General features: G+C 37.6%; 49 protein-coding genes and 4 tRNA genes (1 of these 53 cut by a window edge). 35 read left to right on the top strand and 18 right to left on the bottom strand.

Annotated features, from left to right (window positions below; genetic code table 11):
- The 10 genes from HXY53_05665 to metG form a co-directional block, all read right to left on the bottom strand.
- Positions 1-312 (bottom strand): hypothetical protein (locus HXY53_05665; GenBank protein NWF76046.1); only part of this gene is annotated, 312 nt, incomplete at its 3' end.
- A gap of 249 nt (positions 313-561) precedes the next feature.
- The gene (locus HXY53_05660) at positions 562-1,890 is read right to left on the bottom strand and encodes a sigma-54-dependent Fis family transcriptional regulator (protein NWF76045.1); all 1,329 of its coding nucleotides are present in this window, start codon (positions 1,888-1,890) and stop codon (positions 562-564) included.
- A gap of 80 nt (positions 1,891-1,970) precedes the next feature.
- Positions 1,971-3,188 carry a DNA polymerase IV gene (gene dinB / locus HXY53_05655; protein NWF76044.1) on the bottom strand — a complete coding sequence of 406 codons (1,218 nt, stop codon included), beginning with the start codon at positions 3,186-3,188 and terminating at the stop codon, positions 1,971-1,973.
- 371 nt (positions 3,189-3,559) lie between these two features.
- The gene (locus HXY53_05650; GenBank protein NWF76043.1) at positions 3,560-3,757 is read right to left on the bottom strand and encodes a hypothetical protein; all 198 of its coding nucleotides are present in this window, start codon (positions 3,755-3,757) and stop codon (positions 3,560-3,562) included.
- A gap of 218 nt (positions 3,758-3,975) precedes the next feature.
- Positions 3,976-4,551 (bottom strand): hypothetical protein, encoded by a 576-nt coding sequence (locus HXY53_05645; GenBank protein ID NWF76042.1) that lies wholly within the window; start codon positions 4,549-4,551, stop codon positions 3,976-3,978.
- The gene (locus HXY53_05640; GenBank protein NWF76041.1) at positions 4,538-5,440 is read right to left on the bottom strand and encodes a hypothetical protein; all 903 of its coding nucleotides are present in this window, start codon (positions 5,438-5,440) and stop codon (positions 4,538-4,540) included. The genes HXY53_05645 and HXY53_05640 overlap by 14 nt, the downstream gene beginning before the upstream one ends.
- A gap of 533 nt (positions 5,441-5,973) precedes the next feature.
- A complete protein-coding gene (locus HXY53_05635; protein ID NWF76040.1) occupies positions 5,974-6,213 on the bottom strand; it encodes a hypothetical protein in 240 nt (79 codons plus the stop codon).
- Between the two features lie 125 nt (positions 6,214-6,338).
- On the bottom strand, positions 6,339-6,938 hold the full coding sequence (gene lexA / locus HXY53_05630) for a repressor LexA (protein NWF76039.1): 600 nt from the start codon (positions 6,936-6,938) through the stop codon (positions 6,339-6,341).
- A gap of 278 nt (positions 6,939-7,216) precedes the next feature.
- On the bottom strand, positions 7,217-8,224 hold the full coding sequence (locus tag HXY53_05625) for an ADP-ribosylglycohydrolase family protein (GenBank protein NWF76038.1): 1,008 nt from the start codon (positions 8,222-8,224) through the stop codon (positions 7,217-7,219).
- A gap of 22 nt (positions 8,225-8,246) precedes the next feature.
- A complete protein-coding gene (gene metG / locus HXY53_05620; protein ID NWF76037.1) occupies positions 8,247-8,567 on the bottom strand; it encodes a methionine--tRNA ligase subunit beta in 321 nt (106 codons plus the stop codon).
- A gap of 134 nt (positions 8,568-8,701) precedes the next feature.
- On the opposite strand from metG, the gene lptC reads away from it, so the two are divergent.
- The 31 genes from lptC (at position 8,702) to HXY53_05465 (ending at position 38,371) form a co-directional block, all read left to right on the top strand.
- Positions 8,702-9,211 carry an LPS export ABC transporter periplasmic protein LptC gene (lptC, locus tag HXY53_05615; GenBank protein ID NWF76036.1) on the top strand — a complete coding sequence of 170 codons (510 nt, stop codon included), beginning with the start codon at positions 8,702-8,704 and terminating at the stop codon, positions 9,209-9,211.
- Positions 9,183-9,671 carry a hypothetical protein gene (locus HXY53_05610; GenBank protein ID NWF76035.1) on the top strand — a complete coding sequence of 163 codons (489 nt, stop codon included), beginning with the start codon at positions 9,183-9,185 and terminating at the stop codon, positions 9,669-9,671. Before lptC ends, HXY53_05610 begins: the two co-directional genes overlap by 29 nt.
- Positions 9,672-9,689: 18 nt before the next feature.
- Positions 9,690-10,412: an LPS export ABC transporter ATP-binding protein gene (lptB, locus tag HXY53_05605; protein ID NWF76034.1), complete on the top strand. Its 723-nt coding sequence runs from the start codon at positions 9,690-9,692 to the stop codon at positions 10,410-10,412.
- A complete protein-coding gene (gene rpoN, locus HXY53_05600) occupies positions 10,412-11,869 on the top strand; it encodes an RNA polymerase factor sigma-54 (protein NWF76033.1) in 1,458 nt (485 codons plus the stop codon). The genes lptB and rpoN overlap by 1 nt, the downstream gene beginning before the upstream one ends.
- Before the next feature lie 9 nt (positions 11,870-11,878).
- Positions 11,879-12,403 carry a ribosome-associated translation inhibitor RaiA gene (gene raiA / locus HXY53_05595; GenBank protein ID NWF76032.1) on the top strand — a complete coding sequence of 175 codons (525 nt, stop codon included), beginning with the start codon at positions 11,879-11,881 and terminating at the stop codon, positions 12,401-12,403.
- 21 nt (positions 12,404-12,424) lie between these two features.
- Entirely contained in the window at positions 12,425-13,273 is an 849-nt protein-coding gene (gene rapZ / locus HXY53_05590) for an RNase adapter RapZ (protein ID NWF76031.1), read from the top strand.
- A 181-nt stretch (positions 13,274-13,454) separates the two neighbouring features.
- A tRNA-Ser gene (locus HXY53_05585) sits at positions 13,455-13,547 on the top strand.
- Positions 13,548-13,616: 69 nt separating this feature from the next.
- Positions 13,617-14,207: a hypothetical protein gene (locus tag HXY53_05580; protein ID NWF76030.1), complete on the top strand. Its 591-nt coding sequence runs from the start codon at positions 13,617-13,619 to the stop codon at positions 14,205-14,207.
- Between the two features lie 8 nt (positions 14,208-14,215).
- A tRNA-Arg gene (locus HXY53_05575) sits at positions 14,216-14,292 on the top strand.
- Between the two features lie 4 nt (positions 14,293-14,296).
- Positions 14,297-15,187: a tRNA pseudouridine(55) synthase TruB gene (truB, locus tag HXY53_05570; GenBank protein NWF76029.1), complete on the top strand. Its 891-nt coding sequence runs from the start codon at positions 14,297-14,299 to the stop codon at positions 15,185-15,187.
- A gap of 82 nt (positions 15,188-15,269) precedes the next feature.
- Positions 15,270-16,307 (top strand): type IV pilus assembly protein PilM, encoded by a 1,038-nt coding sequence (pilM, locus tag HXY53_05565; GenBank protein NWF76028.1) that lies wholly within the window; start codon positions 15,270-15,272, stop codon positions 16,305-16,307.
- A complete protein-coding gene (locus tag HXY53_05560; protein NWF76027.1) occupies positions 16,304-16,846 on the top strand; it encodes a PilN domain-containing protein in 543 nt (180 codons plus the stop codon). Before pilM ends, HXY53_05560 begins: the two co-directional genes overlap by 4 nt.
- Positions 16,847-16,848: 2 nt before the next feature.
- Complete coding sequence (gene pilO / locus HXY53_05555) at positions 16,849-17,460, top strand: type 4a pilus biogenesis protein PilO (protein NWF76026.1); 612 nt, start codon at positions 16,849-16,851, stop codon at positions 17,458-17,460.
- A 2-nt stretch (positions 17,461-17,462) separates the two neighbouring features.
- Positions 17,463-17,975: a pilus assembly protein PilP gene (locus HXY53_05550; GenBank protein NWF76025.1), complete on the top strand. Its 513-nt coding sequence runs from the start codon at positions 17,463-17,465 to the stop codon at positions 17,973-17,975.
- Entirely contained in the window at positions 17,972-20,173 is a 2,202-nt protein-coding gene (gene pilQ / locus HXY53_05545; protein NWF76024.1) for a type IV pilus secretin PilQ, read from the top strand. The genes HXY53_05550 and pilQ overlap by 4 nt, the downstream gene beginning before the upstream one ends.
- A gap of 228 nt (positions 20,174-20,401) precedes the next feature.
- On the top strand, positions 20,402-21,028 hold the full coding sequence (locus HXY53_05540) for a hypothetical protein (protein ID NWF76023.1): 627 nt from the start codon (positions 20,402-20,404) through the stop codon (positions 21,026-21,028).
- A 30-nt stretch (positions 21,029-21,058) separates the two neighbouring features.
- Positions 21,059-22,543 carry an Ig-like domain-containing protein gene (locus tag HXY53_05535; GenBank protein ID NWF76022.1) on the top strand — a complete coding sequence of 495 codons (1,485 nt, stop codon included), beginning with the start codon at positions 21,059-21,061 and terminating at the stop codon, positions 22,541-22,543.
- Positions 22,544-22,644: 101 nt separating this feature from the next.
- A complete protein-coding gene (locus HXY53_05530; GenBank protein ID NWF76021.1) occupies positions 22,645-24,468 on the top strand; it encodes a S8 family serine peptidase in 1,824 nt (607 codons plus the stop codon).
- Between the two features lie 281 nt (positions 24,469-24,749).
- Positions 24,750-25,613, top strand: a complete 864-nt coding sequence (locus HXY53_05525; protein ID NWF76020.1) for a PDZ domain-containing protein — start codon at positions 24,750-24,752, stop codon at positions 25,611-25,613.
- Positions 25,614-25,683: 70 nt separating this feature from the next.
- Positions 25,684-27,921 (top strand): type II secretion system secretin GspD, encoded by a 2,238-nt coding sequence (gspD, locus tag HXY53_05520; GenBank protein NWF76019.1) that lies wholly within the window; start codon positions 25,684-25,686, stop codon positions 27,919-27,921.
- 84 nt (positions 27,922-28,005) lie between these two features.
- On the top strand, positions 28,006-29,580 hold the full coding sequence (gspE, locus tag HXY53_05515; GenBank protein NWF76018.1) for a type II secretion system ATPase GspE: 1,575 nt from the start codon (positions 28,006-28,008) through the stop codon (positions 29,578-29,580).
- Complete coding sequence (locus HXY53_05510) at positions 29,561-30,736, top strand: type II secretion system F family protein (GenBank protein ID NWF76017.1); 1,176 nt, start codon at positions 29,561-29,563, stop codon at positions 30,734-30,736. The genes gspE and HXY53_05510 overlap by 20 nt, the downstream gene beginning before the upstream one ends.
- Positions 30,737-30,771: 35 nt before the next feature.
- The gene (gene gspG, locus HXY53_05505) at positions 30,772-31,200 is read left to right on the top strand and encodes a type II secretion system major pseudopilin GspG (GenBank protein ID NWF76016.1); all 429 of its coding nucleotides are present in this window, start codon (positions 30,772-30,774) and stop codon (positions 31,198-31,200) included.
- Complete coding sequence (locus tag HXY53_05500; protein ID NWF76015.1) at positions 31,172-31,636, top strand: prepilin-type N-terminal cleavage/methylation domain-containing protein; 465 nt, start codon at positions 31,172-31,174, stop codon at positions 31,634-31,636. Before gspG ends, HXY53_05500 begins: the two co-directional genes overlap by 29 nt.
- Before the next feature lie 41 nt (positions 31,637-31,677).
- Positions 31,678-32,043, top strand: coding sequence for a type II secretion system protein (locus tag HXY53_05495; protein ID NWF76014.1), 366 nt, complete (start codon positions 31,678-31,680; stop codon positions 32,041-32,043).
- Entirely contained in the window at positions 32,015-32,791 is a 777-nt protein-coding gene (locus HXY53_05490; GenBank protein ID NWF76013.1) for a prepilin-type N-terminal cleavage/methylation domain-containing protein, read from the top strand. Before HXY53_05495 ends, HXY53_05490 begins: the two co-directional genes overlap by 29 nt.
- Position 32,792: 1 nt before the next feature.
- Entirely contained in the window at positions 32,793-33,680 is an 888-nt protein-coding gene (gene gspK / locus HXY53_05485) for a type II secretion system minor pseudopilin GspK (protein ID NWF76012.1), read from the top strand.
- Entirely contained in the window at positions 33,680-34,741 is a 1,062-nt protein-coding gene (locus HXY53_05480; protein NWF76011.1) for a hypothetical protein, read from the top strand. Before gspK ends, HXY53_05480 begins: the two co-directional genes overlap by 1 nt.
- Entirely contained in the window at positions 34,738-35,244 is a 507-nt protein-coding gene (locus HXY53_05475) for a hypothetical protein (protein NWF76010.1), read from the top strand. Before HXY53_05480 ends, HXY53_05475 begins: the two co-directional genes overlap by 4 nt.
- Positions 35,241-36,017: a type II secretion system protein GspN gene (gene gspN, locus HXY53_05470; protein ID NWF76009.1), complete on the top strand. Its 777-nt coding sequence runs from the start codon at positions 35,241-35,243 to the stop codon at positions 36,015-36,017. The genes HXY53_05475 and gspN overlap by 4 nt, the downstream gene beginning before the upstream one ends.
- Positions 36,014-38,371, top strand: a complete 2,358-nt coding sequence (locus HXY53_05465; protein ID NWF76008.1) for a S8 family serine peptidase — start codon at positions 36,014-36,016, stop codon at positions 38,369-38,371. Before gspN ends, HXY53_05465 begins: the two co-directional genes overlap by 4 nt.
- A 290-nt stretch (positions 38,372-38,661) precedes the next feature.
- Here the strand turns inward: HXY53_05465 and HXY53_05460 are convergent, their stop codons facing one another.
- Complete coding sequence (locus tag HXY53_05460) at positions 38,662-39,096, bottom strand: CPBP family intramembrane metalloprotease (protein ID NWF76007.1); 435 nt, start codon at positions 39,094-39,096, stop codon at positions 38,662-38,664.
- Between the two features lie 294 nt (positions 39,097-39,390).
- On the opposite strand from HXY53_05460, the gene aroC reads away from it, so the two are divergent.
- Positions 39,391-40,632 (top strand): chorismate synthase, encoded by a 1,242-nt coding sequence (aroC, locus tag HXY53_05455; protein ID NWF76006.1) that lies wholly within the window; start codon positions 39,391-39,393, stop codon positions 40,630-40,632.
- Between the two features lie 4 nt (positions 40,633-40,636).
- Here aroC and aspS read toward each other — a convergent pair whose 3' ends face one another.
- The 4 genes from aspS to HXY53_05435 all read right to left on the bottom strand — a co-directional run bounded on the left by aspS (position 40,637) and on the right by HXY53_05435 (position 45,080).
- Complete coding sequence (gene aspS / locus HXY53_05450; GenBank protein NWF76005.1) at positions 40,637-42,418, bottom strand: aspartate--tRNA ligase; 1,782 nt, start codon at positions 42,416-42,418, stop codon at positions 40,637-40,639.
- The gene (locus HXY53_05445) at positions 42,408-43,130 is read right to left on the bottom strand and encodes an rRNA pseudouridine synthase (protein ID NWF76004.1); all 723 of its coding nucleotides are present in this window, start codon (positions 43,128-43,130) and stop codon (positions 42,408-42,410) included. Before HXY53_05445 ends, aspS begins: the two co-directional genes overlap by 11 nt.
- 419 nt (positions 43,131-43,549) lie before the next feature.
- The gene (locus HXY53_05440) at positions 43,550-44,548 is read right to left on the bottom strand and encodes a GDP-mannose 4,6-dehydratase (GenBank protein ID NWF76003.1); all 999 of its coding nucleotides are present in this window, start codon (positions 44,546-44,548) and stop codon (positions 43,550-43,552) included.
- A 58-nt stretch (positions 44,549-44,606) separates the two neighbouring features.
- Positions 44,607-45,080: a dCMP deaminase family protein gene (locus tag HXY53_05435; GenBank protein NWF76002.1), complete on the bottom strand. Its 474-nt coding sequence runs from the start codon at positions 45,078-45,080 to the stop codon at positions 44,607-44,609.
- Positions 45,081-45,316: 236 nt separating this feature from the next.
- Between HXY53_05435 and HXY53_05430 the strand changes: the two genes are divergently transcribed.
- Positions 45,317-46,066, top strand: coding sequence for a YdcF family protein (locus tag HXY53_05430; GenBank protein ID NWF76001.1), 750 nt, complete (start codon positions 45,317-45,319; stop codon positions 46,064-46,066).
- Positions 46,067-46,137: 71 nt separating this feature from the next.
- A complete protein-coding gene (locus tag HXY53_05425; GenBank protein NWF76000.1) occupies positions 46,138-48,060 on the top strand; it encodes a diguanylate cyclase in 1,923 nt (640 codons plus the stop codon).
- A gap of 4 nt (positions 48,061-48,064) precedes the next feature.
- On the opposite strand, the gene HXY53_05420 is transcribed toward HXY53_05425, so the two are convergent.
- The 3 genes from HXY53_05420 to HXY53_05410 all read right to left on the bottom strand — a co-directional run bounded on the left by HXY53_05420 (position 48,065) and on the right by HXY53_05410 (position 50,232).
- Positions 48,065-48,142, bottom strand: a tRNA-Glu gene (locus HXY53_05420).
- Between the two features lie 5 nt (positions 48,143-48,147).
- Positions 48,148-48,223: transfer RNA gene (locus HXY53_05415), tRNA-Lys, on the bottom strand.
- Between the two features lie 68 nt (positions 48,224-48,291).
- Positions 48,292-50,232, bottom strand: coding sequence for an aconitate hydratase (locus tag HXY53_05410; protein NWF75999.1), 1,941 nt, complete (start codon positions 50,230-50,232; stop codon positions 48,292-48,294).
- Positions 50,233-50,413: 181 nt separating this feature from the next.
- On the opposite strand from HXY53_05410, the gene lysA reads away from it, so the two are divergent.
- Positions 50,414-50,975: the 5' portion of a diaminopimelate decarboxylase gene (gene lysA / locus HXY53_05405; protein NWF75998.1), read on the top strand. The gene runs 695 nt beyond the window's last position; the window shows 562 of its 1,257 coding nt (coding positions 1-562); the start codon lies at positions 50,414-50,416; its stop codon lies beyond the right edge, outside the window.

Genomic DNA, 50,975 nt, shown 5'->3' with positions numbered 1-50,975 from the left:
TACAAGGCAAAGTGAAGATGGTGCCTGAGGCTGATTGCCTTCATACATGTCAAAAGATGCACTCTGATACATCTCATAAACTACACCAGGTGCCATCCTGTTCCAGAGCGGATAATCGCTTGAACCAGAGTGTGGTGTGTGGCACATTGCACATGGCTCATAACTTTCTTCCTCTTTATTTATTCTCATATCATGTCTGATATCATGCGGTGAGCCTTTAATAGATGCCCAAAGAATGTCAGATATTCCCGAAGATAATAATAATATTATTATCAGGATTTTAATCAAAATATTTTTTACATATTCATTCATTTTTCCGTTATATTGATAAAAGCGAAAAATATGCCTTTTAGAAAGAAAAGCTAACATATTGATAAATAAGAAAAATTAATAATCAGAAATTAACGATATAAAAATTAATGTGCGGTTTTGACATATTTAGATGACAGAATAAAATAAGTAAATAAAAAGGTAAGTGACTGATTTTTTTGTGAAAATTGTAGATTAAGACAGGATTTTTCAGGTATTTAGAAATATGTGCGTTTTTGGTATTGGTGTGCTTTAGTGATATTTATGAATATCAAGAGAAACAGAGTATTTCTCTATTTTTCTTATAAGAGCTCTCCTGCTTATTTGCAGAAGTTTGGCAGCCTTGGTTCGGTTACCCTCACATTTAACAAGAGTTTCTTCAATATGTCTTTTTATAACATCATCGATTGAGGATACTCTGGTTTTTTGCTCTTTTTTATAACCAAATGTTTTTAAATGTGCTGGGAGATCATCCAGCCTGATGAATGTTTCAGTAGTTAAGATTGCTGCCTGTTCAATGGTATTTTCGAGCTCTCTCACGTTACCAGGCCAATCATAGGACATTAAAATATTTTGTGCAGGTCTCGATAAGCCATGAACTTTTTTCCCCGTTCTGCTGCTAAATTTTTCGAGGAAAAATTTATATAGGAGTGGGATGTCATCTTTTCTTTCACGAAGAGGAGGGACATTAATACTAAGAGGAGTAAGTCTATAATATAGGTCCTCTCTAAAATTCCCCTTTTTGCACTCTTCTTGCAGATTTTTGTTTGTTGCAGCTATAACTTTACATTTTGCTTTCAACAATTGATTATCTCCAATTTTTCTGAACTCGTTGCTTTGTAACACTCTTAGTAGACTTGCCTGCGAAGATAATGGAAGATCTCCTATCTCATCCAGAAAAATAGTTCCTTCACCAGCAGCTTCAAATAAACCAATTTTATCTTTTATCGCGCCAGTAAAAGAACCTTTCCTATGGCCAAAGAGTTCTGATTCTATAAGATTGTCTGCTATTGCTCCACAGTCACAAATGATAAATTGGTTTTTTGAAGCTGGACTCAGGGAATGAAGGGCTTTAGCTATAACCTCTTTACCTGTCCCTGTTTCACCTATTATTGTAACAACCTTAAAATATGGTGCTATACATCTCATAAGAGCAAATATGTCAAGCATCCTTGGATTTTTACCCACCACTCCTGCAAATGTATATCGAGTTCTGAGTATTTTTTCTAACTCAGCAGTATCCCTATTCATCTCAATGAAGTTTGAAATGCTATCTATAGTTGTCTTAAGCCTTTCTAATTTATCAGAGGAAAGAGAGAAAAAAGCAGATGCTCCCTTTTTAATTGCATCAATAGCATCCAGATCGTTATCTCCGAAGAATATTATTTCGATTCTTGGATCAATATTTTTAATATGCGAGAGGATATCAATATCATCTTGAAGTAATATAATGTCATAGTTTTTTCTTACAATGATTTCCTCGATTGATTCATATTCGGAAATTATATCCACAGCATGATCTTCAAGTAATGAAATAACTTCTTTTTGAGGTTTTTTAAGAGCGCACAAGATTTTCAACATCTAATCAATTGGCTCCTTACCTATTAAATCATTATGATTTTATCAATTTTTCAAATAAGATACAAATAAATTAAATTTTATTATTTGATCTGAATATTTTTTATGCCTGATGGTCTCCATGCAGGGGGTATTACGCGGGGTGGTTCCATCTTTTTTAGATACGATGCCCATATAAGCTTGAAATCACCAAATTTGTCATTAACAGTATCCATTGCCTTAAGAAGTGCCTTTTCTTTTTTCCTGTCTTCAAAAAGGGTCATCTGATTATTGTCCCTGATGAGGCTCGATAGAGATACGCCGAGCAGTCGTACACGGTTTTTCAATTTAAAAGTATTTAGTAAAGAAATAGCACTCTTATAAATTTCATGAGTATGGTTTGTATAATCATAAAGTGTCATCTGTTTCGAAAAAGTTTCAAAATCAGGGTATCTCACAGTCAGAGACACTTTTTTACCGATAAATCCATACTTCCTTGCCCTTCTACCAACCATCTCACTCATTTTGAGAATTTCTGCGTCTATATCTTTTCTTTGATATAGATCTTTCGGGAATGTCATACTATGGCCAATAGATTTCGGATCCTTCTCCTTAACATATAGAGGTCTGTTACAGATACCCATACCCATTGCTCTGAGATGTTCTCCCATGATACCAAACTTGTTCCTCAGAAGACTTGCTGGTGCCCTGCCGAGTTCACCACAGGTTCTTATCCCTATAGATTCGAGCTTATCTTGAAGCCTTGACCCTATCCCCCAGAGTTCTTTTATCGGTAGAGTTTCAAGAACAGAGTTTACTTCTTCAGGTTTGATCCATCTCAGTCCATCAGGTTTTGCAATATCACTGGCAAGTTTTGCAAGGAGAATATTTGGAGCAATCCCGACCGTGCAGGTAATACCGAAGCGGTCTTGAATTTCATCTTTTATGGTATAGCCGATAATTTCAGGCCCGCCAAAGAGATGGTGTGTTGTTGTTATATCGAGAAAAGCCTCGTCAATTGAATAAATCTCAACATCAGGTGTAAACCGCAGATAAATTTTTTGTAACTCCCTACAGGTATATGTGTATTTTTCGTTATTGCCAGCAACGAGGATAAGGTGAGGGCATATTTTCTTTGCCTCGTATATATTCATCCCTGTTTTAACCCCATATTTTCTTGCTTCATACGAACGGGTTGTAATAACAGTCCGTGCGCCGGAACCGACTACAGCAATCGGTTTCCCCCTTAGCTTTGGATTTGTCTGTTGCTCAACGGATGCAAAAAATGCATCCATATCTATGCATAGGATGATGTTGGACATTAATTTAAATGTTCCTCCAGAAGAGCCGCTATATGATTGTCCGGAACACGTCGGATTTTTATATTCTTTCATTTATCATATTTTGAGACACCTGTATTCCCATCCAACTGTTTTTCCCCAATTAAAGATTTCAAAAATCTTTTGAGTAAAGTGAATTTATCCAGTTGAGGATAATCGATGTAAAACCCTATTTGAACCTTGCTTTCAACATTTTTGAATCCTGTTTTATTTATGAGCGATTCAACTTTTTCTTTAATCTCAAAAAAAAAATTTTGTCCGGTTTTTTCGGTCTTTTCTTTACTGTTTTTTTTCAGTTCTTGGCGGATTTTATTAATTATACTGCTAATATTTATTTTTTTAAAACCATCTCTTTAATAAAGTTCAGTCTGTCCGATAAGCGGATATTTCTTGTAAACGTTTGTTTTAATCAGGTGCATTGTCAAAGCGGTAAATGCTTCGCTTGCAATATATGCTGTCGCAGTCAAATTAAGTCCAAGAAAAAAGGCTGCTCCAAGCGGACCTCCACTTCCTGCAATTCCTGATAAAAACCTGTCAGTCTGCCGAACCAAACTCGTGAAGCATTTCCGAAAATCTGTCCAATAGTCAAGATTGGAACGGCTGCTTTTATTCCAACCATTTCTGTCAAAACGGGGAGCAAAACTAATGCTCCGCCAAATCCTGCTGCTCCCGAAATTGTCGCTGCGAGAAATGAAACTGCGAATAATGTTATCTGCTCTTGTAAAGGTGTAATCATCTACCATTATATTTTGAATTTTGGAATAGTATATTATGAAATTATTTCCTTCACTACCAACATCAAGAAACCTCCCAAGAAGAATAACGTAATACGAAAAATGCATTGTGAAGCTGGCACAGGAAAAACAACCTTTCCTTTTGTATCAGGGATCCATTCTTTAAGTTGTATATTGAGTTCCCAACCATAAAGAAGACGATCCGCCCATGTATAATTACCCCACAACGCAAGGTAAAAGCTATAAGCGAATAAAAAGAAAAAGGGGAAAAAATTTTTCTGTAGAGGTGGGGCAATGCCGAGAACGATGAGAAAAGGAAGTATAGCTAATACAGAAGCAAAGGTTTGCTTTTTACCAAGACTTGAGGCGCAATTTTCGCAGTAGGAAGGGGACAGTATTACTTGATCACATCTCCACCAATTCCCAGGTTCATCCCTCAAAATAAATCTCAGCCACCAGAACTTCCATATCTCAATACGGACTGTTTTCTCGCCCGCTATACCACCGCATCCAGGACAGACGTCTTTTTTAAGAGAAATTGTCGGCTCCTGTCTTTTGTTTTTTATATTATGCAATAACAGGTTTTTTTGAAAAACATCATAAATACTCAAACTTGCCTCCAACCATTTTTACTCCTTTTGCCTCTCCTCCTCCATCTCCCCAAATAACAGCAAAAATCTTTGCCAACATGGCCCGATAAGGAACGATTTTCTCAATCGACCAAGATGCCATCTCAAAAGTATCGTATACACTGTGGATGAAAACCAGAAGAGTTGGTTCTACGGCAGGGACTTTTCCTTGAACATCAACACAAGGGACGATAATTACGCAATTGCCAGGACGGAGTACGCATGACTCCACTGGCGAAGGTTCCTCTTCTGGCCAGGGTTTATCTGAAACTACCAGTTTTTGCAGCAGAAGGCTATAGAGCCTTCCACCACTATTTTGTGCCTTGGTTAACGCAGATAATGCGTTCGTGTCCGCAAAACTAAGAACATGTGTAAAATGTCTCAAAGGTTCTTCTAAATACCATGGCACAAACGAGCAGGTAAAATAATTCTCAGTTCCCTTATACTTGTCCGGTTCAAAAATCTCAAGATCTATGTCCCTCGGATACTCCATAGCCTTTTTAATATAATATTCAAGTCTGAATTCTCTATCACCTTCTTTCGCTTTCAATAATGTTTGGTAAATCTGTCTGAAGGCAGTAAATATATTCAACGATGGTTTTGCTCTTGCAAGCAATATAGCAGCTTCTTTAAGTTTTGGTTTCATCTTGCGATAAACTTCAGCCTTTCCATCTTCCAGTAGTGTAGAAGATGCAAGTCTTAGTGACTCGTCGTGGTTTATTCCAAATTTCTCACTGAATAAAGTAGCTATTTGGGGGATGTCTGAAAGGTCTGGTTTTACACCATTCGCCTCCTCCAACAATGAGGTAATCTTTGATGCTGTCTCCTGATCAATTCCAAGAGAAAAGACGATTTCACGAAAATCTGGCATTTGCTTACCCGCCGTACCGATGAGCAAAATGGAGCGTTAGCAACTTTTGCTCATTTTGTTCACATCAGTATTAAGTGCTGATATAATTCTAATTTGGCAATGTATCAGCACCTGGTGCGGATATTTTAGCTCTGGCAGAATTGCCAGAAAATCAATTCCTTTGCCAATAAATCTCATTTCTCAGCCCCTTTGATATGAATCAGCATTCTTTTGCTATCTATATCTTCGGCCTTGAGTTTTACAGGTGTTTGATATTATCAACAGATGATAGGATTTTAGCAACATCTTTTTTGCTCAGAACGACAGGCAGTTTCTTATCCTTTCTCGGTCTCTTAATCTCATACAAAAACTTCCTCTTGCGCATCATTCCATATACCATTTTCTGCTTTCGATAGTTCTGACCTTTGCGACAAGATGAGGATTATATTTGAAGGAAACTATTGTCCTGTCTGATATGTCTTTACTAATATTTACCCCATTAGTTCCGCCTGTGTTGAACGTATTCTATCAATCCCCTTTATCACTGTCAACGCTTATGCCTCAAGCTTCTCAAGCCTCCAGAGAAGTGATGTGGTATCGAAACTCAATTCATACAATGTTTTTCCATCTGATACAGAGAAGTGATAAGACCTTGTCTGTCCTTCTCTGGTTTCCCATGTATAGGTAATCTCTTTTACTTCAAAGAGTCTCCTGTTCCATTTGAATTTCAGCGGCCGGATTTTATACGGCAGGCCGAATGATGCAATAACGCTTATGGCTTCTCCGATGTCCATTAAGAATAAATAAAGACGACGTTATACTCTCCCTTTAATCCCCTACCCTCATGGGAGGGAATATTTCCCATCTCCACTTGTGGGAGAGAGGGAAGGGTTAGGGGTATTTTGATAAGTCGTTTTTCTTACAGTTTTCTGATTACTCCCACAACCTTGCCTATAATTGTTATTTCATCAGCATTATGAGTTACCGATTTCATGGTTTTGTTTTCAGGCTTGAGAATTATTTTCATTTTCTCTTTATATATCCTTTTCACAGTTGCTTCATCCTCTATCAACACAACTCCAATCTCACTGTTTTCGATCGTCTTCTGGGGACTCACGATAACATAATCTCCATCGAATATGCCGGCCTCAATCATACTATTACCTGTTACTCGCAGGACGAAAGCATCCTGATGGGGAAACAAGGATTTATCAATCAGTATATGCGTATCAATATCCTCCTGTGCGAGGATTGGTTTGCCGGCCCTTATATTTCCTGCAACGGGGAGCATTAATCCACTCGATGGTTTAAAACTAAGAATCTCTATGCCCCTTGATTTTAAAGGGTTTAATTTTAAAAAGCCTTTTCTTTCAATTGCCTGAAGATGTTTTCTTGCAGCAGCCCACAGGATTTTAAAGTGAGCACCGATCTCCCTTACAGTCGGCGGGTAACCGTGGGTCTTCGTGTATTCTTTCAGGAACTCAAGTATGCGTTTCTGCTTATCAGTAAGCTCTTTCATAGGAAATTCTCTTTTATATCCCCACCTTAATTGGAAGTGGCTGGGCAGGGGCGGATGCGGGAAGGGGTCTGTTCCCCAATCCCCTGCCCAGTCTTTCTTCAGAAAGTGGGGGGTAAATTATATATACAAATGTATACTAAAAATAAAATTTTGTCAAGCAGATAAAAATGCCCGGATTTGCCGATAGAATCTTAAAGCCTTTGATATTTATTTAAAGAGATGCTGAAATAGATTAAGAATCTCCATCGGCAAATTTTGGAAATGTGAAGGGTTTTATTTTATGTCCGCATTTTTATTTCATAGCACTTATGTGCTAATTCAACAAGTTCATCAAACTTCCAGTTTCCGCGATCGGTAAGTTGATGTGCCGGCTCAGATGGGATTGCTCCAAGTCCGAGATATGCACCGCTTATAGCACCTGCCATTGATGCTGTAGTATCAACATCTCCGCCTGCTGAAATTGCTGTGCAGATTGTTTGCCAGTAATCATCTGGCGTTCTGATGAAACAATAGAGACTCCATAGAACACTGCTGATTACAAAAGGAGTTATGCCGCGCCATCCATCTTCTTCAATATATTCAGGATCAATCCCTGCTCTGGAGATAAATAATACAGCTTCCCTTGGAGGTAACAAGCTCCATTGTTTTAATTTCTGCAACTCTGATGTAAAGTCTGTATCAATTTCTCCGGTCAAATCACAAAGAGAATTAATAAAGCTTTCTCCATCTATTTGCTTATTTTTCAGCACAATCGCAACTGCTCCGCTGACTGCTACTGCTCCTGCCGAACATCTTAGATCTTTATGGGTAATCCTTCCCTGGTCATGTGCTGCCTGAATTAACGCCTTTGGGTTATCAAAAAAGATTAATCCTATAGGTGCAGCACGCATGGCGCTACCATTTCCTGCTGATGGAGAAGGTGTGCCTGATTCTTCCCATGAAATGCCTTCCGCGAGTTTTAAAGCTGCCTGTCTGGTAGAATAACCAAACCCTACAACCCTCCTTTCTATAAAGATACGCATAAGACGCTTTGCATAATTTTCTGGATCAAATTTCTTACAGTCTACATAGCTCAGGAGCAATTCACGGGCAAGTTGTGAATCGTCAGAGTATTGTCCGAAAGGGAAGGGGAATCTTCCGAAAGAAACAACTTTTTCAGTTAGCAGAAAATCTTCAATATATCTTTGACATGCTTCTGCTGAAAATCCCTCCACAACAAAACCAGTAGCATCACCAAGGCATTGTCCTATAAGACATCCACTGAATTGATCTCTATGAGGAATCATGTTCTTACTTTATTACTCTTAATTATCTGATTTTGCTGCCCGGCGGAACTTCTTTTTCCGGATGCATTAAAACAGGTTTCCCTTCAACATCAACTGCGAGAATCATCCCATGGCTTATGATTCCCCTGATATTTTTTGGTTCTAAATTTAAGAGTATAGGAATTTCTTTGGCAATGACTTGCTCTGGTTCATATAGTTCAGCAATCCCTGCAACGATATTTCTTTTTTCGAAACCTAAATCAACTTCTAATTTGAGTAATTTATCAGTGTCTTTAACTTTTTCTGCTGATACGATTTTCCCGATTCTTATATCAAGTTTATTAAAATCCGTGTAAGTAATCATAGCTTATACCTCTTGTGATGGTTTTCTTTAAATTTTTAATACTATTACAATTATGCATCTTTTGGCAATAAAATCTTGCTCAGCCTTTGAAACTTAAAGGTTTACATAGTTCTTTCTATATGATAGAATTTTTAATGAAGAGAGGTTTATTAATAGGGATTTCTATTATATCTTTTACTCTTCTTTTAATAATGTTGATACCCACGAGGGAAATAGATATAAAGTTGAACATAAAAGAAGGCTCTTTTCTTGAAGACCTGAAGATTATCCATAAAAAGACCGGGATGACCGCATGGATACTTAATGCAGAAAAGGCAGTTTTTACTGAAAGTGATGAGAAAGCTGAATTGGAAAAAATTCAGTTGTTTATACCTGAAAATGACGTTACCTTGTTCGCTGATAAAGGCATATATAATCTTTCCGAGCAGAGCTTTACAACTGGTGGAGCTATTAAGGCGAAGGCAAAGGATTACACTATAAAAGCAGAAATGATTGATTATGAGATTTCTTCAGGAACTATTGAGGCAGCCGGGAAAATAGAGGTTGAGGGCAAAGGTTTCAAAATTGAAGGCAGAGGAATGAAAGTTGATAAAGAACAAAAAGTCCGGATATACAATGATGTCAAGGCAATCTTTTATAAGTAGTTTAGTCAGTCTCATCCTTTTTTTCTCGATTCTTCCCCTGTTCATTTCAGAAGGCCTTGCCGAACAGGGATCAGGAGAAATTAAAGGACCGATAGTCATCACTTCTCAGATGCTTACTGCTGATAACAAAACAAATACGGCTATTTTTGAACGTTCAGTTGTTGCAAAAACAACAGATACAACTATATATTCAGACAAGATGGTTGTTCTGAGCGATAAGGATACAGGAAATGTGACAAGGATTGATGCAGAAGGGAATGTGAAATTTATAAAAGGAGACAGGGTTGTTGTTTCGGAAAAAGCTACATATCTTGCGGATGGAGAAAAAATTATATTTACCGGTGAGCCGAGAGCAACAGAGGGTGAAAATGTTGTTACAGGTAAAAAGATGACTTATTTTATGAAAGAAGACAGATTTCTTGTAGAAGAAAGTAAGGTTTTCCTTAGAAAAAAGAAATAATAAAGTAAAGAATTAATAATGCACCTCCTTGAGACTAAAGGTCTTTCAAAATATTATGGTAAGAGACAGGTTGTAAAAAATCTGCACCTTTACGTCAGTTCAGGAGAGATAGTAGGCCTACTCGGGCCGAATGGTGCAGGGAAGACGACCAGTTTTTATATGACTGTGGGTCTGATAAAACCTGATGCGGGGAAGATTTTTCTTGATAATCAGGATATAACAAGGTTGCCCATGTATAGAAGGTCACGGATGGGAATAAGTTATCTGCCTCAGGAGCCTTCGATATTCAGAAAACTGACTGTTGGAGATAATATAAGGGCAGTACTTGAAATAAAGGGCCTTAATCGCGAAGAGATTGAATTGGAGCTGGCACGTTTATTGAAAGAATTTAATCTTACAGGTCTCCAAGAAAAAGAGGGATATAAACTTTCAGGAGGAGAGAGGCGCAAGACTGAGATAGCAAGGGCTATCGCTATAAAACCGCTTTTTCTTTTATTCGATGAACCTTTTGCAGGAATAGACCCTATTGCTATCATTGAGTTAAAAAAGATGCTGAATCACCTGAAAAATATAGGGCTCGGCATTCTTATAACAGATCATAATGTAAGAGATACACTTTCTATAACAGATAGGGCTTATATAATTAATAATGGAGAAATTCTCGAGGAAGGAAGTCCTGATAGAATCATATCAAATAAAATGGTTAAAGAGACCTTCCTTGGAGAGGAGTTCAGACTCTAATGGCACTCGAGAGCAGACTTGAACTCAGATTATCACAGAAACTAATATTAACCCCGCAACTCCAGCAGGCGATAAAGCTTTTGCAACTTCCTCATCTCGAGCTCACACAATTCTTAAATCAGGAGCTAATGGAAAATCCACTCCTTGAAGAAATAGTAGATGAAATGGAAGAGGTCTCATCAGAAGAAACCGTCTATGAAGAGAGAGACAATATTGAACCTGAAGATATGATATTAGAAGATGCAGAAGCCCCCCTCGAGAAGCTCATGAATTTTACTGTAGATGAATACTTTGAAGAGAGGGGATATGATGGAAGGGATCTGGGATACTTTAATCCCGGAACAGTAACTCCACCTTCATTTGAACAATTTATTTCTAAAGAACCAGATCTTTATGACCATCTCTTATGGCAGTTGAGACTTTCAAATGAGTCCGAGGATATTAAAAAAGTTGGAGAGATAATTATAGGAAATATTGATGAAAATGGATATTTGGTTGCAAGTATCGACGAAATTGTAGAGGCAGCGAAAGTGCAAAAAGAGACAGTCGAGAAGGCACTCGATTTGATACAGAGATTTGATCCTCCAGGGGTTGGTGCAAAAAATTTATGTGAATGTTTACTTCTGCAAATCAGGACATTTAACCTCCAGAACACTGTTGTTGAAAATATAATTAGGAACAATCTGGATGACCTTGAAAAGAAAAGATATACCCAGATTGCTCAGCAGTATGGTATTTCCATTAGTGAAGTAATGGCTGCCTTAAAAATTATTGAAGGGCTTGAACCTAAGCCAGGCAGGAATTTTGCAAGTTTTAATGTAAATTATATTATTCCGGATGTGTTTCTTATCAGGACGCATGATGAATATCAGATTATTTTAAATGATGAGGGTATCCCAAAGCTGAGAATCAGCAATTTTTATAAAAATTTACTCCAGCATGATAATGCTTTTTCAAAAGAGGATAAGCAATTTTTTATTGAAAAGTTCCGTTCAGCAGTTGGACTATTAAAAAGTCTTGATCAAAGAAGCAGGACTATTTATAGGGTTACAGAGACACTCTTATCTCTTCAGAGGGAGTTTTTTGATAAAGGAATTGAATATCTTAAACCTTTAACATTGAAAGATGTTGCTTCAGCAATCAATTTACACGAAAGCACTATAAGCAGAGTTACCTCGAACAAATTCATATCATGTGATCGTGGAATTTTCTGTTTTAGGTATCTATTCAGCAGTGCTCTTAATAGCGGGATGCGAAGTATTTCATCAAAATCTGTCAAAAATCTTATAAAGAAAATCGTGACTGAAGAAGATGCACAAAAACCGCTAAGTGATAATCATATTGCAGAGATACTCAAGAAAAAAAATATTACAATTGCAAGAAGAACAGTAGCAAAATATAGAGAAGAGCTCGGTATTGCCTCACAATCGAAACGGAAAAAACAGACTTCACTATAAGGAGGATTTATGAATATTATTGTGACAGGAAGACACCTTGAGATTACACAGTCTTTAAAAAGTTATGCAGAGAAAAAGATTAAGAGAATAAACAAATATCTTTCAAGTATAACTGAAGCTATTGTTACTATAACAGTTGAAAAGTATAGGCATAAGGTAGAAGTATTGCTTAAGGCTAATGGGGTCCTTATTCAGGCTGAGAGTGTTACTGGTGAGGTATATTCGTCTATTGATGAGGTATCAGAGAAACTCGAACGTCAGATAAAGAAATATAAGGAAAAACTTGTTTCTCACAGAAAGAATGAAGGAAAAACCAGCACTGTTTCAGCTAAAGTAGAAATTCCTGCTGAAGTTGGGAAAATTATAAAAAACAAACGTTTTGAACTGAAACCAATGAGCCCTGATGAGGCAGTAATGCAGATGGAACTACTCGATAAGGATTTCTTTGTTTTTACCAATGACAATAGTGGGGATATCAATGTCATATACCGGAGAAGAGATGGCAATTTTGGATTGATTGAACCAGTGAAATAAAGAAAGTATGAAATATGAATTATGAAGGAACCAATTATTGTTATAATCACGGGTCTTTCCGGTTCCGGCAAAACCGTTGCTTTAAGGGCACTTGAAGATTCCAGTTACTTTTGTGTGGATAATCTTCCAGTTGCCCTGATTGATTCCCTTGTTTCGATTGTATCCAGAAATAAAAATATCAGGAAGATTGCAATCGGGATTGATATTAGGGAGAAGGGATTTTTATCAGGTATTAAAAATGCACTTAAGATTTTGAAAAATAAATATAAAACTGATATTATCTTCCTTGAAGCAGAAAAGGAAGTGCTGGTCAGGCGATTTAAAGAGACTCGAAGGCCACATCCCCTTGGAGGAAAGATTGAAGAAGCTATCAGAAAAGAGAAAGAAAGGCTTTCTTTTCTGAAAGATGATTCTGATAGAGTTATTGATACGTCTCCATTTTCCCCACATCAACTGAGACAACTTATTACCTGTATCTATGGAATAAAAAAAGGTACTAAAGCTATGAGGCTAATCCTGATATCTTTCGGTTTTAAATACGGCCTTCCTCAGAACCTCGATCTGCTTTTTGATGCAAGATTCCTTCCAAATCCAAACTTCATACCAGAATTAAAACAACTTAAAGGCACAGATAAAAGAGTTTCTGATTATGTATTCAGGCATCATAATTCCAAAACTTTTATAAAAAAAATAAAGGAATTTCTGGATTTTCTTATCGAACAATATCTTAAAGAAGGTAGATTATATGTTACAGTTGGTATAGGTTGTACAGGAGGTAATCACCGTTCTCCGGCTATAGTAGAAAAATTGCGTGATTATCTTAAAAAACATCCAATTGATATTGATATTATTCATCGTGATATCAGATAATTTTGCACTCCATTTTCTTAACAAAGTTTTATTTGAGCTGTGTTAGTATAATTGTTGCCGTAATTAATATTCTTTTTTTTAACAAGTTTGCGGTAAAATAAATTTTCAGTGTCTGTGTATAAACTGCTGTTTTCTGTATATACACAGATTATTGACTACTGATTGTTGGTTGGTTTTTTAAGGAGAGGTGGCCGAGCTGGTCGAAGGCAGCCGCCTGCTAAGCGGTTGTGGAGGTAAAACTTCACCCAGGGTTCGAATCCCTGCCTCTCCGCCAGTTAACGGCAGTAAATAGTTAAAATTGAACAGTGATATAAGAAAATTTTCAACATATAAGGAGGATTAGATGCAAAAAGTTTTTATATTGATAGTATTTCTTCTATTGATTTTATCATTGTCAGCATGTGAGAAGAAAGAACCACAGCAACCTGTCCAGCAGGCGCCTGCGCCTATGGGAACAGGGCCAATATTATCAGAACCTGTCCCTCCCGGGCAGATGCCCCCTTCAATGACACAGCAGGGACAACAGCCTGAAGGGCAAGGGATGATGATGCAGAGGGTAAAAACAAAGATTGTTGTGCCTGAATCAGTCAAAGGTAAATGGAGTGGAGCGAGGATTATTTTTGAAGATAAAGTTGCTAAGACAAAACAGGAATATTTAGTTAAACTCAATAGTGAATTCAAAATTCCTAATACAAATCTAAATCTTCATGTAGGTGATTTTCTCCCTGATTTCAAAATGGATGGAATGACCCTAACATCATCAACAAATCAGCCAAAAAACCCTGCACTAAGTGTGCAGGTTTTTGAAAATAACAAAAAGATTTTTCCAGCTTCCGGAAAACAGTGGGGCTGGTTGTTCGCAAAGGTTCCTGCAATACACCCATTTGAGCATCCAAAATACAGCATATTTCTTAAAGAGGGTGTAAAAAAATAAAATGGAATGCGCCCATAGCTCAGCTGGATAGAGCGTCGGACTACGAATCCGCAGGTCGGGGGTTCGAATCCTCCTGGGCGCGCCACTAAATGAATATTGTCATTAACCTCAACAAAACAAAGGATATTTCTTCCCAGCAGGCTGTAACAAGAGTTAAACGTCTTTTTACTGCAAAAAAGGCAGGTCACGCAGGAACTCTTGACCCGATAGCAACAGGCGTCCTTCTCATATGCTTGAACAAAGCTACAAAGATAGCTCGATTTTTATCGGACCTCGATAAGGAATATATTGTAAAGTTAAAGCTCGGGGAGAGTACAGATACATACGATTCTTCAGGTAAAATAACAGCCAGAGGTGAACTTTCTTCATTAAATTTGTATTCTTCCATAGAGAAAGTCTTATCCAGATTCACAGGTCAGATTGAACAGGTGCCACCTATGTATTCAGCAATAAAGGTATCAGGTAAGCCATTATATAAACTTGCAAGACAGGGTGTGGCAATAGAGAGACGTCCCAGAAAAATCAATATTTATTCTATTGATATATTAGGGATTGATTTACCATATATTGACATAAAAGTAGTGTGTTCAAAAGGAACATATATACGGACATTGTGCCACGACATAGGTAACGAATTAGGTGTGGGAGCACATATGCATTCACTTGTAAGAACGCGTATAGGTAATTTCAAAATTAATGATTCAGCTTCAGAAGAAGAAATACAAGTAAAAGCCTGTGCTCAATATTCAATAGATTTAGCATTATCGCATCTTCAAGAGGTTGTTTTTGATGAAAATGCCTATAATAAAGCAAAGAATGGTCTGCCTGTAAATATTTCTCTTTTTAAAACTCTGGAAAAAGATATATCTGAAAAGTTCTTTTCAGAACGTTATGTTAGACTTAAAAGTCCTGATAAAAGACTTTTTGGGATAGGGAAAATTCAAGATAAAGAAATAAAAATAGAGAGATTCTTAAACTAAATTCTAAGGATTTAGGGCAAATCTTTTAATATTAATGAAAAAAACACTTGACAAGAATTAATTTTTTTGGTATTCATAAGCTATGTTTATTAGTGGAAAGAGTTCGATTGGATTAGATATCGGCTCAGGATATTTAAAAATTGTCCAACTAAAAGATACAAAAAGTGGCTATGAACTTGAACTATTTGATATGTTACCTCTCCCGCCAGAACTCATTGTTGATGGTTCAGTTATAGATTCTATCAGACTTGTCGATTCTATAAAAGAGTTGTCAAGAAAGGCTAAGATAAAAACAAAAGATGTCATAATCAGTATGGCAGGCCATTCATCTGTAATTATCAAGCGAGTTTCACTCCCTGAAATGTCTGAAGAAGAACTCTCAGAGTCAATAAAATTCGAAGCAGAACAATATATACCTTTTGACATTGATGATGTCAATCTTGATTTTCAGATTCTTGGTCCTAAGGAAGAGCCAGGTCAAATGGATGTTATACTGGTTGCTGTCAAAAAGGACATCATTAATGAATATATTTCAGTTGTAAAGGAAAGTGGTTTTAATCCTATAATCGTTGATGTCAATTCATTTGCTCTCGAAAACATATATGAAGTTAATTATGAAATTGAACCAGGGAAAAATATTGCTCTTGTAAATATCGGGGCAAGCACAATCAATATGAACATTTTAAAAGGTGGAGTCTCAGTATTTACCAGAGATAGTGCTTTTGGGAGCAATCTGCATACTGAGGTGCTCCAGCGGGAATTTAATCTTACATATGAAGTTGCAGAGAGGCTTAAAAAAGGTGAGCCTGTTGAAAATGTAAGCCCGCAGGACGCATATTCCGTAATGGAATTGGCATCAGAGGAAATAATTGGTGAAGTAAATCGTTCACTGGAATATTTCCATGAAGAGATTAATGAAATTATATTGAGTGGCGGTTGTGCGCTTATAAAAGACTTCCCCAGGCTTCTTGCCGAAAAGATTGGTGTTGAAACTAAAATCATGCAACCGTTTAAAAACATTAAGATACCAAAAAAATTTGATCTATCATATATCGAAGAAACAGCACCAATAGCAGCAGTCGCAGCAGGCTTAGCACTCAGGAGGCAGGGTGATAGATGATAAAAGTTAATCTTTTACCAGTTAAAAGGAAAAAGAAACCGAAGCCAGTACCTACATTTGTTATCAGCACTGTATTAGTTACATTAGTCATATTTATAGTAATGGCTTATCTTGTATTCTTTTACAGTTCACGCTTATCAGACAGAAAATCTAAATTTGCTGCTAATGAACAAAAGATAGCAGAGCTCAAAGAACAGATTAAAGCAGTAGAGGATTTTGAGAAGAAAAACAAGATGTTTGAGGAGCGCAATAAAATAATCGAACAACTCAGCAAAAACAAGAGCATCCCCGTGAAGCTTCTTGATGAAATAAATATGCTTCTTCCAAATGGAATCTGGTTTACAGCGATGAATGTAAAAGGTGTTAGTGATGTGAGTATTGATGGGTATGGCTTCACCAATACAGATATAGTTGCTTTTGTGGACAACTTAAAAAATTCACAGACATTCACTGATATTTATTTGCAGGAATCCAAGAGTGCAGAATTTGAAAAGATACCTGTTTATCAATTTAAACTTACATTAAAAATGAAGGTTTAAACATGGCATTAAAATTAAATATTAATCTTAAGAATATTCCTCCTTATGTAAAGTTTATAATAACCTTTGCTCCTGCAATATTAATCATTATTCTTGCTCTTTTCATTTTTATTTTGCCAAAGAACAAAGAGATTAAGGCACTTGACGTAAAAATATCTGCACAGGAAAATGAGATAGCAAAAAACCAGGCTAAGGCAGCAAAACTTCCGGAACTTATGAGGGAGAATGAAAATCTCAAAAAGAGACTGAGTGAATTGAAACTGCAATTGCCTGAGGAAAAAGAGGTTTCAACGTTGTTGAAACAGGTTTCAGACTTATGTATTCAGGCAGGAATGAAAATAGCTCTTTGGAGGCCTCAGCAGAAAAGAAATCATCCAAGCGGAATTGTGTATGAGATTCCTGTCAATGTTGAACTTATTGGCAATTATCATAGCCTTGGATATTTTTTCAGCAGTTTAACAAAGCTTGCCAGAATTGTAAATATTTCTGATATAAAGCTTGGTAACCCGAAAACAGAAAGGGGGATTGCGGAAATAAAAGTAACTTTTACTGCAACAACATTTTCCTCAGTCCCTGAAGAAGAACTGGCAAAGGGACAAGAGGCAGGCAAATGATAATGAAAAAAGTTATCTTTTTATTGATAGCAGTTTTATTCATAACTTTTATTGGATGTAAGAAAGAGCAACCAATGAAGAAACCTGTAGCCGAACAGCCAAAAGAGACGGTAACCCAGCCTGAATCAAGGGTTTCGGAAGAGGCAAAGCAGATTATCCCAGAAGGATATGCCTATGACTCAAAAGGTAAAAGAGATCCATTTATTTCGCTAATTGTTACTACAAAACAAAAACCCCTTAAAAAGAAGGGAGCGAGTCCAATAGAAAGTTATGACGTCGATGAAATCCGGTTACTTGCAATCGCATGGGAAAAAGATAAATTTTATGCACTCATACAATTACCTGATAAAAAAGCCTATACAATAACAGAAGGAATGACATTAGGGCTAATGGGTGGAAAGGTTGAGAAAATAACCAAAGATACCGTATTAATCAGGGAGTATGTGAAAGATTACAGAGGTGATATAAAGCCAAGAGATTCAATATTGAAACTCCATAAGGGGGAAGAAGAATGAATCAAAAATTATATATTAAGAATGAAATGTTAAAGAATATAAGATTGAGCAGAGTGGCATATATTATTTTTTTATGTTCTATGCTTCTTATATTTTATGGCTGTGCAACAACGCAAGCAGGAAAGGAAACCTTAAAAGCTCCTGAACCTGTTAAAATTGTAGCAATTAATATACAGGATAATCAGGTAACAATAACAGGCAATAAACCTTTCATATATACCATTTATAAACCTGATGATCCATATAAAATTGTTATAGACCTTCCAGATGTATCAATCGGGAATTTCAAGCAGAAAATAATTTCTAGTAAGAAGGGTATTTCAGAGTTAACGCCATCACAGATAGAGACGCCATCTTTAATGGCAAGACTCGAACTGCTTCTTGATACGCCAGCAACAATTGACCATATTTATAAAAATAGCGTGCTAACAGTCACAGTTAAAGAAGAGGGGATTAAAAAAGAACTCCCCGCACCTAAAGTTTCTGAGATAAAAACTGAGATAAAAGAAGAAAAAGAGGATATGCCATTAATCCAGCCTTTACCTGAAGCAACAGCAATAACAGAGTTATCATTTGAGAGTACGGAGGATGCAATCAAATTTATTATCAAGGGTAATGGCTCGATGATACCAAATGTATTTCCTCTGGATAACAGAATTGTAATAGATATATATAATGTGGAAATGAATGCGCAGATACCTTCAGAAGTTGTATCCCCTGTTAAAGGTGTAAGAGCAGGTAAGCATGAAGACAAGATTCGCCTTGTTCTTGACCTTAAAGAGGACACAAATTTTGATGTTTCATCAATTGGTGACTCTATTGTCTTAACATTGTTGGGGACTGTAATGGAAGCAAGTCCTTTAGTCTCTATCGAAGCGGAGAAAGAAAAAACTTTATCCAGACCGCTTAAAGAAGAGGCTGCAATGGTTGGCAGTAAATGTTATTCATATCTCGAAGGCAAGGAAGTTGTCAATTTTGATTTCCAGGATCAGGATATTGTTCCGATATTCAGATTATTTGCCGATATAAGCGGATGTAATCTATTTATCCATCCTGATGTTAAGGGTAAAGCCACTATGAAGTTCAGAGATGTGCCATGGAATCAGGCATTCGACACAATACTCAAGACGTTCAGTCTTGGTAAATCTGTTGAAGGCAATGTAATACGAATTGCTCCTCATACTATTTTTGCAAAAGAAAGCGAAGAGAAAGTAAAAGCAGAAGAAGCAGGAATGAAAGCAGAGGCACTTGAAACAAGAGTTTTCGAAATCAGCTATGCTGATGTTGCTATTGTTGAAAATGCTATAAGGAATGCAAAGCTTATATCTCAGAGGGGTAGCATAAATGTTGATAAGAGAACAAGTACCATGATTGTAAAAGATATAGCTTCTGTATTCCCTGGAATAGAGGAAATACTTAAGACCCTTGATAAACCAACGCCTCAGGTTCTGGTAGAGGCTCGAATTGTTGAAGTCAATACTGCTACTACAAAAGATCTTGGAATACAGTGGGGCATAAATTATCAATCAAGTAATACCCTTCTTTCAGCAGGAGGTCTATCCGGGGTGCCACTTCTTTCTGAAGGGCCATTTACCGGAGGTAATTATCTTGTTGATTTCCCTGCAAAAAATGTTGGTGCATTATCTGGTTCAGGATTTACTTTTGGTATATTAGACCCATCAAGAACAATAGGACTTGATTTTCAGCTCTCTGCAATTGAGACAGTAGGAAAAGGTAAGGTCATCTCAAATCCAAAAATATTAACGATTGACAATGGAAAAGCAAAAATCCTACAGGGTAAGAGTATACCTGTAAGAAGGCTTACTACAGAGGGAACAGTATCTACTGAATTTAAAGACGTTACCCTCGAACTTGTTGTAACTCCTCATATTACGCCTGATGGTTCAATCAGCATGGAGCTCAATTTAAAGAAAGAGGAACTTGATCCCTCTGTCCCATCTGTTGAAGGTGTGCCGGGGACTGACAAGAAAGAAGCAAATACAAACGTTATTATTAAGGACGGTGAAACCGTCGTAATAGGTGGTATGTATAAAATACAGACAAGCGAACAGGATTCAGGAGTTCCTGGTTTAATGAATATACCAATATTAGGCTGGCTTTTCAAAAACAGATTAAATCAATCAAATACGAGTGAGCTTCTCATATTTATTACGCCGAGAATTGTGGAGAAGCCCTGATGGTAAGAAAACCCAGATACGGGATACCCAAATCCAATGATAAGCATCCCAAGCTTCTGACATTCTTTTCATTGCGAGCACCTGAACCGTGTGTGGCAATCTCCCATGAAAAGACGAGATTGCTTTGTTACACTCGCAATGACGATTCTTGTTGCTGGATCTGGGGAATATTAAACTCTGAACAATGCCAACAGGTTTTTGGATTTTTAAATACTGGTAGGAGGAGAGATGAAAAGAAATCATATATTGCTTTTTAAATTTTTAAGCATATTAATTCTTTTAATACTTCTTGGATGTGGTAGTGAAGGTCCGGGTTCTCCTGGAAGTGAAGGCACAGAGGATATTGGGCTTATAGTTGAGGCGTATGTCGTCCCGAAATATTTAGACCAAAATACAAATTCTGTTGATGCATTTCAGGATTTTTGCGGTGATGAATATGAAGTTTTTCAAAACCATGTTGCAGATGTGACAATAACCGCAAGATTTATTAACCCAGGTGCTATATATGCGCCTGGAAATTTGTATATAGAAAAATACACAGTTCAATACAGGAGGTCGGCTGATTCAATTGGAGCACCTCCTATAGAAACATATGTTGGTTATCAAACTATTGTTATACCACAACCAAGCGCCCAGGGTTCTATGGAAGTAACTTATACATTGGTGTTTCTCGACCTTCTAAGAAAAGAAAAATATGCACAGGATGTTATGTCAGGACAATACAGTTATGGATTATCTTATATTAATAATTATACAGCTACATACATTTTAGAGGGTAAAAATGAACTTGGTCAGAAATTTAAAATCAAGGCAAATGCAGAGTTCCAGATAGGTAATTTTGATAATTGTGATTAAAGATAAGCAATAATAGATTTGGAGGATACGATGAAAAAAATCATCATAGCATTTACACTGATGGCTTTATACCTTTGTGCTATCAGTGGATGTGGCGGAGGAGGAGCAGGAGATTCAAGCACTCCAGAAGGCGAAAATCCTAAGGTGGCTTCGGTCGTTAAGGTGTTGCCTTCCCATAATATTGCTCAGACCAATACCGAGATAACTATACATGCAAGGGTTCTTGATGGAAACGGCGTTCCTGTTAAAAATGAGAGGGTAATATTTACAAATCTCTCAGCAGTTGGCAGACTTAGCGATACAAATGTGAAGACAGATAATCTCGGGATAGCAACGGTTGTCCTCAAATCTACAACAGAAGGCTTTTCAACAATCCAGGCAGAAGTTGATACAGCAATGGGAGTCCACAGGGACCAGAGGACAGTATTCTTTTCAAGATATAGCGACAGTGCACTCACGCCTTCTCTTGACCTTTCGGTTTCTGGTAGCGGTAATCCTTTTACATTACTGGAAACATCAGATGACAATACAGTTACTTTAACAGCAACTGTTTATAATTCAGCAGTACTTTTCAGTGGAATGACTGTTCAATTTGGTTCGGACAGGCCTTACAAAGTTGGGACAGACCCTAATGCTGAATGCAGTGACGGTAGTGAGACATGCGACATAGTTTTCCCGGCAGGAGATACGGCTATTACCAATAACCTTGGACAGGCATCTGTGCCGTTAATGATTGTGCCAGCAGCCCTTATGCCATCTCAAACAGCTTTTAATGTATGGGCGATTGCAGAAAACGGTGCATATAATATTGTTGCACTAACAGTTGAGCCTGTAGAAATTGCGAGTGTAAGTGTATCTGCAAATCCGATATCGGTTGATTCAGGAGGCACATCCACCATTACAGCTTCTGTGATGACAACAGCCGGGACACCGGCACCTGACGGCACAAGCGTGAATTTCATAACGACCAACGGAGGAATTGACCCGTTTGCTACGACAACAGACGGTATAGCAGAGACAACATACTCTGCTCCTGATATACCTGCAGGAACAACTGCTACTGCAAGAATTACTGCTTCTGCAGGTGGACAATCAGGTAATGTGACTGTGACAATAATAGGGCCTGAAGAAGAGCCTGAAGAGCCACCGGCACCTGAACCAGATACAACATCACCGACGGTGACAGCTACAACACCCGGTCCTCCTAATTATCAACTTGACATTTCTGATGCTGGTGGAGATCCTGCACCTGTTACAATAACATTTAGTGAAAACATTGACTGTTCTACGGTTACACCAGCAACAATATCAATAAATCCAGTTGGGGGAAGTCCAGTTATAGCAGATTGGACAGTCACCAGCTGTTCAGGAGCAAATGTGACATTAAGAGGAACATTTGGACCAGTAGCACCAGATCCAAGTCATCAATATATAATAAATGTTGGAACAGGTGTTGAAGATCTGGCAGGAAATCCTGCAGTTGCATATATATTCACAATTACTGTAGTAGATTAATTAAATAAACATAAGGGTGGGCAAGAAGCCCGCCCCTATATATGTGGAAAGTTGAAGAATTCTGAATGAAGGTGCAAAAGGATAAATAAAGGAGTGATACAATGAAAAAATTATTATATCTTTTCCTATCAATTTTTCTGATATCATGCGGAAGTGATCAAACTACGAACATCTCTTCGGATTCTTCAAGCTCAACAAGCAGTGTAAAAGCCACTGCTAATTCCATTATTGCACAGATGAGTAATGCTGAATATGTAGAGGGCGAATTGCTTGTAAAATTCAAATCTTCATCACGTGCAGCCCATAAGAGTATCGGTGCAACTGTAATGAAAAGCGTGAATATTGTCCCGAACCTCGAGCAGGTAAAACTGCCGGATGGAGTCTCTGTTCAGGATGCAATAATGCAATATATGTCCAATCCAGATGTTGAATATGCAGAACCAAACTATATCAGACGCGCTGCTTTGACATCACCGAATGACACTTATTTTAAAGACCAGTGGGGACTCATTAATCTTGGCTTATATGCCAATGGTACTCCTGATGCCGATATAGATGCTCCAGAGGCATGGGATATATCAACAGGAAGTGATAATGTTGTAATCGCTGTGCTTGATACAGGAATAGATTACCACCATTCTGACCTTATCCTGAACATCTGGAAAAATCCAGGCGAACCAAACTGCACAAATAATGTTGACAATGATGGCAATGGATACAGAGATGACTGTCTGGGATGGGACTTTGTGAACAGTGATAATGATCCTATGGATGACAACGAACACGGCACCCATGTTGCCGGTATTATTGGTGCTCTCGGAAATAATGGAACAGGGATTGCAGGAGTGATGTGGAACGTCCGGTTGATGCCTGTAAAAATTCTTGATTCTATGGGTGTTGGAAACGATATGGATATAATAGACGGCATTGAATACGCTTTAGATAATGGTGCACAGGTTATTAATGCCAGTTGGGGAGGTTATGGTGCTTTTTCATGGAGTCTTTATGAAGCAATATCATCAGCAAATACAAGAGGTGTGCTCTTTGTGGCTGCAGCAGGAAATGGTCAGCTCGGCGGAGATGGAATTGGAGACAACAATGACCTCACTCCATTCTATCCTGCCAGTTACAGTCGTTACCTTCCCAACATCATATCTGTTGCTGCAACAGACCAGGACGACGTAAGGGTTCCTTTCAGCAATTACGGGACAAACACGGTCCATGTCGCTGCCCCTGGTGTATATATACTGAGCACCATCCCTCAGAATCTTTATAGTGATATGTCTGATAAAGAATTTCTGGAAGGAACATCTATGGCTGCTCCGCATGTATCAGGACTTGCAGGCCTTCTCATGAGCTATTATACGAACGCAAGCTACTCCCAGATACGAGGAATGATCCTCAGATATGTTGATGTAAAACCAACACTAATTGACTGGATTTTTACAGGTGGTAGAATAAATGCATACAGTGCAATATCCTCACTGCTTACTCCTTCAAATTTGTCTATATACGCTACTTCTCCAAGGCAGATTTCAATTTCATGGGAAGATAATGCTACAGGTGAGGATGGATATACAATAGAGAGACGCACAGGCACTGAACCTTTTACAACTGTAGCGACGGTTGGAGCCAATGTCGAATCCTTTAATGATAATACAGTTTCTCCAGGCACAACATATGCATACAGAATAAGCGCATATAGCTTGCTCCCAAATCCTGCAGGAACTCCAGCACCTTTAACTGCACAATCCAATTATTCTAATGAGTTTCTGGTTGCTACCCCTTCCAGTTCTGTAGATGACGACGATGACAATGGAGGATGCTCTATAGGTGGAAGTCAAAATACACCAACTGCTCTTGCTAATCTTGCTGTAATGCTTCTACCAGTTGTTTACATATTCTTGTTAAGAAGAAGGAAGTAACCTTAATTAGATAGCATGAGAAAAACAGCATTGCGGCTTATAAAGTCTGCAATGCTGTTTTTATTTGAAAACTTTACATTCATTCTTATTTTTAATAACATACTTGCATGAAGGGAGCATGCCGGTGTTATCTCCCCTCAAGTAAGGGGAGATAAATTAGTCACAATGGTAGCAGCAGTCCCGAAAGTTTTCGAGACGGCGTATATTTTGCGCAAACTAAAGTGTGCGGCTACGAAAGATCGAGACAGCAATTTATTGCGAGTATACGGAGAAAATGAATATTGAAATCAGCAGTGCTAACAAATAGAACCATTTTTTACATAAACATTATTTTAAGTATCCTGCTCTTTGTTGTAATACTTCTTTTTGCACGTGATATCATCTCCCATTCGTTTACAAGGGGAGATAAGGCAGTGATAAATACACAGGAATCATCAGATAAGACAGATTCACAGTCTGAACTACAGCTAACAGATTATTCAAAGATACTGAAAAATAATCCTTTTGGTTTCTTAGGAGGAGAAATCAGGTCTCTTGCTTCTTCTGGGAGTGCGAACATACAGCAAGGCGATGTTGTTTTAATCGGAACTGTTGTTGGGCCAAAAAAATTGAGCTATGCAATTTTCAGGAGAAGTTCTGGAATACAGGAGATGTTTAAGGCTGGAGAGAATGTATCAGGACTTGGCGAGTTATATATGGTAAAAACCGACAGGGTGCTTATACGGCAAGATGGAAAAATAACAGAAGTTAATTTTGAAGATTTAAAAATAAGAGAAGTGCGTAAACAAATTCCTCCAAATTCTCTTTTTGCAAAACAGGTAGGAAAAGGAACCTATATTGTAGACCAGAGAAATCTTCAACAGATGATTGCAAATCCTTCTAAGATGATGACTGATGCAAGATTAAAACCAAATGTTGTTAATGGAAAAGAGGAGGGTTTTATCCTGAGTGAAGTAAAGCCAGGAGGTATTTACCACAGCCTTGGACTTCAGAATGGGGATGTTTTACTACGTATTAATGAATACGATATATCAAACCCTGAAAGGGCATTACAGGCATTTTCAGCTCTGAAAGGGCTGGATAGAGTGCAGGTAGATTTAATCAGGTCTGGGGCAAAGATGACAATGACATATCAGATACAGTAGAATTAATAAAATACGGATGAATAAATTGCTATTTTTACTTTAATTATTAAGAAAATGAGGATTAAACAAAATGCATAGAAAGAGAGGTGTTTTCATCCTTCATTCTTCATTCTTCATAATTCTTTTTATTCTCTTTTCATTATTCATACTTCATCCTTCATCTTTTGCCGAGACGAAAACCCAGCAACAGTCAAAAGACAAAAAGGTCACAGTAAACTTTGTTGATGTAGAGATACCTGTTGTTGTGAAGTTCATCAGTGATATTACTGGTAAGAATTTCGTGTTTGATGACAATGTGAAAGGTAGCGTGACGATAATAGCACCTTCAAAACTTTCTGTAGATGATGCATATAATCTTTTCACGTCTGTGCTTGAAATAAAAGGATTTACGGTTGTGCCATCTGGAAAAGTATATAAGATAGTGCCACTCCAACAGGCAAAACAGTCAGGCACTGAAATAGTAAAAGAAGACGTCATGCCAGGCAGTGATGCTTATATTACGAGGCTAATACAATTGCAATCAATATCATCTTCAAAAGCAGTAAGTTTTTTACAGCCCATAATTTCACAGAATGGACATATCTCCTCTTTCGGACCAGGTAATATGATTATGATTGTTGATTCAGTCTCGAATATCGAAAAAATATTGAAGATACTTGACTCAATTGACAGGCCAGGAGTTGAAGAGCCTGAATTGATATTGCTCAAATATGCAAATGCTGAAGATGTAGTTAAGATTATTACTGAGGCTTTTTCTATAAGCAGCAAGATACAGCCTCAGTCTTTACGCACACCACGCCCAGGTGAAACTGCAAGCACAGTTTCTGTTGATGAGATGAAAAACTATGTTTTTGCAGATACAAGATTAAACGCTGTCGTGCTTGTTGCAGATAAACAGGAAAAACAGTCTATGAAGAAAATGATCGCTCTGCTTGACATTCCTTTGCCTGAGGCAACCAGCAAGATTAATGTTTATTTCCTCGAACATGCAGATGCAACAGAACTCAGCAAGGTGCTTGAAGGTATGCTTGTTGGAATATCTCAACAGGTTAAGTCAATTCAAACTGGTGCGCAGACTGTGAAAACACCTTTCGAATCAGGAAGCAAAATTATACTATCACCAGACAAAGCAACAAATTCTATTGTTATAGTTGCTTCGCCCGGTGATTATCAGAATCTTGTGCAGGTTATAAAACAGCTTGACAGAAAAAGGAAACAGGTCTATGTAGAAGCGATGATAGTAGAGGCCTCGATCGAAAAGTTGCAGGAACTTGGTGCAAAATGGCGGATTATTGCTGAGAAAGATGGAGAGCCTGTGGCAGTTGCCGGTTTTGGGACGATTGATGCGACATCTATGCAGGATATTCTGTTTGGACTTACAGGACTAACAGCAGGTGGTATGGGTAATTTTCTTGAGGTTCCTTTGACAACTATTAATGAAGATGGCACAGTAAGCACAACCACTTTCACGATTCCAGGCTTTGCTGCTTTATTCAGCCTGAATGAATTTAAAGGTGCAGTCAATGTCCTTTCTACACCTCAGATACTTACTTCGGATAATAAAGAAGCGGAAATTGTTGTTGGCGAAAACATTCCATTCATTTCAGAGAGAGAGCGAGATATCACAACAACAGCCAATATAGTTCTGAGTTCTATCGAGAGAAAAGATGTTGGTATTACGCTCAGGATTACACCCCAGATAACAGAAGGCGATTATGTAAAGATGGACATATATCAGGAGATATCAGCAGTTAAGCCTGAATCAGAGACGATTCTGATCAATATAGGACCTACTACAACAAAACGCTCAACAAAGACAACGGTTGTAGTAAAAGATAACCAGACCGTTGTTATTGGTGGTCTTATGGAAGAGCGAGAAGAGGAAAGCCTCAATAAGATTCCTATATTAGGGGATATCCCTTTGCTTGGATGGCTTTTTAAAAATAAAACTGTAGAAAAAAGTAAAACTAATCTGCTTGTATTCCTGACTCCTCATATTGTAAGAGAATCTGAGCAACTTTCTAATCTAACAGAGCAAAAAAATATGGAATTCGCAAGAGCTGAAAATAAATACAAGCCAGGAGAATTACTGGTAAAATTTAAAGAGGATGTCGCAGAGCATAGAATACAAGAGATACTTACATTAGAAAAAGCTTCTGTTATAACCATATCAAAATTAAAGGGACTATATCTAATTCGTTTGAAAAAGGGGCAGGATGTTAGAGATGCAATAGAAAAATTTATGCATTACGATGAAGTTGAATACTCAGAACCTAATTATATAAGGAAAATTCAAAGTGGTAAATAAAAAGAACTCTTTCACATATGTCATTTCTGTGGAAGCAGAATAATAGAAAGTTAAAAAAGGGAATGCAAGTTTAAATTATAAAGCGTGGAAACAATTGAGACCATTAAAGATGAAGATGTAGACATCAGCATCTTAAGAAATATACCCCTTAATTTTGTAAAGACCAATCAGATGTTTCCAATGAGAATAGAAGACTCTGAACTTATCGGGGCTGTTGCTGATGATAGGGGGTTGCTTGCGTTAAAAGAGGTGTCAAAGGCACTTGGTATCTTACCGAGACCCGTGAGAGTTAAAGCAGATGTAATTATAGATGCAATTAATAGATTTTACGGACAGTTGGGGTCTGCACAAGAAGTTATGGGAACCATTTCTGGAGAAGATCTTCAATCTGTAGCAACTGAGTTTGAAGCTCCGAGAGACCTGATTGAGCTTACTGAAGAAGCACCAATTATAAGACTTCTGAATGCTTTGCTTCTTCAGGCAGTAAAAGAGCGGGCAAGTGACATTCATATCGAACCATATGAAAGAGAACTTGATGTCAGATTTCGAATAGACGGTGTTTTAAATAGAGTTTTAAGTCCACCAAAAATTATTCAGGATGCATTAATAAGCAGGATCAAGATTATGTCCAATCTTGATATTGCTGAAAAAAGACTTCCACAGGATGGCAGAATAAGATTACTCCTTGGCGGAAAAGATATTGATATAAGAGTATCAGTAATCCCTACTTCTCATGGGGAACGGGCAGTTCTGAGACTACTTGATCGAAAACAGGGTATTCTTGGGTTATGGGAGGTCGGTTTTAGTAAAGATGATGAAAGGACACTTGAAGAGCATTTAAGGAGGCCTGATGGGATTATTCTGGTAACTGGCCCAACAGGTAGTGGAAAAACAACCACTTTGTATGCTGCACTCAACAGGATTCACACTGAAGAGAAGAACATCATTACAGTGGAAGACCCAATAGAATATCAATTGAAAGGTATCGGACAGATTCAGGTAAATCCGAAGATAGGATTAACATTTGCATCTGGATTGAGATCAATTCTTAGACAGGATCCTGATATAATCATGGTAGGTGAAATAAGAGACCTTGAGACTGCTGAGATAGCAATGCAAGCATCTCTAACAGGGCATCTTGTTTTAAGCACCCTGCATACCAACGATGCACCCAGCGCCATTGTGAGGCTTATTGACATGGGCATAGAACCTTTTCTTGTTGCATCATCACTTACAGTTGTTCTTGCACAACGGCTTGCAAGAACAATATGTCATAACTGTAAAATAACATATGAAGCATCTGATACAGAGAAGTCATATTTTATCAATATGCTACCCTCTACTTTTCCTTCCCCCTTGTTGCAAGAGGAGAAGGTGGAGCGTGCTCCGTTGTTTCTTTATCGAGGTGCAGGATGTGAAAAATGTAAAGGTAAAGGATATCTCGGCAGAACAGGTATCTTCGAGCTTCTTGTTATAGACAACGATATTCGCTCTATGATTACAGAGCGAGTTGATTCACAGAGGATAAAAAATCATGCAATATCCAGAGGGATGAAAACACTCAGACAGGATGGGCTTGAAAAGGTTCTTCAGGGCATTACAACCATTGAAGAGGTTTTGAGAGTAACCCAGAAAGACCATGCCGATATTTCAATATAGAGGATATAAACCCGATGGCTCTGAAGTTGAAGGAACAATAGAGGCAAACAGTCAGAAAGATGCTGTCCTGAGACTTAAGGAAGGGGGCCTTTATCCAAAGGATGTTCAAACAGCACTCTATAAAAAAAGATTCAGGATATTCAGTCCTTCAACTGCAGCTGTTCTTCCATCATTTACCAGGCAATTATCCATCCTCCTTGCTGCCGGAGTAACATTAATGGAAGCATTACATTCACTATCAGAGGAATATAAAGGTTTCTGGAAGAATATGATCGTTGATATAAAAGAAAGGGTTTCAGCAGGTTCAGCTTTTTCAAAGGCTCTTGAGGAATATCCAAAAATTTTTCCTGCATTCTATATTAATATGGTCTCCGCCGGTGAATCGAGTGGAAATCTTGATTCTGTTCTCAGTCGTCTTTCAGATTTTCTGGAATCCCAGAGTAGCCTCAAATCAAAGGTGCGAACATCAATGATCTATCCACTATTCATGATCTGTATCGGTTTTATAGTGCTCTCTTTTCTATTCACGTTTGTTATACCAAAAATAACAAGAATTTTTAATGATACACAGAATGCCCTTCCGTTTATAACTGTTATTCTTATTGCAGTGAGTGAAATTTTTCAGAATTACTGGTGGTTTTTAATCGGGATTCTTATAGGAATTATATATAGCATCAAAAAGTTAAAAGAGAAGAACAGACTTCTTATTGACAGATTTCTTTTTAAATTACCTGGAGGTATACTTCAAAGTCTATATTTCGGACGTTTCACAAGGACACTTGGTTTTTTACTTGAAGGTGGCCTTCCTGTGCTGAGAGCTCTTGAATTATCAGCACGTTCGATTGGTAACAAAGATCTCGAGATTAAAGTTATCAGGGCAGGTGAAAAAGTTGCAGAGGGTGCAAAACTTTCTACCTCTCTTGAAGGTTTCCCCCCAGTTCTTTTGCAACTTATTTCAACAGGTGAAAGGAGTGGAAAACTCATTGATGTTCTTGGAAAGGCAGCAGATTCATACGAGGAAGAATTTTCAAGGAGGGTGCAAAAAGCACTATCTTTGCTTGAGCCGGGGATGATTCTCCTGATGGGGCTGATTGTCGGTTTTATTGTGCTGGCTGTGTTATTGCCAATATTCCAGTTGAATCAACTGGTAAAGTAAAAAAGTTAAATTTGTGATTATCTTAGGAGGAAGGGATGAGTAATAATAGAGGGTTTACTTTGCTTGAAGTCATTGTCGTTGTTTTTATTCTTAGCATCCTTGCAGCGATTGTGGCTCCAAGGATTATTGGAAGGACTGATGATGCACGTATTGCTGAGGCAAAAGTCCAGATAAAAAATTTCGAAACAGCATTGAAGCTGTTTAAGCTTGACAATGGATTCTATCCTTCAACAGAACAAGGACTACAAGCACTTGTTGAGAAACCATTATCAGGACAAATACCACCTAAATACAGGGAAGGTGGTTATCTTGAGCAGAAGAAGATACCTCTTGATCCGTGGGGTAACCCTTATGTTTACATATCTCCCGGTATCTATGGCGATTTTGATATCATGAGTTATGGAGCAGACGGAAAGGAAGGTGGGGAAGGTAAGAATGAGGATATTAAGAGTTGGGATATGTAGTAAAGGTTTTACTTTCCTTGAGCTTATTGTTGTTATTTTTATCCTTTCTATTGTAATGGCTGTAATAATGCCTTCTTTTATAGGTATTGGAGATAATAAACTTAAATCAGAAGCAAGAGAAATCGCCTCATTACTCAGGTATTTATATGATAGTGCGGTCTCGAGAAAAGAGACTTTTTTGATTAAATTCAATTTTAATGAAAATACTGTGTCTTTCAGCAGTCCCGAGGGCGAGAAGCGCAAGAAATTTAACAATGTTATCGGAGTAACCACTCAGTCAAGAGGACTGGTTTCTACTGGAGAGTTGATATTCTTCTTTGAACCTCTTGGAATCAATGAAAACCTGAACGTACACCTGAATAAAGAAAATGAATTTATGGATGTAACGCTTAATCATATGAGTGGAAGAGTAAAGATAATTCAAAATTCAAAATGAAACCTCCAGGGTTCGGGAATTTGAGAATTTTAAATTTTAAATTGTTAATTTTTAATTCCCGCCTTTTTAGAACAGGTGGCTTTACACTCCTTGAGGTTCTGATCGCACTTGCTGTTGTTGGTGGTTTACTTGTTACCCTTATATATACATTAAATTATCAGCTTAGTATTTTAGAAAGGCATGAAAAAATAACTATTTCAACGTTGCTTGCAAAGAACAAGATGCTTGAGATTGAGAAAAATCCTGCTGATACAAGTGGTAATTTTGAAGACCCCTTTAGTTCTTACTCTTACGAAACTAAAGTTAAAGAATCACCTTATGCAGGCATATCAGAGGTTATTGTTTCAGTTAAAGCAGGAGATGAAGAGGTGAAATTGAATGAATTTATATCCCAACTCCAGCCATAAGTATCCTGAACGTTTGAAACTCATGTCATTGCGAGCACCACGAATACTTTTGAGGTGCGTGGTAATCTCCCATGAAAAGACGAGATTGCTTCTTTACACTCGCAGTGACAATTTTTATAGCTGCCTTTGGAATTTAATTAAAGATGGGGTACGAAGGAGAAGAAAAAATTGTGGTTTTACCCTTATTGAAATCCTTATCGCTTCAGCAATCCTGTCCATTGTTCTTGTAGCGGTTTACAGCACTTTTTTTCTAACAGAAAAAGCACTTAATGGACTTGATGAATCAATGGTGAAGATGCAGGAAATGCGGAGGGCGATTGATATCTTCAGGCGTGAACTGGATTCAGTATTCTGGTCAGAAGCTGATGAAAAAACACTTCTGAAAATTCAGGATCGAGACCTGTATGGGAAGCAAACAACAGAGATTACATTTACAACATTTACACCACTAAAATCAGGTTTATCAAGGATTTCATACTTTGTGGAAGAGAAAGACAATAAACTTAATCTTATGAAGAAAATCGAATCACCATACCATGATGAGAAGGTAGAAGCAGTTGATATCATCGAAAATCTTGAATCCTTCAGCGTAGAAGTTAGATATAAGGGGCAATGGGTTAAGACATGGGACACAGAGATCGCACGAAATATTCCTGAGGAAATCAGGATTAGACTTTCTTCAAAGATTAGAGACAATACACTGGATATCTTTGAAATTTCAAAACCAAAAATAGGAAGAACCCTCTGATATGCTTATTAAAAATCAACAGGGTATTGCATTGGTGGTAACACTCCTTGCGGTTGCCCTAATCACCGCTATGGTAGTGGAGTTTTCCTATGGAGTCTATATAGCGACAAGCAATATCTATAATTGGCGTGATGCACAGAGGCTCTCACTAATGGCAAAATCAGGAATAAATGTATCGGCAAAATATCTGTCAGAATGGGTTGATACACAATCTTTCACTCCAGGAGCTATTGAATTGCCTGTTGAAAATCCTTTTGAGGATTTTCAGGGCGTAATCGCAGTAAGAATTCAAGACGAAAACTCAAAGTTTAATATTAATACTATAGTTTATCCCAGAGGAGATATGAAAAATCCGATTGCTTATGATGCTTTTAAAAGACTATTAAAAACTCTGTCTTTGAAAGAGAATATTGCAGACAGAATAGTTGACTGGATAGACCGTGATAGTGCTGCTGAACTAAGTGATTCAGAAATAAACGCAAAAAATGCTGATCTTATTAGTATAGACGAATTACTGCTTATAAATGGAATCACCAGAGACGATTATGATAAATTAATGCCATATGTTACTGTTTATGGAAACAGGGATAACTTGATAATTAATGTAAACGGCGCTGAAAAACCAGTTTTGATGTGTATTTCTGACTCGATAACAGAGGAGCTTGCAGGGAAGATTATCAAGTATAGAATAGGTATGCCTTTCCGGGATATAAATGAGTTCAACAATTTTGCCGGAACCACTTTTGGGGCAAATCAGATCAGTGTAAAGGGAGACCATTTTAAGATATATGCTCAGGCATTCTCCAATGGGGTCAGAACAATTATAGAAGCAGTTGTTTATAAATCGCCTCTTTCCTCTACTATACTGAAATTCTGGAAGGAATATTAATGGGAAAATCTCTTTTTATTGATGTTCGGGAAAAGGAAATTACATTTCTTGTATTCGAGCTGAAAGGCAATAGGTATGAATTACTGGAAAGTAAAAAATACCCTATTACTGAAAAAGGTCTTTTTTCTTTTAGTGATCTAATAATAGATTTTGAAGATGCTTATCTGAGTTTGCCAGTTAGCTATCTGAACTTCAGAATCGTTGATCTGCCATTTTCTGATAAAGAAAGGATAAGAGAAGTGCTTCCTTTTGAACTTGATGGAATGATTCTGGGAGGCATAGATAGTGTAATATTTGATGATATTGTTGTTGATTCATCAAGCGGTAAATATCAGGTGCTTGCTGTCTATGCTGAAAAAAAAATGATAGAAGGGATGCTTGCACAATTAAAGTCACATAATATAGACCCTGTTTTTATAACCTCTCTTGAGTTAAGAAAAATACTCAAAGATTTCAGTCTGGATAAACTTTTTTCACCGGATATAACAGACAACCAAGGCAGAATAGCTCTGGCTATAGAAGAGATGTTTAATCCATCTATAAATTTAAGAAAGGATGAATTCTCATATACACGTGATAGTGAAAAAATTAAGAAATCTATGAAGATAAGTGTAGTGCTTATCCTGCTTATTGCATTGATTTTAGTTTTTGATCTTTTGTTCAGAATAATCTCAACAAAGAGAGAGGTTGCTTTTTTGCAAAATACTATGCGTAAAACATATACGGATATATTTCCTGAAGAAAAGAATATCGTAAATGCACCTCATCAGCTGAAAGCTCATCTGAAAGAACTAAAAAACAAAGAAGCACTCTTTCTCGGGGTTGATCCCCTCGATTCTCTTCTCAGGATATCTCAGATTGAAAAAAGGGGTGTTGTATTTAATGAAATTATAATTGATAAGCAGAATCTGATCTTGAAGGGGGAAGCGCCTTCATTAAGTGCAATACAGGAGATGCAGGTAAGGCTTGAAGAGTTCTTTGATGAAGTCTCCATTTCAGATTCAAGGACATCAGCCAGCGGTAATATGTTGTTCACCATAACTGTAAAAGAAAAGGTATGAAGGGTTTATTAAAAAACAGAAGATTTCTTATAGTTATAATAGTGATTTTAGTGTTTATTTTTTTATGTGCGTATGAACTTTCCATTCTTTCATCTGCAAAAAAAGAGTTAAACACCCTGAAAAGTCAACAAAAAGATATGATAATGCTTAGAGAAGAATTTCTATCACTTAAGAAGAAAATGGACTATGTTGAAGATAAAAAAAATCTGTCACAGGTTCAAGGTATTATTCAGGCAGTAGATGATGTGTTTCTATCGCTTGGGCTCAAGGACAGAGTTGGTTCAATTAAATCTACAGGGAAGATTGAAACAAAAGAAGGGATAATCGAAGATGCTGAAGTTTCTATAGAAAAAGTTACCATGAATGAAATGGTAAACATATTTTATAAAATCAAAAATGTTCCAATGCGTCTAACGATAAAGAAAGTTTCTATAAAAAAAGCTTTTGAAAATCCAGAACTCCTGAATATCAACCTTTCTCTTTCTTTTCTCAAATCGCAGTGAAAAAAGTCTTAATTATTTTTCTCGTCGCTATACCTTCTTTTGTCTGGGGTGTCTGGTTTGCTTTCCCAGAACATATACTGAAGTCTTTTGTAGAGAAATCTATTTCAACTAATGAGCTATCAGTAGAGGTCGAAAGTCTAAAAAAGGGATTATTTTATAGTTTCACCATAAATAGACTGACACTGCTCGGTCGTAAAGAGGAATTGGTCTACTTAAATGATATATCCTGTTCACTTCAACCATGGGTACTTGTGTTTATGAATTTAAGGCTATCATTTAATGGGCAAGTAAGCGGAGGCAATATGAATGGAAAAATGGATATTGCCAGAAATAAAAAGCATATATCTCTGGATTTTAGAGATGCAAGAATAAAAAATATACCCTTTTTTAGTATTGCAGGAATAAAAGGGGATGGATCAATTTCAGGTAGATTTGTAATGAATGACAATACAGGTTTTATTGAATTTTTTTCGAAGGATATTGCTCTTGAGAGCGCTATTTTTTCAGGGATATCTGTTCCGCTGAATTACTTTCAAAAAGTTATAGGTTCGCTTAATATAAGAGGGAAAGAAATTTTCATTAATTCTGTTACACTTGAGGGGATTGATATTTATGCAAGGATAAAAGGCGATATCAAAGATACTTTTTATAATATCAATATTGAATTGATGCCCGGAAAGTCTTTTATAGATAACCCTTTATTCTCAGAGGTATTAAAAAGATATGAAGTTTCACCCGGATATTATGTTGTTCCATTAAGAGGGAAATTATGATTTCTATTGCTGAATATATTGTGGGAAAGATGGTCAGGTACATAATATTTTTAGTTTTAACACTGAATCTTATTTCATGTAGTGGAGAAGAGCAATTGAACATAGCGGTTAACTCAGATGGTGGGGCAGAAGTTAAAAAGGTTAATCGACAGGGCTATACAGTCAACCCTGAAATAAAGACCGGTTATGTTCCGGGCGAAATAATCGTGAAATTCAGGGAATCAGCAGGTGCAGCAAAAATATCTACACTTCTTAAGTCATCGGGAGTTACACGATTAAGAGAGATAAAAAAAATAGGTGTTCATAAATTAAAGGTCCCTGATAATATGACTGTTGAAGCTCTTATAAGCCAATATCGAGTTGATACTGATGTTGAATATGCAGAGCCGAATTATATCATAAAAACGACTGCCTTACCGAATGATCCAGGTTTTCCACTTATCTGGGGATTAAACAATACAGGGCAGACCGGCGGAGTGTTAGATGCTGATATCGATGCTGTAGAGGCATGGAACGTAACAAATGGTTCGAGAGATATTATTATAGCCGTTATTGATTCAGGTGTTGCTTATAATCATCCTGATCTTACAGGAAATATTTGGACAAATACAGCAGAGCATAGTGGGAAAACAGGTGTTGATGATGACAGTAATGGATATGTTGATGACATTTATGGATGGGATTTTATTGATAATGACGGTTATCCACTTGACTTAGACTCACACGGGACACATGTTGCTGGAATTATAGGGGCATCTGGGGATAATGGCCTTGGAAGCACAGGAGTAATATGGACAGTAAAGATTATGCCGATCCGTTTCCTGGGAGTGAGTGGCACCGGTGATACTTTGGATGCAGCAGATGCAATTGTTTATGCTACTGACAACGGAGCACGCATCATAAATGCAAGCTGGGCAGGTTATGAATATTCAAATGCGCTTTATGATGCTATAGATTATGCCAGGGGAAAAGGGGTGCTATTTGTAGCGGCAGCCGGGAATGAGGCAAATAATAATGACATTGAACCAACCTATCCTGCAAGCTATAATCTCCCGAATATCATTTCAGTTGCTGCAACAGATGACAGGGATAATATCGCCTCTTTTTCTAACTATGGCGCAAAATCGGTTGATCTGGGGGCTCCGGGAGTAAGCATATACAGCACCATCCCCCAATTTGTTTATGGTCTGCCTGTTGCAGTTTACAGTGAGAATTTTGATAGTGATTCAGGAGAACTGCCTTTGCTGGGTTGGGCACGCGGTGGAATAAATTCTAGCTGGGCAGTTACTGAACAGACTGGAGTGAATGGAACTAATAGTCTTGAAGATAGTCCTGGCGGGTTTTATCTTCCGAATACGAACTCCTGGGCAGGCTATATGACAGCAATCCCATCCGTTAAGAATAATCTATATACCCTGTCATTCAAATGGAAGGGTTTTGTGAATCCCCTGACTTTTGATTATCTCAATGTCAATTTTTCGCTGGACGGAACAGACTGGGAGTGGTTTGACAGTATAAATGGATATACATTTGGGAAATTTATTCTATATTCTACAGATGCTATTACATCTATTGTGGATATTCTCGATAGCTTTTATTTTGGATTTGGATTAGAATCCAGTCCATTAGGCAGTGCCAATGGGGTTTTTATTGATGAAGTTCTCATTGAAAGAGAATCAATATCCATAAGTAATTATACATATGAATCGCACGGATGGGATGGCACATCAATGGCAGCCCCATATGTTTCAGGTGTTGCAGGGCTAATACTCTCGGTGAATCCATCGTTATCCTTTAAAGAGATAAAAGATATCATTTTGAAAAGCGTTGACCCTGTCTCAAGTCTTGCCGGAATAACATTGACCGGCGGTAGACTGAATGCTTCCAATGCAATGGGTTATATTATACCGCCAGCTCCATCAGGCCTCATAGCAACGCCATTTTCAGGCAGTCAGATAGACCTTGCATGGACAGATAATTCTTTGAATGAATCAGGCTTCAGGATAGAGCGTAAAAAAGGCTCAGGCGGAACATATAACGTAATCGCAACAGTGGGAGCAAATATTACTGCATATTCAGACAGTGGGCTTTCATCAGGAACAACTTATTTCTATCGTATAAAAGCATACAATAATGGAGGAGAATCTTTACCCTCTGAAGAAGCAATCGCTACAACTTTTCAATCAACTACAGATAATGACGATGGAGGCAGAGGCGGTGGTTGTTCTGTCGGCATGGTTCAAAACTATCAGACCGCCATTGCAGATACATTGTTCCTCTTCATGCCATTGGTAGCTGTATGGATAATCATAAGGTTCAGAAGAGATAGACGGAAATGTAGCCGCAAACTTTAGCTTGCGAAGAATATACTCAGGCTTAACCCTGTAGCTGCAATTATACCTGATTATTCATAGCGAACTCAGTTCTGACTGGATTATTCACAAAGTTGATGCATAATAACAGGGGATAGAGTATGTGCGCTCATTCTCGGGCTATCGCCCTGCGAGGTTTTTGCCTCTTGATTCTTTAATATACATACTGTATGACTATCGGCAAAAAAATCCGCTCAAATACTCTATCCCCTGTTATTATTTGGTTTGGAGGCTGTGTCATAATAGTGAAAAGTGTCAATTTTTTATCGGCTTCACTGAATTGTTACTATGCTTTGTACCACATTAGCCAGAAAGTGGAAAATAGTTCCTGGAAGGATATTATTTGTTTTCATATAAAGCCAGCCCATAACGAGCGAAGGGAAAAAGCTAAGGAGTGATATCCACTCATGAGAGAATATCGCTTTAGGAAGATGTGCAATTGAAAAAAGTAGACTTACGAAAATAACCGCTTTAATGGTCTTACCCATTGAATCCTGTAGAAATCCCCTGAAAAAGAATTCTTCAGGTAAAGCAATCCCTATAAGTTGAAACAGGATTGCATACAGAGTAATCTTCCCTTCACTTTCTCCAAAGAGAAAATAGTAGGGGATTAAAATAAGAGCTGAAACACAAAGACCGATGGAAAGAGCCTTTAATGAAAATGCAATTTTAATCCTATGCCTGACAAATACCGGGTAGAGAATCATGAACAGAGGCAATATATTTAAGTAGTGAAAATTTGCAGGTCTTAATGAATATACGATAATAGAAATTATCAGCAGTAAAATATAACCTGATATGCTTTTAATGTTCATAGTCAATTAGTTTATAATAGTTTAAAATATTTATTTTTACTCTGAGAATGTCATTCCGAGCGAAGTGAGGAATCTTGTCTTTGAGATTGCTTCGTGCTAAAGCCCTCGCAATGACATTTTCAAGTCCTTCTGTTAACTAAAAATTATGCTGCAATTGTGGTATACTGTCAAAAATTATTTGTAAATATGTTTAGGCTTAGACATATAACCGCCGGTGAATCTCATGGTAAAGCTTTAACAGGAATCTTTGAAGGAATCCCTGCAGGGCTTCCAATCTCTTCAGAGGAGATTGACATCGAGCTCAAGAGAAGACAGGGAGGATATGGCCGTGGCGGGAGGATGAAGATAGAATCAGACCATGCAGAAATCCTTTCTGGTGTTAGATCAGGCAGAACCCTTGGTTCTCCTATAGCCATTCTTATTGAGAATAAAGATTATAAAAACTGGCAGGATGTTATGAGCGCAGAGCATAGAGCGCAGAGCATAGAGTTAGGGAAGATAACGCATCCTCGACCCGGTCATGCTGACCTTGCTGGTGTAATGAAATACGGCCATGATGACATAAGAAATATACTTGAGAGGTCAAGTGCTCGTGAGACAGCTATGAGAGTGGCTATTGGCGCAATAGCAAAGAAGTTTCTTTCAACTTTTAATATAAAGATAGGCAGCTATGTTATACAAATCGGAAGTCAGAAGTTGGAAGTCAGAAGTCAGAATTTCAGTGGAGAAGAATTTCAGAACATCTTTAAAAAAGCCGAGAAGTCTCCTGTTAGATGTCCTGATCAATCTGTTTCTAAAAAGATGATAAAGCTTATAGATGAAGCTATTAAAGATGGCAATTCTCTTGGAGGGATATTTGAGGTCTTTGCAATTGGTATGCCTGTTGGCCTTGGCAGTCATATCCAATGGGACAGACGCCTTGATGCAAGGCTTGCGTATGCATTGATGAGCATTCAGGCCATTAAAGGGGTGGAGATAGGTTTTGGATTTGAGATGAGCAGAAGATTTGGTTCAGAGGTTATGGATGAGATATTTTATGAACCTCTTAAGCCCCACCTTATCAAGGAGGGGGGTGGGGGGGGTAGTACCTCTGAACAGAATATAGCTGGTTTTTACAGAAATACAAACTTTGCAGGTGGGATTGAAGGTGGAATGACAAATGGTATGCCGGTTGTCCTGCGTGCTGCAATGAAACCAATCCCAACCCAGAGAAAGCCTCTCCACTCTGTTGATATAAAAACAAAAAAACAGGTTAAAGCTGTTTATGAACGTTCCGACATTTGCGCAGTCCCTGCTGCAGGTGTAATAGGGGAATCAATGGTTGCTCTCACTCTTGCAGATGCCTTTCTCGAAAAATTCGGCGGCGACAGTATGACCGAAACAAAACGCAATTACAAATCATATCTTAAATATATAAAAAATTATTAGCCTGCTATACTTCAGGCACGTTTAGTTTGATATAAAGCTCTCTGAGCTGCTTTGGATCAACAGGTGAAGGGCTGCCGCTCATGAGGCAGAATGCCTTTTGTGTTTTCGGGAATGCGATTACGTCTCTGATAGATGAAGCACCAACCATAATCATCACCAGACGATCAAATCCCAGAGCTATACCTCCATGTGGCGGAGTACCAAATTCAAGTGCATCCAGAAGGAAACCGAATTTCGACCGTGCCTCTTCTTCTGATATACCAAGTATTTCGAACATCTTCTTCTGAATATCACTCCTGTGAATACGTATACTGCCGCCTCCTATCTCATATCCATTGAGCACTATATCGTATGCCTTTGCTTTAAATGAAAGGAGCAAATCTTTATTACTTATATCACCTGAAAGCATTTTTTCAACATCATCATCTGTCGGTGATGTAAAAGGATGGTGCATTGCCTCAAAACGGTTTTCTTCATAATTCCATTCAAGCAGGGGGAAATCTGTGATCCAGACAAATTGATATCCCGCTTGTATGAGATTTAGCCTCCTGCCAAGTTCGAGTCTTATCCTGCTCAATACATCGTGGACAACCTTTTCATTATCAGCAACAAAGAGCATCAGATCCCCTTCTTCAGCCTCTAACCGTTGTGCCATCTGTTTAAGTATTTGATCAGAGAAGAATTTTATTATCGGGGATTCAAATCCATTTTTGACCTTTATCCATGCAAGACCTTTTGCTCCGTACGAGATAGCTTCTTCTGTCAACATATCTATTTCTTTTCTTGAAAGACTTGCCATTCCTTTGCCACAAATTGCCTTTACCCTTCCACCGGAATTAATGGCATCGAGAAATACCTTGAATTTACCGTTTACTACTAAATCAGCCATCTCTTTAAGCTCAAGGCTGAAACGCAGATCAGGCTTGTCATTCCCGAATCTCTCTATTGATTCATGAAAGCTCAACCTCTTAAATGGAATATCAAGAGCAATATTAAGGACATCTCTGAAGATGCGGTTCATCATGCCTTCAATGATTTCTATAATATTATTTTCTTTTACAAAAGACATCTCAAGATCAACCTGGGTGAATTCGGGCTGTCTGTCTGCACGCAAGTCTTCATCCCTGAAGCACTTGACTATCTGAAAATATTTTTCAAGACCAGAAATCATCAATATCTGTTTGAAGAGTTGAGGAGATTGAGGAAGTGCATAGAAATGTCCAGGATTCAGCCGACTTGGCACAAGATAATCGCGTGCACCTTCTGGTGTAGACTTGGTGAGCATCGGGGTTTCTATCTCGATGAACCCTTTTTCATCGAGGTAATCTCTTATCACTTTTGCGACTTTATGACGAATTATTAGATTCTGCTGCATTTCAGGCCTTCTGAGGTCAAGATAACGGTGTTTCAATCTCAGTGCCTCAGAGGCCTCTGCTGCATCTTCTATACTGAAAGGTAAAGTGGTTGATTCATTCAGAATATCGAGCTTATTTACATACATCTCAACTGTTCCTGTTTGCATGTAGGGATTTTCAGTGCCTTCTGGCCTTTTCCTGATTTCGCCTGAAACAGAGATGACATATTCACTTCTAAGGTTATGTGCCTGCTCATGGACAGCACCAGAGACATCAGTGCTAAAAACAACCTGTAATATCCCGCTTCTGTCACGAAGATCTATAAAGATGAGTCCTCCGTGGTCTCTGCGTCTGAAAACCCAACCACAAAGAGTTAAATTTTTACCGATGTCAGACTCGCGAATCTCTCCACATCCTTTATCACGAACCATAAATAATCCCCCTAATTTTTTTTATCTCTTCAGGTCTTAAAAATCTATATTTACCCGATGGAAGGTCTCCTAATTCTATGCCATCAATCTTAATCCTCTTAAGCTTTAAAACAGGATGCCCGATCTTTTCTAACATTCTTTTAATCTGTCTTTTTTTTCCTTCATATATTGTAAGTTCGAGCCAGGAATTATTCTCTGATTTTCTTATTATTTTTACCTTAGCAGGTGATGTTATCCAATCATCAAGTTTTATGCCCTTTCGTATTTTATCTAATTTATCATTTTCAGGGAGGTCTTTTACCTTAACAAGATATGTCTTTGGTATTTTTTTAGAAGGATGAAGAATCGCATGAGCAAAATCGCCGTCGTTAGTAAGTAGAAGCAGGCCTTCTGAATCGTAATCAAGTCTCCCTACAGGAAAGACTTTATATTTTATACCTTTTAAGAAATCTTTTACTGCTGGCCTTCCTTCAGGATCATGTAGTGTTGTTACAACATTCCTGGGTTTGTTAAATATCAAATAAACTTTTTGTTCAGGTTTGATAAGAAGTTTCCCGTCAACCTTAATGTGGTCTTTATTCGTGTCTGCTTTCATCCCGATATGTGCAATATGTCCATTCACCGTAACCCTGCCTTCAAGAATCAACTCCTCAGCTTTTCTTCTGGATGCAATACCCATCTCTGATATTATCTTTTGAAGTCTTTTTTCCATAAGAATAAATGATAACATAAAAACAATATAGATAATTATTGGCCAGAATATTTAGACCAAATTATCATTCATAAACTATGGCTAACAAGCATAGAATTTTTGCTCATTTTCGGTCTTTGACTTCCGAGGTATTTCGCCTCACTCCCCACTTTAATTCCCCCCTTGCTAAACCCGAATAATGCAGACATTGCTCAAAAATTTCTTTAACTCGATGAATTATCGGATTTATTTTAATTGTTTTATGGATAAAAATATTCGCAAAACCATTAGTTAAAGGAACACTAAGGTATCGAAAAATAAATTTTCTCGCAACATCTGCATTATTCAATTACATTTTTGGGTAAAGGGGGACTAAGGGGGAATTTATGAATTAAGTGGGTTAGAAATGTATATGTTAGAAAAGCAGATAGATTTTAGGATTAAGGGTTTTTCAGACTATTTATAAAGTCCCTGTTTTCAAAATACCAATCAACAGTTTTTTTAATACCTTCCTCAATAGTGGTTTTCGGATACCAGTTCAGGATCTTTCTGGATTTTTCTATATCTGCCCATGTTGCAACAACATCAGCAGGATGTCTCGGCAAAAAATTCAATACCGCCTTTTTACCTAAAGCCTCTTCAATAAGATGTATCACGTGGAGAAGTTCAATAGGGTTGTCATTGCCAAGATTGAAAATCTCGTAACCGAAAGGTTCAAGACAATGTAAAGTCCCATCAGCTATATCATCAACATATGAAAAATCTCTTTTTTGTTTTCCATCTCCAAAGACTTTAATGGGAATGCCATTGTCTATATTTTTGATGAATATGAATATGCTCATATCAGGCCTGCCCGCAGGCCCGTAAACAGTGAAGTATCTTGGAATGCTGATATCAAGTTTATACAAATAATGATAGCTATAACAAAGAACTTCAGCACCCTTCTTTGTTGCGGAATAAGGCGCAAGTGGGGAATCCGTTTTATCTGACTCCCTGAACGGCATCTCGTTAAGTCCATAAAGGCTCGAAGTGGATGCAAGAACGAATTTTTTTACTCCGTTGTCTTTGCAGCATTCAAGGAGGTTCAAAGTGCCTTTTGTGTTAGTTTCGAGATATACCCATGGATCTTCAACAGAAGCCCTCACCCCGGCTCTTGCAGCAAGATTGATAACCGCATCAATTTTGTGAGAGGAGAAAATTTTTTTAACTGTATTAAAATTTCCGATATCACATTTTTTAAAAATAAATTCTGCGCCCTTTTTAACTTTCAATTTTTTGCTTTTGACTTTTAACTGTTGGAGTCTCCATTCCTTCAAGCGTGGATCATAATAGTCGTTGATATTGTCTATCCCGATAACATTGATGTTATTATCAAGAAGTTTTTCAGATACCTTCCACCCGATGAAACCTCCACAGCCTGTTACAATAATAGTTTGCATGAATTCACTCCTAAATTAATTAATAGTCTAAACATTCTGTAAGAATCTTGATAATAGACTATACCCTTTTTTTAATCCATTCAATTGGATTAACTACAACAAATCCATTCTTCCCGTCTGAATAAACAACCTTTGAAATCCTTGCATTCAATATCATCCTCTTGCACATCATGCAAGGTTCGGAATTGCATTGACCACTCTCCTTATCAGTGCCAGCGATATACATTGTTGCTCCATTTAACTCATCTACAGAAGCACGGATGATTGCGTTTGCCTCTGCATGAACACTGTGACAGAGTTCATATCGTTCACCATGCGGGATCTGGAGTTCTTTTCTTGTGCATCTGCCTACTTCGAGACAATCTTTCATTCCTGCTGGAGCCCCATTATAACCAGTACTTACGATTATATTATCTTTTGTGATAACAGCCCCATATCTTCTTCTCAGACAGGTGGCTCTTGTTGAAACAACCTTAGCTATATTAATAAAGTATTCATCCCAATCGGGTCTGAGCTTCTTATGTTTTTTCATTGCCATTATAATAGCTCACATACTTATTGGCTTACAAGGAGGTAATTTTAGCAAGATTATTATGATAATGCATGGCGTTGCTTTGCTCTTCATCATGCTCTATACTATGACAAATAGATTATAACTAAATTCAGCGATAAGCAGCATAATCGCTTAATACATTGCTCCGCTCGGAATGACACCGCTTTATCACTGGATTTGAGTATAACTAAATTTCAGATTATTATTGATATATCGTGGAAATACAGGACATAGGTAAATTTCTAAAGAATCCTCTCCTATATGTCATAATCGGAATGTTTACTCAGCTATTCATAAAAAAACACAGGGTTAAAATTACTATCGTGATACTGGTATATTTTTATCTCATAAGCATAACTTTTACCGGATATGCCTTTTCTAAATTATGGAAGATAGAAGATACTTACAATAATAAAAAAGTGTATGACGCGGTAATAGTTCTTTCTGGAGTAAGTAATGCAGAATGGTATTTAGACAGGAAAGATTTGCCATATATAACAAATGACTTTTTCGCTGCCAATGAAAATTCTGACAGGCTGCTTGCAGGAGCATACTTTGTTAAAACAGGTCATGCGAAGCTTCTCCTTATTGGCGATTGGGTCTACGAGACATACAGTGAGGGTAAATATGTAAGCAAGCTTTTGGCTGATTTGGGACTAAGGGGTGAACAAGTGCATATTTATGGTCAGATTAAAAGAACGCTTGATGAAGTAAAAAGTATTAAGAAATATGTTGAAGAAAAGAAATTAAAAGAAATCTTGATTGTTACTTCTGAAATGCACATGCGCCGAGCTTTTGCAATGTTCAAAAAACAGAGCCTGCACCCCGATGTTTTTTCAGTAACTAAGGAGAGCGAATTTGACTGGGAGTCTTTTGTCCCGACCATTGATGGGTTAATAAAAACAGACAGGTTTTTTTATGAATTGATAGCCTATGGAGGATATTTTTTAAAAGGGGACATATAAAAAATTTAATTGAACAAACAACTTGAAAAGCACAGGAAACATGAAGAAGGAAGCGTAGTTTAGTGAGTAAGATGACCCTTCGGAAAAAGACATTAATAATAATACTGATTTCACTTATTTGTGCCATTTCCATTTTTTATATCTCAGCAAGAATTTTTCTCCTTGGAAGTTTTAAGAAACTTGAGGATAAGGATACTAAAAAGCACATTCAGATTGCTCTTCGTTCAATTGCCCACAGTCTTGAAGTTATAGACAGCAAAACAGGTGACTGGGCTAACTGGGATGACACATATGCTTTTATTCAAAACAGAAATCCTGAATATATCAAAACAAATCCATCAGATAAGACATTTTCAGAGCTTGAAATTAATGTCATGCTATTTATCAATTCATCAGGCAATATTGTTTACAGCAAAGCCTTTGATTTGTTGAATGGAAAAGAAATTTCTATGCCACAAAGCCTTCTTGCTCATCTTTCAGAAAACAGGCTGCTTTTAATGCATGATAATATTCAAAGCAAACACACAGGTATAATACTCCTCACAGAAGGGCCGATGTTGATTGCCTCGAGGCCTATTCTAACCAGTGAAGGCAAAGGACCTGTAAGGGGGGCACTAATATTCGGACGCTTTCTTGATGATGAAGAAATACAAAGAATAATTAAAGATATACAATTCCCAATTGCCTTTATACGTTTTGATTCTGTTGATATGCCAACAGATTTTAAGTCAGCAAAATCTTTACTATCAGAAGAAAAGCCAGTAGTTACAATACCGATAAATGACAAAAAAATATCAGGTTACACTATACTGAAGGATATTTACGGTAATCCTGCACTCATGCTGAGAGCAGACCTTGAAAGAGATATTTTTCAACACGGAACAAAGACAATATTTTCTTTCATATTTTTGCTGATTTTAATAGGATTGTTTTTAGGACTAATAATAATTTTGTTCTTAAATAAGCTGGTTTTGAATAGAATATTAGCTCTTAGCAAGAACGTAAGAAATATAGCCATAAAAAGAGACCTTACAATGCGTATCCCTGTTGAGGGTGGAGACGAATTATCAACCTTCTCCGAGGAGATGAACAGAATGCTCGAGGAATTGAACAGGGCAGATATGTTACTTCGTGAAAGTGAAGAGAAGTTCAGGGATATCTTTAAAAATGCAAACGATATGATACAGATTGTAGACGCAGAAGGAAGATTTTTAGATGTGAACAGGAAATGGTGCGAGACATTAGGTTACACAAAAGAAGAAGCAATGCAAATGCGCTTTACTGATATAGTAAGAAAAGATCAGATACCTCATTGCATCGAAACCTTTAAAAGAGTTGTAAATGGGGAAAGTATTGAGCATATGGAGACCGTTTATATTTCGAAAGACGGTAGGGAAATATATGTGGAGGGCAGTATAAATCCTTCGTTCAAAGGAAATAAATTTTCTATTTGCAGGGGAATTATGAGAGATATAACCATTCGTAAACAGATGGAGAAAAGATTAGAGCATCTTGCAGTGACAGATACTCTCACAAATACTTATAACAGGACAAAATTTGATGAAGTGATAAAAAAAGAAATCAGCAGAGTGAAAAGATACTCCCATCCCCTCTCCCTGATAATGTTTGATGTCGACCACTTTAAAAGAATTAATGACACACATGGGCATATATACGGTGATTATGTATTAAAGACACTGACGAACATAGTAAAAGAAAACATGAGGGAAACCGATTATCTCATAAGGTGGGGTGGAGAAGAATTTATAATTCTCTCTCCTAATACGGATCTAAATAATGCAAAGGTGTTGTCAGAGAGGATTCGTAAGGCAGTTGAGGAATACAGTTTTGAGAAAAATCAAAAGGTAACAGTAAGTTTCGGTGTAACAGAATTCAGACAATACGACATTGAAGATACTTTTGTGAAGAGAGCAGATGATGCATTATATAAGGCAAAGGAAGCAGGCAGGAATCGTGTTGAGGTGAGCATATGAAAATTGGCGTCCCCAACGGGATTTGAACCCGTGTTACCGCCTTGAAAGGGCGATGTCCTCGGCCGAGCTAGACGATGGGGACGCATGTGGTGAGCCGCGTTGGATTCGAACCAACGACCCACGCCTTAAAAGGGCGTTGCTCTACCTGCTGAGCTAGCGGCCCGAAATTAGATTTTTAATTTACCCTGTTTAAAGGTTGATTGTCAAATTTTCGAAAATTCTGCTAAGTCATTAAACATGCTTCTTTGTATACGGCAGTAATCCACCTGAAAGAATAATCTGTTTTTCCCTTTCATTTAGATTAGATTCTAATTCGAAATAAAAAATTTTAGTAAGATCTTGCACAGCATATTGTTGATTACCTGTTATTGACTGTTTAATATTTTGTATAATCAGTATATCACCTTGTTCAATCTTCTCATAATCACCAGCATTCTTGAAAAGCAGAGGAATTATACCAAAGTTTATCAAATTTGAGCGATGAATCCTGGCAAAGGATTTTGCTATTACAGCCTGAATCCCTAGAAACATGGGTGCGATTGCAGCATGTTCTCTTGAAGAGCCCTGCCCATAATTTTCACCACCAACAATAATCCCTCCACCCTTTTCCTTTGCCTCTTTTGCCCTTGCACTGAAGGTATTATCGATAGTATGGAAAACATATTCTGATATTGCAGGAATGTTAGAACGTAATGGAAGTATCATTGAACCAGCAGGCATGATATCGTCTGTAGTAATATTGTCCCCGAGCTTCAGTAAAACTTCTGATTCTATTGTATTGCCTATAGAATCTTTTATAGGAGCCTCCTTGATATTTGGCCCCTTTATGACTTGAATATCATGTGTATCTTGCCGCGGCTTTATAATCATATTGTCATTAATAAAATAATGTGAAGGTTCACTGGATTTTTCAATGCTGATACCAGAATAACGCGGATCAACAATTTCTCCTTTCAATGAAAAGACAGCACAAGAGATTGCACTTGCAAGATAGACAAAAGCATCTTTATTGCCGCTTCTTCCTTTAAAATTTCTGTTATATGAACGGATGGATATCTGACCTGTGCCAGGAGCCCCTCCCATACCAATGCATGGGCCGCAAGAACATTCGAGTATGCGAGCACCAGCAGCTATCATGTGCTGGAGGAATCCTTTCCGTGCAAGCATCTCGTAAACCTGTTTTGAACCGGGGTTTATAAGCAGGTTCACCCCTTTTGCAACTGTATTACTCCTGAGGATAGATGCAACAGTTTTCATAATCTGTAATGAGGAATTTGTGCAACTGCCGATGCATACCTGATCAATTTTTGTCCCTGCAATTGTTCTAATCGGGACTACATTGTCAGGACTGTGAGGCATAGCTATCATCGGTTCAATCGAGCTTAAATCAATATTGATAATCTCAGAATATTGAGCATCCTTATCAGCCTGCAGTTCAATCCATTCAGATTCTCTTCCCTGTGCCTTAAGGAAATATCTCGTCCTTTGATCACTCGGGAAAATGGATGTTGTAGCTCCCAGCTCTGCCCCCATGTTAGTTATAGTCGCTCTTTCAGGGACGCTAAGGTCTTTTATACCAGGGCCTCCATATTCAATTATCTTCCCAACGCCACCTTTTACTGTAAGTTGCCTCAATATTTCCAGAATTACATCCATAGCAGTAACCCATGGCCTGTTAAGTTTTCCCTTTAATCGAACAAGAGCAATTTGGGGCATATTTATCTCAAAGGGTAACCCAGCCATAACTGTAGCTGCATCAAGTCCCCCAACGCCGATTGCAATCATGCCTATGCCTCCTCCTGTTGGAGTGTGGCTGTCAGTTCCTAATGCAATTTTCCCAGGAGAAGCAAAACGTTCTAAGTGAATCTGATGGCTTATCCCATTGCCCGGTCTTGAAAAGAAAGCCCCATAGCGTCCTGCTACAGTTTCGAGAAAAAGGTGATCATCTGGATTCATGTAATTTGATTGAATCATGTTGTGATCTACATAAGAAACAGCTAAAGGAACTTTTACCCTGTCTATACCAATAGCCTCGAACTGAAGCCATGCCATAGTACCTGTTGCATCCTGTGTATATACATGGTCAACTTTTAATCCAACAGTGTTGCCGGTTTTCAGATCTCCGTATATCTTGTGTGTCTCAAAAATCTTTTCAACAATATTTTTTCCCAAAATCAACCTCCAGATATTAAGGTTTTTATTTTAATGTAATATTTCAATTAATGATTAAAATTTACCATATAAGGTTTAATAAAATCCAAAATGGCATTATTTGATTTAAAGAGGCCATGACTCTTGAGATTAAATAAAAATAGATATAAAATATAGCAAAAATCTACAGATGGAGACCCAAATGAATTTTTTTCAATACCGCTCTGATAAGTTGTTTGTAGAAGAAATTCCTTTAAAAACACTTGCTGAAAAATACGGTACACCTCTTTATGTTTACAGTTACAAAACACTTTTGAGACATTTTAAGGCTTATGATGAAGCATTCAATGATTTTCCACACGTTATTTGTTTTGCAGTCAAGGCAAATTCTAATGTTGCTATACTGAGACTATTTGCAAAAAACGGTTCAGGTGCAGATATTGTTTCTGGTGGGGAACTCTTTGTTGCTCTTAAAGCAGGGATCCCCGCTTCAAAAATAGTTTATGCAGGCGTAGGAAAGACAGAAGAGGAGATACGCTTTGCGATTAAATCAAAGATACTAATGTTCAATGTAGAATCTGAAGATGAATTAAGAGAGATTGACAGGGTAGCAGGTAAGATGAATAAGAAGGCTCCAATAGCATTGAGAATAAATCCTGATATTGATCCTGAGACACATCCTTATATAACAACAGGACTGAAGAAACACAAATTCGGTATACCAATAGAAAATGCCCTGGAATATTATAAGCTTGCCTTGAGAT

The sequence above is a fragment of the Nitrospirota bacterium genome, from assembly GCA_013388455.1.
GTDB lineage: Bacteria > Nitrospirota > Thermodesulfovibrionia > Thermodesulfovibrionales > SM23-35 > JACAFF01.
This window is presented reverse-complemented; position numbering and strand designations above follow the sequence as displayed.

Coding starts and splice junctions, on each gene's coding strand:
- HXY53_05440 (NWF76003.1), bottom strand. CDS start 44,548: ATGCAAACTATTATTGTAACAGGCTGTGGAGGTTTCATCGGGTGGAAG.
- aroC (NWF76006.1), top strand. CDS start 39,391: ATGTTTAGGCTTAGACATATAACCGCCGGTGAATCTCATGGTAAAGCT.
- aspS (NWF76005.1), bottom strand. CDS start 42,418: ATGGTTCGTGATAAAGGATGTGGAGAGATTCGCGAGTCTGACATCGGT.
- metG (NWF76037.1), bottom strand. CDS start 8,567: ATGATTACTTACACGGATTTTAATAAACTTGATATAAGAATCGGGAAA.
- truB (NWF76029.1), top strand. CDS start 14,297: ATGAATATTGTCATTAACCTCAACAAAACAAAGGATATTTCTTCCCAG.
- gspD (NWF76019.1), top strand. CDS start 25,684: ATGCATAGAAAGAGAGGTGTTTTCATCCTTCATTCTTCATTCTTCATA.
- HXY53_05425 (NWF76000.1), top strand. CDS start 46,138: ATGACCCTTCGGAAAAAGACATTAATAATAATACTGATTTCACTTATT.
- HXY53_05510 (NWF76017.1), top strand. CDS start 29,561: ATGCCGATATTTCAATATAGAGGATATAAACCCGATGGCTCTGAAGTT.
- HXY53_05580 (NWF76030.1), top strand. CDS start 13,617: ATGCAAAAAGTTTTTATATTGATAGTATTTCTTCTATTGATTTTATCA.
- lptB (NWF76034.1), top strand. CDS start 9,690: ATGCACCTCCTTGAGACTAAAGGTCTTTCAAAATATTATGGTAAGAGA.
- lexA (NWF76039.1), bottom strand. CDS start 6,938: ATGAAAGAGCTTACTGATAAGCAGAAACGCATACTTGAGTTCCTGAAA.
- HXY53_05475 (NWF76010.1), top strand. CDS start 34,738: ATGAAGGGTTTATTAAAAAACAGAAGATTTCTTATAGTTATAATAGTG.
- pilQ (NWF76024.1), top strand. CDS start 17,972: ATGAATCAAAAATTATATATTAAGAATGAAATGTTAAAGAATATAAGA.
- HXY53_05540 (NWF76023.1), top strand. CDS start 20,402: ATGAAAAGAAATCATATATTGCTTTTTAAATTTTTAAGCATATTAATT.
- HXY53_05500 (NWF76015.1), top strand. CDS start 31,172: ATGAGGATATTAAGAGTTGGGATATGTAGTAAAGGTTTTACTTTCCTT.
- HXY53_05625 (NWF76038.1), bottom strand. CDS start 8,224: ATGATTCCTCATAGAGATCAATTCAGTGGATGTCTTATAGGACAATGC.
- lptC (NWF76036.1), top strand. CDS start 8,702: ATGAAGAGAGGTTTATTAATAGGGATTTCTATTATATCTTTTACTCTT.
- rapZ (NWF76031.1), top strand. CDS start 12,425: ATGAAGGAACCAATTATTGTTATAATCACGGGTCTTTCCGGTTCCGGC.
- HXY53_05445 (NWF76004.1), bottom strand. CDS start 43,130: ATGGAAAAAAGACTTCAAAAGATAATATCAGAGATGGGTATTGCATCC.
- gspG (NWF76016.1), top strand. CDS start 30,772: ATGAGTAATAATAGAGGGTTTACTTTGCTTGAAGTCATTGTCGTTGTT.
- dinB (NWF76044.1), bottom strand. CDS start 3,188: ATGTCCAACATCATCCTATGCATAGATATGGATGCATTTTTTGCATCC.
- HXY53_05610 (NWF76035.1), top strand. CDS start 9,183: ATGATGTCAAGGCAATCTTTTATAAGTAGTTTAGTCAGTCTCATCCTT.
- HXY53_05550 (NWF76025.1), top strand. CDS start 17,463: ATGAAAAAAGTTATCTTTTTATTGATAGCAGTTTTATTCATAACTTTT.
- pilO (NWF76026.1), top strand. CDS start 16,849: ATGGCATTAAAATTAAATATTAATCTTAAGAATATTCCTCCTTATGTA.
- HXY53_05535 (NWF76022.1), top strand. CDS start 21,059: ATGAAAAAAATCATCATAGCATTTACACTGATGGCTTTATACCTTTGT.
- HXY53_05465 (NWF76008.1), top strand. CDS start 36,014: ATGATTTCTATTGCTGAATATATTGTGGGAAAGATGGTCAGGTACATA.
- HXY53_05640 (NWF76041.1), bottom strand. CDS start 5,440: ATGCCAGATTTTCGTGAAATCGTCTTTTCTCTTGGAATTGATCAGGAG.
- rpoN (NWF76033.1), top strand. CDS start 10,412: ATGGCACTCGAGAGCAGACTTGAACTCAGATTATCACAGAAACTAATA.
- HXY53_05490 (NWF76013.1), top strand. CDS start 32,015: ATGAATTTATATCCCAACTCCAGCCATAAGTATCCTGAACGTTTGAAA.
- HXY53_05660 (NWF76045.1), bottom strand. CDS start 1,890: ATGTTGAAAATCTTGTGCGCTCTTAAAAAACCTCAAAAAGAAGTTATT.
- HXY53_05530 (NWF76021.1), top strand. CDS start 22,645: ATGAAAAAATTATTATATCTTTTCCTATCAATTTTTCTGATATCATGC.
- HXY53_05560 (NWF76027.1), top strand. CDS start 16,304: ATGATAAAAGTTAATCTTTTACCAGTTAAAAGGAAAAAGAAACCGAAG.
- raiA (NWF76032.1), top strand. CDS start 11,879: ATGAATATTATTGTGACAGGAAGACACCTTGAGATTACACAGTCTTTA.
- HXY53_05480 (NWF76011.1), top strand. CDS start 33,680: ATGGGAAAATCTCTTTTTATTGATGTTCGGGAAAAGGAAATTACATTT.
- gspK (NWF76012.1), top strand. CDS start 32,793: ATGCTTATTAAAAATCAACAGGGTATTGCATTGGTGGTAACACTCCTT.
- HXY53_05435 (NWF76002.1), bottom strand. CDS start 45,080: ATGAAAAAACATAAGAAGCTCAGACCCGATTGGGATGAATACTTTATT.
- HXY53_05460 (NWF76007.1), bottom strand. CDS start 39,096: ATGATTCTCTACCCGGTATTTGTCAGGCATAGGATTAAAATTGCATTT.
- pilM (NWF76028.1), top strand. CDS start 15,270: ATGTTTATTAGTGGAAAGAGTTCGATTGGATTAGATATCGGCTCAGGA.
- HXY53_05635 (NWF76040.1), bottom strand. CDS start 6,213: ATGGACATCGGAGAAGCCATAAGCGTTATTGCATCATTCGGCCTGCCG.